Annotated in this window: 47 protein-coding genes, 1 pseudogene and 1 riboswitch (1 of these 49 only partly in view); of the genes and pseudogenes, 21 read left to right on the top strand and 27 right to left on the bottom strand. The window is 48.3% G+C overall.

Annotation, left to right across the window (positions count from 1 at the left end; translation table 11 throughout):
- The first annotated feature begins 283 nt into the window (after positions 1-283).
- Both gloB and ACEW9I_RS01560 read left to right on the top strand, forming a co-directional pair.
- Positions 284-1,057 carry a hydroxyacylglutathione hydrolase gene (gloB, locus tag ACEW9I_RS01565; protein ID WP_373538620.1) on the top strand — a complete coding sequence of 258 codons (774 nt, stop codon included), beginning with the start codon at positions 284-286 and terminating at the stop codon, positions 1,055-1,057.
- 94 nt (positions 1,058-1,151) lie between these two features.
- Positions 1,152-1,598: a hypothetical protein gene (locus tag ACEW9I_RS01560; RefSeq protein ID WP_373538619.1), complete on the top strand. Its 447-nt coding sequence runs from the start codon at positions 1,152-1,154 to the stop codon at positions 1,596-1,598.
- Positions 1,599-1,641: 43 nt separating this feature from the next.
- On the opposite strand, the gene ACEW9I_RS01555 is transcribed toward ACEW9I_RS01560, so the two are convergent.
- From ACEW9I_RS01555 to ACEW9I_RS01545, 3 genes are all read right to left on the bottom strand, one after another.
- Entirely contained in the window at positions 1,642-1,809 is a 168-nt protein-coding gene (locus tag ACEW9I_RS01555) for a hypothetical protein (protein WP_373538618.1), read from the bottom strand.
- Between the two features lie 85 nt (positions 1,810-1,894).
- The gene (gene queF, locus ACEW9I_RS01550) at positions 1,895-2,305 is read right to left on the bottom strand and encodes a preQ(1) synthase (protein WP_373538617.1); all 411 of its coding nucleotides are present in this window, start codon (positions 2,303-2,305) and stop codon (positions 1,895-1,897) included.
- 178 nt (positions 2,306-2,483) lie between these two features.
- Complete coding sequence (locus tag ACEW9I_RS01545; RefSeq protein WP_373538616.1) at positions 2,484-2,873, bottom strand: hypothetical protein; 390 nt, start codon at positions 2,871-2,873, stop codon at positions 2,484-2,486.
- Between the two features lie 299 nt (positions 2,874-3,172).
- On the opposite strand from ACEW9I_RS01545, the pseudogene ACEW9I_RS01540 reads away from it, so the two are divergent.
- From ACEW9I_RS01540 to cydB, 3 genes and pseudogenes are all read left to right on the top strand, one after another.
- Positions 3,173-5,311 (top strand): annotated as a pseudogene (locus tag ACEW9I_RS01540) (SPFH domain-containing protein).
- Positions 5,312-5,501: 190 nt separating this feature from the next.
- Positions 5,502-6,944, top strand: coding sequence for a cytochrome ubiquinol oxidase subunit I (locus ACEW9I_RS01535; protein WP_373538615.1), 1,443 nt, complete (start codon positions 5,502-5,504; stop codon positions 6,942-6,944).
- A gap of 119 nt (positions 6,945-7,063) precedes the next feature.
- Entirely contained in the window at positions 7,064-8,077 is a 1,014-nt protein-coding gene (gene cydB / locus ACEW9I_RS01530) for a cytochrome d ubiquinol oxidase subunit II (RefSeq protein ID WP_373538614.1), read from the top strand.
- Positions 8,078-8,146: 69 nt separating this feature from the next.
- Here the strand turns inward: cydB and ACEW9I_RS01525 are convergent, their stop codons facing one another.
- Entirely contained in the window at positions 8,147-8,614 is a 468-nt protein-coding gene (locus ACEW9I_RS01525) for a hypothetical protein (protein ID WP_373538613.1), read from the bottom strand.
- Positions 8,615-8,888: 274 nt separating this feature from the next.
- On the opposite strand from ACEW9I_RS01525, the gene dnaK reads away from it, so the two are divergent.
- On the top strand, positions 8,889-11,486 hold the full coding sequence (gene dnaK / locus ACEW9I_RS01520) for a molecular chaperone DnaK (protein WP_373538612.1): 2,598 nt from the start codon (positions 8,889-8,891) through the stop codon (positions 11,484-11,486).
- A gap of 198 nt (positions 11,487-11,684) precedes the next feature.
- Positions 11,685-12,698, top strand: coding sequence for a DnaJ C-terminal domain-containing protein (locus tag ACEW9I_RS01515; RefSeq protein ID WP_373538611.1), 1,014 nt, complete (start codon positions 11,685-11,687; stop codon positions 12,696-12,698).
- 120 nt (positions 12,699-12,818) lie between these two features.
- Here the strand turns inward: ACEW9I_RS01515 and ACEW9I_RS01510 are convergent, their stop codons facing one another.
- The 5 genes from ACEW9I_RS01510 to cobG all read right to left on the bottom strand — a co-directional run bounded on the left by ACEW9I_RS01510 (position 12,819) and on the right by cobG (position 16,580).
- A complete protein-coding gene (locus ACEW9I_RS01510; RefSeq protein WP_373538610.1) occupies positions 12,819-13,253 on the bottom strand; it encodes an NUDIX domain-containing protein in 435 nt (144 codons plus the stop codon).
- Complete coding sequence (locus ACEW9I_RS01505) at positions 13,250-13,624, bottom strand: DUF2237 family protein (RefSeq protein WP_373538609.1); 375 nt, start codon at positions 13,622-13,624, stop codon at positions 13,250-13,252. Before ACEW9I_RS01505 ends, ACEW9I_RS01510 begins: the two co-directional genes overlap by 4 nt.
- Positions 13,625-13,712: 88 nt before the next feature.
- A complete protein-coding gene (cobI, locus tag ACEW9I_RS01500; RefSeq protein WP_373538622.1) occupies positions 13,713-14,423 on the bottom strand; it encodes a precorrin-2 C(20)-methyltransferase in 711 nt (236 codons plus the stop codon).
- The gene (locus tag ACEW9I_RS01495; protein WP_373538608.1) at positions 14,423-15,076 is read right to left on the bottom strand and encodes a precorrin-8X methylmutase; all 654 of its coding nucleotides are present in this window, start codon (positions 15,074-15,076) and stop codon (positions 14,423-14,425) included. Before ACEW9I_RS01495 ends, cobI begins: the two co-directional genes overlap by 1 nt.
- Positions 15,066-16,580, bottom strand: a complete 1,515-nt coding sequence (cobG, locus tag ACEW9I_RS01490; protein ID WP_373538607.1) for a precorrin-3B synthase — start codon at positions 16,578-16,580, stop codon at positions 15,066-15,068. Before cobG ends, ACEW9I_RS01495 begins: the two co-directional genes overlap by 11 nt.
- A riboswitch (cobalamin riboswitch) is annotated at positions 16,558-16,693 on the bottom strand. Its footprint overlaps the gene before it by 23 nt.
- 257 nt (positions 16,694-16,950) lie before the next feature.
- Between cobG and ACEW9I_RS01485 the strand changes: the two genes are divergently transcribed.
- A complete protein-coding gene (locus ACEW9I_RS01485) occupies positions 16,951-17,154 on the top strand; it encodes a hypothetical protein (RefSeq protein ID WP_373538606.1) in 204 nt (67 codons plus the stop codon).
- Between the two features lie 160 nt (positions 17,155-17,314).
- Here ACEW9I_RS01485 and ACEW9I_RS01480 read toward each other — a convergent pair whose 3' ends face one another.
- Together ACEW9I_RS01480 and ACEW9I_RS01475 are read right to left on the bottom strand one after the other, a co-directional pair.
- Positions 17,315-17,995, bottom strand: a complete 681-nt coding sequence (locus ACEW9I_RS01480) for a phytanoyl-CoA dioxygenase family protein (RefSeq protein ID WP_373538605.1) — start codon at positions 17,993-17,995, stop codon at positions 17,315-17,317.
- Positions 17,992-18,198: a DinB family protein gene (locus ACEW9I_RS01475; protein WP_373538604.1), complete on the bottom strand. Its 207-nt coding sequence runs from the start codon at positions 18,196-18,198 to the stop codon at positions 17,992-17,994. Before ACEW9I_RS01475 ends, ACEW9I_RS01480 begins: the two co-directional genes overlap by 4 nt.
- A 402-nt stretch (positions 18,199-18,600) precedes the next feature.
- Here ACEW9I_RS01475 and ACEW9I_RS01470 point away from each other — a divergent pair, with 402 nt between their 5' ends.
- Together ACEW9I_RS01470 and ACEW9I_RS01465 are read left to right on the top strand one after the other, a co-directional pair.
- Positions 18,601-20,016, top strand: coding sequence for a TldD/PmbA family protein (locus ACEW9I_RS01470; protein WP_373538603.1), 1,416 nt, complete (start codon positions 18,601-18,603; stop codon positions 20,014-20,016).
- Between the two features lie 461 nt (positions 20,017-20,477).
- Positions 20,478-21,953: a leucyl aminopeptidase gene (locus ACEW9I_RS01465; protein WP_373538621.1), complete on the top strand. Its 1,476-nt coding sequence runs from the start codon at positions 20,478-20,480 to the stop codon at positions 21,951-21,953.
- 139 nt (positions 21,954-22,092) lie between these two features.
- On the opposite strand, the gene lysA is transcribed toward ACEW9I_RS01465, so the two are convergent.
- The 3 genes from lysA to ACEW9I_RS01450 form a co-directional block, all read right to left on the bottom strand.
- Positions 22,093-23,478 carry a diaminopimelate decarboxylase gene (lysA, locus tag ACEW9I_RS01460; protein WP_373538602.1) on the bottom strand — a complete coding sequence of 462 codons (1,386 nt, stop codon included), beginning with the start codon at positions 23,476-23,478 and terminating at the stop codon, positions 22,093-22,095.
- Between the two features lie 290 nt (positions 23,479-23,768).
- Complete coding sequence (locus tag ACEW9I_RS01455) at positions 23,769-26,030, bottom strand: FdhF/YdeP family oxidoreductase (RefSeq protein WP_373538601.1); 2,262 nt, start codon at positions 26,028-26,030, stop codon at positions 23,769-23,771.
- Between the two features lie 20 nt (positions 26,031-26,050).
- Positions 26,051-26,203, bottom strand: a complete 153-nt coding sequence (locus tag ACEW9I_RS01450) for a hypothetical protein (protein WP_373538600.1) — start codon at positions 26,201-26,203, stop codon at positions 26,051-26,053.
- A gap of 140 nt (positions 26,204-26,343) precedes the next feature.
- Between ACEW9I_RS01450 and dnaE the strand changes: the two genes are divergently transcribed.
- From dnaE to ACEW9I_RS01435, 3 genes are all read left to right on the top strand, one after another.
- Positions 26,344-29,997, top strand: a complete 3,654-nt coding sequence (gene dnaE, locus ACEW9I_RS01445; protein ID WP_373538599.1) for a DNA polymerase III subunit alpha — start codon at positions 26,344-26,346, stop codon at positions 29,995-29,997.
- A 350-nt stretch (positions 29,998-30,347) separates the two neighbouring features.
- Positions 30,348-31,259, top strand: coding sequence for an alpha/beta fold hydrolase (locus ACEW9I_RS01440; protein ID WP_373538598.1), 912 nt, complete (start codon positions 30,348-30,350; stop codon positions 31,257-31,259).
- 97 nt (positions 31,260-31,356) lie between these two features.
- Positions 31,357-31,755: a hypothetical protein gene (locus ACEW9I_RS01435; RefSeq protein ID WP_373538597.1), complete on the top strand. Its 399-nt coding sequence runs from the start codon at positions 31,357-31,359 to the stop codon at positions 31,753-31,755.
- Between the two features lie 223 nt (positions 31,756-31,978).
- Here the strand turns inward: ACEW9I_RS01435 and ACEW9I_RS01430 are convergent, their stop codons facing one another.
- Positions 31,979-33,067, bottom strand: a complete 1,089-nt coding sequence (locus ACEW9I_RS01430) for a response regulator (protein WP_373538596.1) — start codon at positions 33,065-33,067, stop codon at positions 31,979-31,981.
- A gap of 197 nt (positions 33,068-33,264) precedes the next feature.
- Here ACEW9I_RS01430 and ACEW9I_RS01425 point away from each other — a divergent pair, with 197 nt between their 5' ends.
- Together ACEW9I_RS01425 and ACEW9I_RS01420 are read left to right on the top strand one after the other, a co-directional pair.
- On the top strand, positions 33,265-33,453 hold the full coding sequence (locus ACEW9I_RS01425; RefSeq protein WP_373538595.1) for a hypothetical protein: 189 nt from the start codon (positions 33,265-33,267) through the stop codon (positions 33,451-33,453).
- 145 nt (positions 33,454-33,598) lie between these two features.
- On the top strand, positions 33,599-34,420 hold the full coding sequence (locus tag ACEW9I_RS01420; protein ID WP_373538594.1) for an SIMPL domain-containing protein: 822 nt from the start codon (positions 33,599-33,601) through the stop codon (positions 34,418-34,420).
- A 118-nt stretch (positions 34,421-34,538) separates the two neighbouring features.
- On the opposite strand, the gene hslO is transcribed toward ACEW9I_RS01420, so the two are convergent.
- Positions 34,539-35,435, bottom strand: a complete 897-nt coding sequence (gene hslO, locus ACEW9I_RS01415; RefSeq protein WP_373538593.1) for an Hsp33 family molecular chaperone HslO — start codon at positions 35,433-35,435, stop codon at positions 34,539-34,541.
- Between the two features lie 527 nt (positions 35,436-35,962).
- Positions 35,963-37,060, bottom strand: coding sequence for a nicotinate mononucleotide-dependent phosphoribosyltransferase CobT (gene cobT, locus ACEW9I_RS01410; protein ID WP_373538592.1), 1,098 nt, complete (start codon positions 37,058-37,060; stop codon positions 35,963-35,965).
- Between the two features lie 262 nt (positions 37,061-37,322).
- Between cobT and ACEW9I_RS01405 the strand changes: the two genes are divergently transcribed.
- The gene (locus tag ACEW9I_RS01405; protein ID WP_373538591.1) at positions 37,323-39,536 is read left to right on the top strand and encodes an ATP-binding protein; all 2,214 of its coding nucleotides are present in this window, start codon (positions 37,323-37,325) and stop codon (positions 39,534-39,536) included.
- Positions 39,537-39,609: 73 nt separating this feature from the next.
- The gene (locus ACEW9I_RS01400) at positions 39,610-41,328 is read left to right on the top strand and encodes a response regulator (RefSeq protein ID WP_373538590.1); all 1,719 of its coding nucleotides are present in this window, start codon (positions 39,610-39,612) and stop codon (positions 41,326-41,328) included.
- Here the strand turns inward: ACEW9I_RS01400 and ACEW9I_RS01395 are convergent.
- The 3 genes from ACEW9I_RS01395 to ACEW9I_RS01385 form a co-directional block, all read right to left on the bottom strand.
- Positions 41,325-43,043 (bottom strand): diflavin flavoprotein, encoded by a 1,719-nt coding sequence (locus tag ACEW9I_RS01395; RefSeq protein WP_373538589.1) that lies wholly within the window; start codon positions 43,041-43,043, stop codon positions 41,325-41,327. The genes ACEW9I_RS01400 and ACEW9I_RS01395 overlap by 4 nt on opposite strands.
- A gap of 86 nt (positions 43,044-43,129) precedes the next feature.
- Complete coding sequence (locus ACEW9I_RS01390; RefSeq protein WP_373538588.1) at positions 43,130-43,507, bottom strand: GxxExxY protein; 378 nt, start codon at positions 43,505-43,507, stop codon at positions 43,130-43,132.
- A gap of 67 nt (positions 43,508-43,574) precedes the next feature.
- A complete protein-coding gene (locus ACEW9I_RS01385) occupies positions 43,575-45,302 on the bottom strand; it encodes a diflavin flavoprotein (RefSeq protein ID WP_373538587.1) in 1,728 nt (575 codons plus the stop codon).
- 150 nt (positions 45,303-45,452) lie between these two features.
- Between ACEW9I_RS01385 and ACEW9I_RS01380 the strand changes: the two genes are divergently transcribed.
- The gene (locus ACEW9I_RS01380) at positions 45,453-45,956 is read left to right on the top strand and encodes a zinc ribbon domain-containing protein (protein ID WP_373538586.1); all 504 of its coding nucleotides are present in this window, start codon (positions 45,453-45,455) and stop codon (positions 45,954-45,956) included.
- A gap of 284 nt (positions 45,957-46,240) precedes the next feature.
- Here the strand turns inward: ACEW9I_RS01380 and ACEW9I_RS01375 are convergent, their stop codons facing one another.
- The 5 genes from ACEW9I_RS01375 to ACEW9I_RS01355 all read right to left on the bottom strand — a co-directional run bounded on the left by ACEW9I_RS01375 (position 46,241) and on the right by ACEW9I_RS01355 (position 50,810).
- The gene (locus ACEW9I_RS01375) at positions 46,241-47,389 is read right to left on the bottom strand and encodes a Gfo/Idh/MocA family protein (protein WP_373538585.1); all 1,149 of its coding nucleotides are present in this window, start codon (positions 47,387-47,389) and stop codon (positions 46,241-46,243) included.
- A gap of 132 nt (positions 47,390-47,521) precedes the next feature.
- Complete coding sequence (locus ACEW9I_RS01370; protein ID WP_373538584.1) at positions 47,522-47,800, bottom strand: hypothetical protein; 279 nt, start codon at positions 47,798-47,800, stop codon at positions 47,522-47,524.
- 424 nt (positions 47,801-48,224) lie between these two features.
- Complete coding sequence (locus ACEW9I_RS01365; RefSeq protein ID WP_373538583.1) at positions 48,225-48,449, bottom strand: DUF2945 domain-containing protein; 225 nt, start codon at positions 48,447-48,449, stop codon at positions 48,225-48,227.
- 274 nt (positions 48,450-48,723) lie between these two features.
- The gene (locus ACEW9I_RS01360) at positions 48,724-49,761 is read right to left on the bottom strand and encodes a hemerythrin domain-containing protein (protein ID WP_373538582.1); all 1,038 of its coding nucleotides are present in this window, start codon (positions 49,759-49,761) and stop codon (positions 48,724-48,726) included.
- Positions 49,762-49,994: 233 nt separating this feature from the next.
- The gene (locus tag ACEW9I_RS01355; RefSeq protein WP_373538581.1) at positions 49,995-50,810 is read right to left on the bottom strand and encodes a hypothetical protein; all 816 of its coding nucleotides are present in this window, start codon (positions 50,808-50,810) and stop codon (positions 49,995-49,997) included.
- Positions 50,811-51,085: 275 nt separating this feature from the next.
- On the opposite strand from ACEW9I_RS01355, the gene ACEW9I_RS01350 reads away from it, so the two are divergent.
- A complete protein-coding gene (locus tag ACEW9I_RS01350; RefSeq protein ID WP_373538580.1) occupies positions 51,086-52,000 on the top strand; it encodes a homogentisate phytyltransferase in 915 nt (304 codons plus the stop codon).
- Between the two features lie 69 nt (positions 52,001-52,069).
- Positions 52,070-53,110 (top strand): tocopherol cyclase family protein, encoded by a 1,041-nt coding sequence (locus ACEW9I_RS01345; RefSeq protein WP_373538579.1) that lies wholly within the window; start codon positions 52,070-52,072, stop codon positions 53,108-53,110.
- Between the two features lie 134 nt (positions 53,111-53,244).
- On the opposite strand, the gene msrA is transcribed toward ACEW9I_RS01345, so the two are convergent.
- Entirely contained in the window at positions 53,245-53,910 is a 666-nt protein-coding gene (msrA, locus tag ACEW9I_RS01340; RefSeq protein WP_373538578.1) for a peptide-methionine (S)-S-oxide reductase MsrA, read from the bottom strand.
- Between the two features lie 279 nt (positions 53,911-54,189).
- On the opposite strand from msrA, the gene ACEW9I_RS01335 reads away from it, so the two are divergent.
- Positions 54,190-54,510, top strand: coding sequence for a hypothetical protein (locus tag ACEW9I_RS01335; RefSeq protein WP_373538577.1), 321 nt, complete (start codon positions 54,190-54,192; stop codon positions 54,508-54,510).
- Between the two features lie 146 nt (positions 54,511-54,656).
- On the opposite strand, the gene ACEW9I_RS01330 is transcribed toward ACEW9I_RS01335, so the two are convergent.
- A protein-coding gene (locus tag ACEW9I_RS01330; RefSeq protein WP_373538576.1) for a dicarboxylate/amino acid:cation symporter crosses the window boundary here: on the bottom strand, positions 54,657-54,988 show its 3' end. 925 nt of this gene lie beyond the right edge of the window; the window shows 332 of its 1,257 coding nt (coding positions 926-1,257); the start codon falls outside the window, past its right edge; its stop codon occupies positions 54,657-54,659.

Here is a 54,988-nt window from a genome sequence, read left to right as displayed (position 1 = left end):
CCTCTGGCTCAAACTCGCCGTTCTCATTTTGAAAAAATGGCACATCGGAAGCGCGCGACCTGAATCGCCAGCGTTTCGCAATCGCCGCCAAGCGATCGATTTTTGAATTCGCCAACAGTATCCGTATCTCGGCTCGACCCCTTATTTGGTACAACCCTTAGCGGCACTTTTGACACAGATGCTACTCAAACACCGAATTTGCCTATCAGCCCGATCGATCTACTACCCCGCAACCGTGGAGAAGTTCGATAATAGAAATATTCAGACCTATTGAATTTTGACGATGGAAATCATTCGCATCCCTGTCTTATCAGACAATTATATCTTTCTCATTCTCGACCTAGAGCGGAAAATTGCCGCAGTTGTCGATCCGGCTGAAGCTGCACCAGTACTCGCCGAATTAACCCGTCACCAAGTCCAGCTAGTCGCCATCTTCAACACGCACCATCATGGCGATCATGTTGGTGGTAACAAAGAATTAATCGCCGCCTTCCCCGACGTCCGCGTTTACGGGGGTGCTGAAGATCGGGGGCGGATACCAGGACAACAAGTATACTTAGTCGATGGCGATCGCGTGGAATTTGGCGATCGCATCGGTGAGGTCTTTTTTATCCCCGGACATACTCGCGCTCATATCGCCTATTATTTCCCACCAGTTGCGAGTGATACTCCTGGCGAACTATTCTGTGGCGATACCATTTTTGCGGGCGGTTGCGGTCGTTTATTTGAAGGGACTCCCGCCCAAATGGTCGGCTCGATGACCAAGTTGCGGCAGTTGCCCGACGATACGCGGATCTGGTGCGCCCATGAGTATACCTTGAGCAATCTCAAATTTGCTGTCACCGTCGATCCGACCAATCAAGAACTGCAACAGCGACTAGTTGACGTGACCGCTGCCCGTCAACAGCTCATACCGACAGTACCCACATCGCTCGGCATCGAAAAGCGCACCAATCCTTTCCTGCGCTGGGATACAGCCCCACTCCACACCAGTGTAGCCAGTAGCGACCCGATCGAAACCTTTGCCAGAATTCGGGGTCGTAAAGACCAATTTTGAGCAGCTTCTCACTCGGCGTCGAGCCGAGTTAAAACAGTTAGCAGTTGCCACTTATCAGCTAAAATTAGGTTTAGTGTGTGAAGAGGTAGGACGGATGAAATTTAAATTGCAGCGGATCGGGATTGTGGGGATCGCGACCGCTGTCAGTCTGTTGACGGCAAGCTGTACTAGTGACAAATTGTCCCAGTGCGCTAACATCATCAAAGTAGTCAATCAAACGGTGATCGATACCAAAACTACTACCGAGTCTGGTACCAAAGGCGATCTTCCAACCATCGAAAAACTTGTCAGCACATTTGACAAAGCCGCCAAAGATCTCAGTGCAGTCAACGTCACTGACGAAAAGCTCAAAACTTATCAAAGTCAGTTTTTGACGATGTATCAAGGTGCGACTGACATCAACCAGCAACTCGTCGCCAGCATCAAAGAGCGCAAGTCTACTAAGGTTCATGAAGGCTTGCGGAAATCTCGCAATATTTTCAGTCCCGAACGCGATCTCGCCACGGGACTAACTCAATACTGCAAAGCAACTGAGAAGTAATCATGTTATCCACCTATTCCCCTACCAGCGGAGAAGTAGACATCTAGGGTAGGGGGTGGATGGTGAATGGTGAATGGTGAATGGTGGATGGTGGATCGTGGATGGTGGATGGTGAATGGTCTATTTTTTGGGTGAGAAGAGAGTAGGGGGTGAGAGTGAGTCGAGGATCGAACGGATCGATCGTGCCCAAGATGCAGATGTTAGGCATCATCCAAACCCCTAAAGCCCAAACCCTAAAGCCTAAAGCCTAAAGCCTAAAGCCTAAAGCCTAAAGCCTAAAGCCTAAAGCCTAAAGCCTACTTCTCATGTTTGACTTCAACAATCATGTGGACATTGCCACGCGGTGAAAAATCAGCGCGGACAGTTATTTGATACGGATCGGCTACGCTGACAAAATCATCTAAGATTTGATTGGTGACTTCCTCATGGGAGATATAGCGATCGCGATAGCTGTTGATATATAGTTTCAATGCCTTGAGTTCGACCACTTTTTGGTCGGGGACATAGATAATCCCAATCGTCGCAAAATCAGGATAGCCCGAAAAAGGGCACTTACAGGTGAATTCTGGCAAACTAATCTCGACATTGTAACGTCGTCCCAAGCGGGGATTGGGAAAGGTAATCAGTTCGCCGTTGATGATTTCCCGTTCCCCATACTTCATCTCGCTGGGGTTTGTTGTGACTGCTTCTGATTTCATCTGACTCATGTAATTAATAATTAGCGATCGATTGTGGAGATCTAGCTCTGCCCCACCGATCTTAACGCGAGTTCGATCTACTAGTTTTGCTAGAACCCTCGCGATCGATGCTTAGAGGAACGCAGGTATGAGCGCACAGCTTCTGTACCCATTCATCGCTGCCGAGGGTCGAACGCTCCCGCCCTTCTTAGTTTAGATCGTTCTCGCCTTCCCAATCAATACAGGTATCGCTATTGCAGCCATAAGGGTGTATCCCACATACGAGTAAGTTGCCACCATAGACCGAACCATTGTAATTGAGGCAGCCCACACAAGCCGGATGGAGTGCCGGATCTGGCATCGGCTGGGTGGAAATCGGCAAATCCCAGTTAAAGGATGTCGGTTGTTCGAGGTCTAATTCTAATTCTTGCCAGATTTCGGTCAGCACTTCTTTAAACTCATCCCATTGGGGACTGAGGATTTCGGCAGCTTCGGTGGCAACTGCTTCCACAAATTGCGTGAGTTCGCGACCAAATTCATCAAACAGCTCGGTGACATCTTTGAGCGCGGCGGCGATTTCGTTTTGCCATTCTTCCATAGCGAACACCTAGTAATTGTGTCTGGGTTTAATCTTAAATTGTACGACGCTCTCAGGCAAGATGCGCCAATGAGTCACTATATTTTATCTTCGATCGATAGGAACAACTAGCGATCGCGCAGCATACCAGGGGTAATCGCGTAAAACAGTTTAAACTCTGATTGCTTTGGCTCAAGTAGTTTCTAAAAACTAAACCTCACAAATTGCCAGCCACAAAATGGAAGATAAGTACCCGAAATTCAGCAGATTGTCATTGAAGTGATACTGTAGAAATTAATTGCCTATTTAGGCGAACTAAAATGCATAGTTTCCAAAAAGTTCTCGGGCAATCTCAGTCTTTACTCCTGGCAACTACCGCCATTGCCACGACGATCGCCTTAGCCGGAGCGATGGACATCGCCAAGCCTGTCAAAGCCAATCGCCAGCCGATCGAACCTAGCCTCAGTCGATCGTCAGTCATCGCTAGGCAAGACGTTCCAGTTATTACTAAAGTAGTATTAGGCGATCTGACGGGGCTGATTATCCTCCTCGTTGTCGGGGGAACGATCGTGGCTATCCCCTTATTCTTCGGCGGTTTAATTGTCATCGGCGAACGCGAAGTCGGGGTGGTTGTCAAAAAATTTACCATGTCGGGCAAGGGCTTATCACCCGATCGATTGATTGCCCTCAATGGTGAGGCGGGATTGCAAGCTGATACCCTCGCTCCAGGCTGGCATTGGGGCTATTGGCCGTGGCAATATGCGGTACGGAAGGAACAGGTAGTCGTCGTGCCTCAGAGTGAAATTGCCCTGATTGTAGCGGCAGACGGAGCGTCGATTCCCTCGGAACGGATTTTGGGGAAGATCGTTGACTGTGATAATTTTCAAGATGCCCGTAAATTCCTCACTCAGGGCGGCGAAAAGGGGCGATAATTGGGGTTTTTGACTGCTGGAACCTATCGCATCAATACTGCCTTATTCAAGGTGATTATGGCGGCAAATGCGGAGCAACACGAAATGTCTCCCGCTCAGTTGCGCGTCTATCAGGTGAGTGCGGATAAGGTGGGGATTGTGACTACTCTCGATGGGATTCCGATTACGCCTGGAGAAATTGCGGGGGCGGTAATTGAAGGGCACGACAACTTTCAGAATGTCCAAAAATTCCTAAATGCTGGCGGCAGTCGGGGATTACAGGAGCAGATTCTCCTCTCTGGATCTTGGAATCTCAATCCTTGGTTTGTGCAGGTGCAGCAGATTCCGATGACGGAAATCCCGATCGGGTATGTGGGTGTGGTAATTTCCTATGTGGGGAAAGCTCAGGTAGATGTCAGTGGAGCGAGTTTTACCCATGGAAATCTGGTCAATCCTGGGCATAAAGGGGTGTGGGTGGAACCGCTCTATCCTGGCAAACATCCGCTGAATATTCAGATTATGAAGGTGGAACTAGTGCCGACGACGAATATCGTCCTCAACTGGTCGGCACGGACGGAACGCCACAGTTATGATGCTAAACTCGAATCGCTCACTGTCCGATCGCGCGATGGATTTGCGTTTGCGCTGGAAATTGCTCAAATCATCCACGTCGCTGCAAATAACGCACCGAAAGTGATCTCCCGTGTCGGTTCGATGCAAAATCTGGTGGATCATGTGCTCGAACCTACCATCGGTAACTATTTCCGCAACTCTGCCCAAAATTGTACCGTACTCGACTTCCTGACAGCTCGATCGGAACGTCAACTTGAAGCCGCCGAATATATCCGCAAAGCCCTCTACAATTATGATGTCAATGCGATCGATACCCTGATCGGCGATATTCAGCCCCCCGCATCCCTGATGCAGACTCAAACCGATCGCAAAATCGCCCAAGAGCAGGAAAAAACCTACGAAGTCCAAAAAATGGCGCAAACCCAACGCCAACAACTAGTTCGCGAAACTGCCCTGGCAGATATTCAGCAGGAAATGGTCAAATCCGAACAAAGCGTCAAAATCGCCGAACTTCAAGCCAGTGCCCAAATTCAAAAGGCAACAGGGGAAGCCGAATCGATTAAATTACGTGCTATCGGTGAAGCCGAAGGGATTCGCGCTACAGGTACCGCCAAAGCCGAAACCTATCAAGCTGGGGTCGCTGCTCTGGGCGGACAAAGCTATACGGCGATGCAACTGATGCAAATTATCGGCGATCGACATGTCCGTTTGATTCCGGATGTGATGGTGGGGGGAAATAGTGGTAGCAATGGTTTAGTTGATGGGTTATTATCGATGATCCTCTGGAATCAAAGCGGACATCAGGTCGGTGGCGAAGTAACTGCACCGGAATCGACAGTTAATAACTATGATTCGATCCCTACTGTGACACTAGCAAATCTACCTCTACCGATCGATAAGTCCGGTCAAAAAACTGTCAATGTTACGGACAATCTCAAGATTAAACTCGATCGACAATCGCCACCAGTAACGTAAGCAACTGGAGGTTGGGTCGATCGCTGCGACACCCAACCCGATCGATCGTCCCAACACAAGACGGCTGCTACGGTTGACGAATGGATCTAGATGTGCATGTTTATGATAGATCGATCGAGCTTTTCACCAGCGAAAGTGTCTATCATTAAACTAGGTCAAATGAAAATTCAAACCAAATAGCAGGTCAGACATGGATATTTTTTCAAATACCGTTGCCCTCTCGCGAATGCAGTTTGCTTTTACAGCCATTTTTCACATGCTGTGGCCTGTTTTGACAACAGGGATGTCTATCTATCTGGTCATCATCGAAGGGTTGTGGCTCAAGACGCGCAAACCTGAATATTACTATCATCTGCGCTTTTGGTCGAAGCTATTTATCCTCAACTTTGGAATTGGGGTCGCCACCGGACTACCGTTAGAGTTTCAATTCGGTACGAACTGGGGGCCGCTCTCCGAAGCTGTTGGCGATTTTTTTGGGAGCGTATTAGGGTTTGAAGCTTCGATGGCGTTTATGCTCGAAGCGGGATTCTTGGGAATTATGATGTTTGGCTGGGGACGAGTTGCGCCACCAATTCACTACTTAGCCACGATCATGGTGGCTTTTGGTGCCAACTTGTCAATCTTCTGGATTTTGTCTGCCAACTCTTGGCTCCAGACTCCTGCTGGTGGTGAGATGGTCGATGGTAAGTTTATCGTCAGCGATTATTTCCAGGCAATTTTGAACCCGTTTATGGTCAAAAGTGTCGCTCACATGTTCTTGGCGACACTCGAAACGTCGCTATTTATGATTGGTGGGATTAGTGCTTGGTATATTCTCAAAGATCGTCACACCGCCTTTTTTAGTCAATCGCTCAAAATTGTCCTCGCTACAGCGATCGCGGTGGCACCGATTCAGATTTATGCTGGACACTTGAGTGCCGAGCAGGTGGCGTATTATCAGCCGACGAAGCTGGCGGCGATGGAATCAAAATGGGAGAGCAGCCCAGCGGGGCAGCCTGCGGACTGGAGCCTACTGGCTATTCCCGATGAAGCCAACAACCGCAACTCGTGGGAACTCACCGTCCCCAATGGCTTGGGATATATCTTAGAATTTCGTAAAAATCTCTCGGTACCCGTCCCAGGACTCAATGAATGGCAACGCCAAGATCGCCCCAAAATGGTCGGACTGATTTATTACTCCTTCCGCGTAATGATCGCCATCGGCTTCTTTCTCGCCGCAGTGATGTTGTGGAGTACCCTGCAATGGTATCGAGGTAAGCTCTCACCCGAACAGATCGGCGCACAAAAATGGCTGATGCGAACCTGGATGTTTTCGGCACCTTTAGGCTATATTGCGATCGAGGCTGGCTGGGTGGTGCGCTGTGTGGGTCGCCAACCGTGGGTACTTTACGATCGCATTCGCACGGCGGATGGTGTCTCCCCAGTGCCACCGACTAATATCCTGACTTCACTGATTTTCTTTATGGTCGTCTACTCAATCCTATTGGTGACGACGCTCTACTTTGCCAGCCGGATTATCGGCAAAGGGCCGAAGCTGGATTTACCATTACCAGGATTGGACGGTCAATTTATCCTTAATACCGCACCTGCCGAATCAGTACCCGACCGCCGACCAGTCGAAGCGCAGCAATAAGGTTAGGGAGTAGAGGGTAGGAAATAGGGAATAGGGAATAGGGGATACAGGTCAGCACCGATCGCCTAATCCTGCAAATCCTCAAATCCTGTAAATCCCGATCGTAATTAGGAGTTTTCATGGACGCATTATTACATTTTCTGCCGCAAGTTTGGTTTGTGATTTTGGGCTTGTTTTTGTTTCTATATGTGATGTTAGATGGGTTCGATCTGGGGGTGGGCATTCTGTCGCTGACTAGCTCTGATGAAGAACGACGCGGCTTATTGATGACTAGTCTTGGGAATATTTGGGATGCCAATGAAACCTGGCTAGTCGTGATGGCTGGTGCCTTGTTTGGGGCGTTTCCACTTGCTTACAGTACGATCCTGACGGCTCTGTATATGCCCATTTTTATGATGATTTTTGGGCTGGTATTTCGAGCAGTGGCGTTTGAATTTCGCGAGCATTCTACGAATAAAATGTTTTGGAATTATGCCTTTGGATTGGGTAGTTTTTTAGCTGCTTTAGGTCAAGGTTTCGCACTCGGTAGTACGATCGAAGGGATTACTGTGGATGCCAAAGGTCATTTCAGTGGTTCGACTTGGGATTGGCTAGATTGGCGAACGCTATTAGTTGCGCTGACTTTGATTCAAGGTTATGTCTTGATTGGTTCGACTTACCTGATCTTGAAAACCGAAGGTGAGCTACAACAGACCCATTTTAAGACTGCCAGACTCGCTACCATCACGACCTTTATTGGTGCAGTTTTGATTACGATCGTTACGCCAACATTTTATGAGGCAGCGCGGACACGGTTATTTACGGCTCCGCTGGTGTATGTATTTGCAGCGATTCCGGTACTAGGGGTATTATTGATTTGGTTGCTACTGCGAAGTATCGCTCGTCAAGAAGAACGCACGCCATTTGTCTGGACAATTTTGATTTTCTTACTTAGCTTTCTTGGCTTAGGATTGATTATTTTCCCCTACGTTATTCCTACCCAGATTACGATTTACCAAGCGGCTGCTTCGCCTAGTGCCTTGGTATTTATGCTAACTTTTGTAGGCGTACTAATCCCGATCATGATCTTCTACAATATTTATAACTATGTAGTGTTCAGGGGCAAGGTTGTTACTAGTGTTGAATATGATTGATAAATTTTAGATCCAATATCTAAATCTAGACAGGGGGAAGACACTTCCCCTTTTTTGTGTATAGCTAACTCAACAAACATCTGGCGGCAAGTGATTTTTGGGAGCCTCTTTCTTTAATTTCTGGGCGATCGAATCTTCCAAGCTCTGACGCGATATCTCTTTGCCGATATCTAGATTCTGAGAGTTGTTGAGAAATACGATCCGATCGATCTCTGGAATAGCTAGCAAATAAAATAATAACTGAATCACGGGAACTTCAACGGCCAATTGAGTAGCCAGCGAACCATTGTCAAAGCTGCCGATATCTTCAGTTCTGGTGAATGCGTAAATAACTTTAATTTCTAAATTGGGTTGGCGATGGTGCCTGAGGGTGATGATGACAGATTCACCCTGCGGACTTTGGCAGATATAGTATGTCGTCTGGGGTAAAGTTGCCGCTAGTTGCTGTAAGATTGGCGCGATCGCCATCACGCTCATGCGGCTCTCAATATCTGGCGCACCATCAACTAATGCTTGTACTTGTTGTTCTAGGTTCATAGGGGGTAGAGGGTAGAGGGTAGGGGGTAGAGGGTAGGAATTAGGAGTTAGGCGTTAGGCGTTAGGAGTTAGGAGTTAGGAGTTAGGAGTTAGGAATTAAGACGCTTGCGTCCTAATTTATTATCCTTTACCCCCTACCCTCTACCCTCTACCCCCTACCCTAGTAGTGCAATCCTCACCCGCATCATGGATCGATTACCGTTGGTACGCGACGCGATCGGCTAAAATAAAACCAATATTTGTGACAAATTAGTCATATTAAGGGAAACAGCGGATGGGTAAAGTAGTAGGCATCGACCTGGGTACCACCAATTCAGTGGTAGCTGTGATGGAAGGTGGAAAACCAGTGGTAATCGCAAATGCCGAAGGGATGCGTACCACACCCTCCGTCGTTGGTTTCAGCAAAGACGGCGAACGCCTCGTGGGACAAATGGCGCGGCGGCAAACAGAGCTAAACCCCCAAAATACATTTTATGGGGTCAAACGCTTTATGGGGCGCAAATATGGCGAACTCAGCCCCCAATCGAAACAAGTTCCCTACACCATCCGCAAGGATGAAGATGGCAATATCAAAATCAAATGCCCCAAACAAAATCGAGAGTATGCGCCCGAAGAAATTTCGGCAATGATTTTGCAAAAACTCGCCGATGAAGCGAGTCGATATCTGGGCGAACCCGTGACTGGTGCCGTAATTACCGTACCTGCCTATTTTAACGATTCTCAACGTCAAGCGACCAAAACTGCTGGAAAAATTGCGGGACTGGACGTGTTGCGAATTCTCAATGAGCCGACGGCGGCATCGTTGGCTTATGGATTGGACAAACGCCGCAGTGAGACGATTTTAGCTTTTGACTTGGGCGGTGGCACCTTTGATGTGTCGGTATTGGAAGTCGGCGATGGGGTGTTTGAAGTCAAGTCTACTAGTGGCGATACTCAACTCGGTGGCGTGGATTTCGATCGCAAGATTGTCGATTGGTTGGCAGAGCAATTTCTCGCCGCCGAAAATATCGATCTTCGCAAGGAACGCCAATCCCTCCAGCGGCTGACAGAAGCCGCTGAGAAAGCCAAGATCGAACTATCTGGGGTGATGGTCACAGATATCAATCTCCCCTTTATCACCGCCACCGCAGATGGCCCCAAGCACATCGAAACGCGGCTCACCCGCGCTCAATTTGAGGAGTTGTGTAGCGATCTGATCGCTCGGCTCCGTGGTCCGGTCAAACGGGCGATGAATGATGCTAGATTGGCTGCTGATGATATCGATGAAGTTGTGCTCGTTGGCGGCTCGACGCGGATACCCGCAGTGCAGGAATTGGTACGCAGCTTTATCAACAGACGCCCTAATCAAAACGTCAATCCTGACGAAGTAGTCGCTGTCGGGGCGGCGATTCAAGCCGGAGTACTCTCTGGTGAAGTTAAAGATATCTTACTGCTCGATGTGACGCCGCTCTCGCTCGGATTGGAGACTATTGGCGGGGTGATGAAAAAATTGATTCCGCGCAATACGACTATTCCCGTCCGGCGATCGGATATATTTTCCACATCAGAAAATAACCAAACGATGGTAGAAGTCCACGTCGTGCAGGGCGAACGGGAAATGGCGAATGATAACAAATCCCTGGGTAGATTTAAACTCACAGGCATCCCCCCCGCACCTAAAGGCATCCCGCAGGTGCAGGTATCGCTCGATGTGGATGCCAATGGCATCCTCCAAGTAACGGCGATGGATCGCACCACCGGACGCGAACAAACGGTCACGATTCAAGGTGCATCGGCTTTGGGCGAACTGGAAGTCCAGCGCATGATCGATGAAGCGACTCAATTTGCCGCCAGCGATAAACAAAAACGCGAAAAAATTGATAAGCGCAACCGTGCTGAGGCTTTGTCATACCAAGCCGAGCGGCAGTTGCGAGAAGTCGCACTCGAATTTGGGATGCAGTTTGCCAATGCTCAACGCAAGCAAATTGAAGGATTGGTGCGCGAAATCCGCGCCGCTCTGGCGGATGGGGACGAGCAAGCGATCGATGAAATCAAAGCCGAACTAGATGACGCACTCTATGATTTTGGTCGTCAGGTAAAAACGCTCACCGCAGAGGAAGATAAAGGGATCTTCGGTACGCTCAAAGAGATCTTTGTCGGTGATGATGAAGAGTACAGTTATCGCGATAACTACAATAGTCGAGATGCGTACAATCCGTATAGTAATCAGCGAGACCCTTATTTCGATCGCCCCAGCAATGATTATCCCCCGTCATATCCACGAGATCGCGGCGCACTCCCACCCCAAAATTACAATTCTCCAAGGGAGCCGAATCGCGATCGAGATTACAACCCACCTAGAGATCCCTACAGCGATGCGGTGAGAGATTCCCGCCGCGATAGTCGCTCCAATCCGCCCAATAACCCCGAGCCACGCGGACAGCAAAACTACCGCGATGAGGGCTATACGCGCGAAGATCGCTATCCCGATCGCCAAAACGATAACTATAATCCCAACCCGCGCCGCGATGACTATCCTCGGAGATCGCCAGACAACAGTAACGGGAGCGATCGATCGCGCCAACGTCAGGATGACTATCTCGATGATGCCCCACAACCGCCCCAGGATCGCTGGGACGACTCTGCCAACCCATCATGGCGATCGGAGACCCGCAACCCCAGATCGGACGATCGCAGTCCCAATCCTGCCGCTCCTCGTCAAAACAATTCGCGCTCTATCCCCCCAGAACAGCGCGATCCTCGCTATGTTGATGGCTCGAACCAACGCCCAGACATCCGCACTCAGCCGAGCGATAATACCCCTAATCGTCGCCCCGCTCCCAACTCCCAACCTATCCGCGATGATTGGGATGATGAAGACGAATGGTATTAGGCTAGGCTTTAGGCTTTAGGCTTTAGGCTTTAGGGGGAATAGGCTTTAGGCTTTAGGGTAAAGATGAAATCTGTGGCGATCGATAACTCTAATTCCTTACCTTTCCCTAAAATCCAACCCCTAAACCCTAAGCCTTAAATCATACTACCCTAATACCTAATACCTAATACCTAATACCTAAAGCCTAAAGCCTAACCCATGCAAGATATTCGCAATTATTACGAGCTACTGGGTGTGAAGCGGGATGCTTCCGCTGATGAGATCAAACAGTCATTTCGGCGACTGGCGCGCAAATATCACCCCGATCTCAATCCTGGAGACAAAGCTGCTGAGGATAAATTTAAGGATATTAGTGAAGCTTATGAAGTGCTAGGCGATCGATCCAAGCGTACCCAGTACGATAAGTTCACTGGTTTCTGGCGCAAGAATCGCACCAAAGCTCCTACCAACAATTCCCCTAGAGAACAAGCCGATGAAGAAGACTTTAGCGATGATTTCAACACCTTTATCGATCGCTTATTAGGGCGCAAAAAAGTAGCCAATAACGGTAATAACGATCGTCGCTCCGCAAATGCCGATCCGCAACCCGATCGCGATTTCCGAGCCACCGAACGCCGCAATTTCCGCACTCAGGGAGAACCAGATCGCTCGAACGACCGCCATACCTTCGCCGAGGCTCAACCCTTGCTGCGTCCCAAAAACCTCGAAGCTGAACTTACGCTCCCACTCGATAAAGCCTATCTGGGGGGACGCGAACGGATTACGATTCAAGAAGATGGTCGCTCACTGGAAGTAGAAATGCCGCCAGGGATGATCCCTGGGCAAAAAATTCGGTTGCGCGGACAGGGGATCGCAGGTGGCGATCTCTATCTCAAGATTAATGTCGCACCACACCAATTTTTTCGACTCGCGGGGATCGATGTCTATTGTCAACTACCAGTGACGCCAGCCGAAGCCGTCTTAGGTGGTTTTGTCGAAGTACCAACTTTAGATGGATTGGTCAAAATCACGCTCCCTCAAAGTATTGTTGCTGGACAAAAACTGCGCCTTGCTGGTAAGGGCTTTCCAGGGGATGATGGTAGGCGGGGCGATCAATTACTCGAAATCCAAATCGTCGTCCCCAAACAAATTACCCCCGCCGAACGCGAACTCTACCAAAAGCTCCGCGAGATCGAGTCCTTTAATCCACGCTTGGATTTGACTACTGGGTAGAGGGTGGATCGGTAGGTTGGGTAGAGCAAGGCAAAACCAAACATCTCTGGTGAGTTGGGTGTCGCTTCGCGCTTACGGGAAACCCTACGTATCGCGCATCCATTACCCAACCTACTGACATTACCCCACCATTTTGATAAAATCCAGCATAATTTGTTGATGTACTTGCCCCAACGGACGTTCTTCACCAGCAACTGCCGAATATGCAAATCCCGCTGCAATCTGAGCCGGACTAATCAATCCCAAATCCCACCCTTCACTCAGAACCAACCGCTCGATCCCGACAGTCAGCGGTGCATAAAAAATATGTCTGATGACGCGATCGTCACTATAGCAGCCAAATTTCTGCGGAGTTGGTAGTTGATAGCCGATTTCCTCGAGGATTTCTCGCTCGACGGCGACTTCTGGCGTTTCCCCCGCTTCGATATGTCCGCCAAACAAACCCCACAATCCTGGGTAGAGAATAGTAGGAATATTGTCCCGTAATTGCATCAAAAATTGACCATCATACGGGAGGATCGCGATCGCTACTTCTATGCGTGACTGCTGGATCATGAGGAGATCGCGTGTTGCTGGAGATCTGCCAAAGACACATATTTGAGGGCGGTGCTATGAGTCGCCGCCAAATCAACAGGTGGCGCAACACCAGCTTCAAGAGCTTCTTTCCAACGGGATGCACATAGACACCATTTATCGCCAGGATTCAAGCCAGGAAAACTAGAGCCAGGAACGGGCGCACTCAGATCGTTGCCTTGAGATTTGGTAAATGTCAAAAACTCAGCCGTAACCTGCGCACAAACTACATGAGTACCGCGATCTTGAGGCCCTGTCACACAGACGCCCGTGCGGAAGAATCCAGTCATCGGAGCGGTACAACAAGTTTGAAGTTCAGTACCTAAAACATTTTGGTCGGTATTAGTATCCATAGCTCAACATGGGGATGACTAACTATCAAGCTAGTGCATCATAATAAAAATCTTCATTCTTACTATATCCCAACGATCGATAGATGTTTTAGAGTTGAGTTTTGCTGGGGACGATAATCATCGAAAAATAGGGAACGCTGCGCGGATCGACATCGGCGATCGCGATAATTTTTTGCTCGGTACCAGTTGCGTGTTCGATATATTTAGCGCGATCTAATAAATCTAAATCGCTCAAGATTTGGTAAACCTTCTCGAAATGACGACGCAGTTTGATGATGGCAACAGCATCAGCATTAGCCAATTGGGTAGTTAATACTTCGATCGGTAAAGTCGCCGACAGGACGCTAAAAATATCATTACGGTAACATAAGGGCATCCCGATCGCGGCGGCTGCGCCCATCGGTGAGGATACGCCGGGGACGATTTCGGTGACAAATCGATCGGCTAATCGAGTAAATAAATACATAAACGAGCCGTAAAACAACGGATCGCCACAACATAAAACCACCACATCTCGTCCCGCTGATAGATGTGCCGCGATCGGTTTAATTGCATCAGCATATAGTTCCTGCGCGGTTTCAGGATCGAGGGCGCGGGGGAAGTGAAAGGGCACTTCGATTTGATTGCCAGTGAGATAGGGTGCGACAATCGATCGGGCGATACTTTCGCGATCGGTTGCCGACTGATAAGCCACTACTGAAGCCGCCTGCAACAATCGAAATGCCTTGAGTGTCAATAACTCCGGATCGCCAGGGCCAACCCCAATCCCATATAATCTTCCTGTTTGAATTGCGACCATCATTCCTGCTCCGTGGCGAGGGCATTGACAGCAGCAGCAGCCATCGCACTACCACCCCGCCTGCCGTGAATCGTGATAAAAGGTACCCCCCGACTATCTGCGGCTAAAGCTGCCTTGGACTCGATCGCACCGACAAATCCGACGGGGAAACCGAGAATGAGTGCGGGCTTGGGCGCGCCCTCATCGAGCATTTCCAGCAATCGAAATAACGCTGTCGGCGCATTGCCGATCGCGACTACCGCCCCAGCCAAATGCGGTCGCCATAGCTCCAAAGCCGCAGCCGATCGGGTATTCGCTAATTGGGCGGCTAAATCTGCTACTTGCGGATCGGGGAGGGTACAAATCACCTGATTGTCCACAGGTAACCGTTTGCGAGTTACCCCATCAGCGACCATTCGCGCATCGCACAAAATCGGTGCTCCAGTTGCCAGTGCCTTTCGCCCTACCCGCGCAGCATCGGGCGAGTAATCCAGATCCTCAACAATATCAATCATCCCACAAGCATGGATCAGTCTCACGGCAACAGTGTTGAAATCGGCGGGTAGTATATCTAGCTGGGCTTCCGATCGAATCGTGGCAAAAGATTGGCGATAAATTTCCGCCCCATCGCGGATGTAATGTAATGGCGCGGGAATAATGATTTTAGGCGACATGAAGTAGTTGTTGCAGTTGGGCTGATGATTGACGGTTGATAAATGCTCGCAAGGATTCATCGCGATCGCGCCGCTGCTCGTGATAAGCAGTGATGAAGTTGCCGATCGCGATTGGGACTCGTTCGGGGGCTAAAAGATCGCTGGTTTCCCGCCCAAATTCGGCTGTAGCACCATCGATTTCGATGCGATAGCTGGGGGATCGATCTGAGCTTGATTGCCCCCACAAGGTAATATCGGCTCGATCGTGTTGAGCGCAAGATTTTTCACAACCGCTGACATGAATATTTAGCGGTCGATCTAAGGTGAATTTAGCTGCTAAATACTCAGCTAGCGCGATCGCATCAGCTTGAGTATCCGTCGCCGCAAACTGGCAACCAGTCGCACCCGCACAAGCTCTCAACAGGCTAGTCGGATGAGTGGCTGTTTGCACCAAACCTAAGTCAGTAATCATCGACTGTACCAGCGGAAGATCGCGCGCTGATACATCTGGAAGGAGGACATTTTGCCAAGGAGTCAGCCGGATCGTACCACTCCCATATCGACTCGCGATCGATCCTAATCCCCTAATTTGACCCACAGTCCAGCGTCCCAATGGCAAGACTACACCCTGATAATATCGATCGGTTTGACGTTGTGGATGTACGCCCAAATGCAGATCGCCACTTACCAGATCTGCATCTCGATCTGTGAGGTTTTTAAAAATAAAATGCCTAGAACCCCTAATTTCTCGTCGGACTAGTTCGCTAAACTCCGTCAAACCACAACTACCAATAATATCCCGTAACCGTGGTTTGCGCCGGATATCGCCGCCGCTGACTTCAATCCGCTGACGATAACTTTGCGCGATCGCCGCCAACATCGGTAGACATTCAGCTACGCTTAAAATCACCCCAACTGGTACTGGTCGAGTTCCTAGATCGCCCATATTTAGGTAGAGCCTAAATTCGTTCGCGCCCACTGCTAACAGCGTAATATCATTGGGTCGATCGAGAATACTAACGCTGCCACCACCATCAAAACCGACACTAAATTTATTTGATAAGGCACCCAATTCGGGATGTACGTCTAAATACTCCAGCCAAGCCGCAGCCAACGGACGCACATCGATGAGTTCTCCTGCGTCAATCCCCGCCGTCGGACTGAGCATCACATTGCGGATACCATCTACAGCAGTATTACTCGCCGCCAATCCACACTCAGTTAATTTCGTTAATATACTTGGATCGAGATCGCGATCGAGCGATCGCAGTTGCAAATTAGCCCGATTGGTAACTTGGACATATTCTAACCCGATCGTGGCTAGTAGCTGGGCGAGTGCCTGACATTGGCTTTCATTCAAGACACCACCTGGCACTCGCAACCGCGTCAATAACCCATCCCGCGCGATCGCAGGATGATAAATATCTGGACAGATCGACCTTTCAACTGACACTAAATCTAACTCCTTCCCCATGCGACGCGAGGAAATAGTGGATGCGATCGCCACATGGGCGCACTCAGGCACGGTATTCTGACTCGAAGCACTCGCTTCATCACAGTTGCGGCACAGTCCTGGATTCACACCAGACTTCCCCGATCCCCAGCTAGAACAATCTAACATGAGATCGGGGGTTTAGGCTTTAGGGTTTAGGTTTTAGGTTTTAGGCTTTAGGCTTTAGGCTTTAGGCTCTAGGGCAAATAAAATATCACCATTCACCATTCACCATCCACCATCCACCGTTGGAACAACGACTCGATCGCCTCGTCAGAGACCTTAAATTCACATCTCGATCTGTAGCTAGTTTGGCAGCTTCCACAATCCAAGACGCTAAAGTCGTGGAATCCGAGCTACAATTGCCTAGAGTGTGAGTAAGTATAAATAACCATCCAAAGCTATGTCCCCCAGCCCATTGACCCTAGTTGCATCAATTACCACCAGCGACTTGGGTGGATCTGCTAGCCGAGAACACGAGCAGCAAGTTGCCAAATTGACCAAGGCTTTATATCCAGCAGATCGCCAAGAAAAATTTCTCGAACTTCAAGCCGAAGTTGAAACCTTGCTCTGTCAGTTACAAGCTCTCCAAAGAGTCCACGGGTAAAATTGTTCGGCTCAAAGAACTCTTACTTATCTAGAATAACGATCGTCAAACAGCTAGAAACAGCGCAATGAGTTTCTAGCCGTTTGACGATCTGCGGCAAAGTCACCGAGCGTCGTTGCAACTCTTCTCTCATCCCAACTACTTCTACGACGATCGCCCTTTAGTAGTACCACTCCAAGCCATCAGGCAATTGATGACTGGCATATTCGAGATGAATCACGCGGCGATGACTGGGAGCGATCGCGATCGACGAAGCATGTAACAATAATGGACGCATCAACAGAATCCCCCCAGCCTCACAATCGATCGAACTTGCGGGAGACTGCTTCCATCGCTCGATCTCCAGCGTGCTTAACCTTCCCCGAAGATGAGAGCTAGGAAGAACCTTCAACGCTCCGTTGGACTCATCCGTGCGGTCGAGATGAATTCTCACCGTCAGCATCTGTTCTAAAATAGCTACAGGCGGCTGAACATGAGGAATTCCAGCTTTGACTGACCAAGGGTGATAATCGGGCACATCCAAGCGATTTTTGACCGCAATGGTGAGATCTTGATGCCACGGAACTTTCCAGTTGGCATTGGGTTGTTTATCAAAAAATATCCCTCTGACGACTCGCGCATCATCGCCTAAAATTGGCTCAACAAGAAATCTAATTTCTGGACTGTGTGCCAATGTGCGAATGCTGGGAACTAGTTCTAATAAATTTCTAATTCCTGCTTGGTTAGGTGTAAGATCGACAGCAGCGAGATCGTCAATCAATCGAGCGATCGAGTCTGAATCTAGATATGGATCGACGATGACAAATCCATATTCCTCGATCGCTCTCCCGAGCATACTCATATCTCTACCTGCTCAAAGCTAGGCATAGTGTGTAAATCCGTTACCCCAGACTGATAGCCCATTTGATTGAGAGTACCATAAACAGACTTAAAAAAAGCCCCGCGATCGGACTGACGATCGACATCAGGAATTTCAGCACAGACAGCATATAGCTTCTGATTCATCCACTGATTATAAGTCGCCATCACAGTGTAATAATTCATCTGTTGTCGGGATTGGGCGTGAAGTATTTATTTAGTGTTAAAGTCCCAAGAATTTAGGATGCAGCTACAATCGGTCGATCGGTCGAGCAACCCAATCATTTATAATAATAGCAGTGCCTAAAACCTAAATGTTGAGCTGAAACCTAGCTGGTGGGCAGCGACTCGCGCTCTGGAGGTTTCCTCCAGATTGAGCGAGTCAAGACATTGACCACCCTACTCTAGAGTCTAAAACTACTCTGGAGTCTAAAACCTAAAGCCGACCCTCTACCCTCTGTCTTGATGCGCTGTCTTGACCCAAACACATGCGGAGGGAACCTCCGCGTGATTTGGGTCGCTAAACCCTCGGGGAACCCTACGTATCGCGCATCGCTACCCTCTACCCTCTACCCTCTACCCTCTCCCATGCCTTCCGTAATTGTTGATAGCAAAAATCGCCTGACAGACTTGATTAAGCGTTACCGCGATCGGGTGGATTATTTGGCGATTAGACTAGAAGAGTCCGAAGGGACAGATATTTTGATTCGGGGCGATAAAGTCGAAACCCTGAGTGAGGATCTCGCTGTCGGCGGACAGGTACGGGCGTGTTATAAAGGTGGCTGGGGGTTTGCGAGTTTCAATCGCTTGGAGACACTAGCCGAACGGATCGAAGAAGCGATCGCCGCAGCGCGAATTATCGGTGAAGATGAGACAATATTGGCACCGATCGAAATTATTCAGACTAGTTGTAGTTTACCCCTGACTGGTACCGATCCGCGCCACATTCCGATCGCGCACAAGAAGGCATTGTGCGAACATTACAATCACATTTTACAGACCACCGATCGACGGATTGCGACGACTTCTGTGCGGTACGGCGACAGTGCCCAGCATATCGTCATCGCAACATCTGAAGGTACCCTGATCGAACAATCCTGGATCGATATGGAGCTGAGATTTGCCGCCACAGCGCGCAATGGTGATACCGTCCAAACCGGACGCGAAACCCTCGGATCGCGCAAAGCCTATGAAGATACGATCGGACTCGATCGTCAAGTCGAGAGTGCCGCTCAACGTGCCGTAGCCGCCCTCTCACTGCCACCTGTCAAAGGAGGAGTTTATACTGTCGCGATCGACCCCATTTTGACTGGTTTATTCGTCCATGAGGCATTTGGGCACCTCTCCGAGGCGGACTCGATGTATGAAAATCCAGACTTGTTAGAAGTGATGACGATGGGACGCCGCTTTGGCTGCAACGATCTCCAGATCTTCGATGGTGCCGCACCAGCCGGACATCGCGGCAGTTATTTATATGACGATGAGGGGACGCCAGCGACGACGACGCAATTGATTGAAGATGGCGTGTTGGTAGGGCGATTGCACTCGCGGGAGACGGCGGGCAAATTGGGTGAAGCCGCGACCGGAAATGCACGGTGTTTGAACTATCATTATCCGCCGATCGTGCGGATGACGAATACTTGGATCGATCGCGGACATACGCCCGTGGCGGATCTATTTTCGGATATCAAAGAGGGTGTATATGCCCGCAATTGGTTGGGCGGCATGACCAACGGTGAGATGTTCACCTTCAGCGCAGGTGAAGCGTGGATGATCCGCAATGGCGAAATTGCCGAACCCGTGCGGGATGTGACGCTATCGGGGAACGTGTTTAAAACGTTGGGCGATATTGAAGGCATCGGCGATGATTTCTATTGGGATGAATCCGGCGGTTGTGGTAAAGCCGGACAAGGTGGTTTGGCGGTTGGTGTTGGTGGGCCGAGTTTGCGGATTCGAGATGTAGTTGTCGGTGGCGATATGGACGACTTGGAGGACGATGAGTAAACACTCAAATTGGGGGATGATCTCAAGCTTGGTTTGGTAGAATGAAAACAAAGTTGAGTTTAGATTCACACAACAAAACAGTTGGTCAAAACTAAGTAGCTAGGTGCAATTAAATGTAAAACAATCGAGTGCATATTTGCCTGTGACACTTCGAGATTACATTTCCGCCATGACAGCCTTGGCTAAGTCATACTCGTTGCTGGGCGGGTGACCCGCTCAGCTATCAAACATTTGTCCACAGATTTCGTGGCTTTTAAGTTGATGCCACTCAGTCTTACATTTAAATGCGCCTATCTACTTAAGTACTCTGCTCGATCGAGCATGGGAAGGCGAACTAATGAATTTTAGCAGAATTGCTACAATAGAGGGGTGCTGCACTGGCTCTGAGAGTCAGCACTCACTGGATGCTGTGCAACTCCAGTCATTAGAAACTATTGAAATTACCCCTACAGAACGTAAATATGGATATCAAAGCGATCGCTACACCCTGTCTAGAATGGACTGGAAATCTTTTGGCGATTGGGTTGTATGAGGATGCTGTCGAACTCAGCGGCGATCTTGCCAAGCTGAATGCTAAATTGGGAGGGGCGATCGCCGCACTGATCGCGGAGACTGAATTTAAAGGAACTAAATCCAGTAGTGCCGTCACTCGTGTCGGTGTCAATACCCCCGTCGAAAAAATCATGCTCGTGGGGTTGGGGAAGGAGGCGGAAGTGAAGCTCGATACTCTCCGCAAGGCTGGTGCGACAATTGCCCGTACCGCCAAACGTGAAAAAGCAAAAACTCTCGGTATCAGTCTCCCTGTCTGGAATAACGATGCGGCTGCAACTACTCAAGTAATCAGCGAAGGTTTGCTCCTAGCACTCCATCAAGACAATCGCTTCAAATCCGAAGTCAAACCTGAAAGTCAGCTCAAGCTGGCTGAAGTGCATATCCTAGAGTCCGCCGGAAATGATGCGGCAATTAGCAAAGCTCAAGCGATTGCCGATGGCGTGATCTTAGCGCGGGAACTAGTCGCCGCACCTGCGAACATCGTCACGCCGATGAGTATGGCGGAAACTGCCGAACAGATGTCTAAAGAGTATGGATTTGCGCTCAAAATTTTGGAACAAGCAGAATGTGAGGCTCTGGGTATGGGTGCATTTTTAGGTGTAGCGCAAGCATCGGAAATGCCCCCCAAATTTATCCATCTGACTTATACCCCCACAGGTACCCCCCGCCGCAAAATCGCGATCGTTGGTAAAGGTTTAACCTTTGATTCCGGTGGACTCAATATCAAAGGTGCTGGGAGCGGCATCGAAACCATGAAAATGGATATGGGTGGAGCTGCGGCGATGTTTGGAGCGGCAAAAGCGATCGGTCAAATCAAACCCGATGTCGAAGTTCACTTCATTAGTGCAGTTACTGAAAACATGATTAGCGGTCGCGCGATGCACCCTGGCGACATTCTGACGGCATCAAATGGCAAAACGATCGAAATTAACAACACCGACGCAGAAGGGCGGTTGACCCTAGCTGATGCGTTAGTTTATGCCGATAAATTGGGCTTGGATGCGATCGTCGATCTGGCAACGCTCACAGGTGCCTGTATCATCGCGCTGGGTGACGATATTTCTGGCTTGTGGAGTCCCGACAAGTCCCTCGCCGATGAGATTCTGGCAGCAGCCGAACTTGCAGGTGAAAACTTCTGGCAAATGCCCTTAGCCGATAAGTATTTCGACGGTATTAAATCCCCCATCGCTGACCTCAAAAATACTGGTCCGCGTGGTGGTGGTTCGATTACTGCTGCTCTATTCCTCAAACAGTTTGTGAAGGATACGCCCTGGGCGCATTTGGACGTTGCTGGACCAGTTTGGAGCGACAAGGAAAGCGGCGTGAATAATGCTGGTGCGACGGGTCATCCGGTCAGAACTTTGGTCAATTGGGTATTGAGTTAGATTGGGATCGATCGGCTGAAATTTATGTGGTGGGCACTGCCCACCCTACTGGCCGCTCATATCGCTAGAAGACGCGCAGAAAATAACGGCTCGTGAGTAATGAGATATTTGGGTCTATGATAACTCGATTGTTATTTAGCTACTTTGCCAAGCGTTCTGGTAATCTGTCGAACCTCAACAAATCGTCGTAATTTTCGCGTTGGATGATGATATTTGCTTCGCCATAATTGACTAAGACCGCTGCCGGACGGGTAATCCGATTATAGTTGGAAGACATACTATAGTTGTACGCACCAGTCGCCGGAACGACGAGGATATCTCCAGGTACAGCAACGGCAATTTGGGCATCTTTAATTAAGATATCACCTGACTCGCAATGCTTACCCGCGATCGTGACTGTTTCTGTCATCGGGGCGGACATTTTATTGGCAATCATCGCTCGATATTGGGATTGGTAGGTAATCGGGCGGGGGTTGTCGGACATCCCACCATCGATGCTGATGTATGTGCGAATGCCTGGGACGGTTTTATTGCCGCCGACGGTGTAGGCGGTGACACAGCTACTCCCAATCAAGGAGCGTCCAGGTTCCGATAGCACGCGTGGATAGGCGACTCCATGCTCGTCACAGGCGATTTTGAGGGCAGTAGCGACGTTTTTTATCCACGCGTCGATGCTTTGAGGATCGTCGGCTTCGGTGTATTTGATGCCCAAGCCACCTCCGACATTAATTTCACTGATGGGTAAGCCGTGACTGAGGGCGAGTTTGTACCATTCCACCATCACGCCAGCTAAATCTTGGTGGGGTTGTTGCTCGAAGATTTGGGAGCCAATGTGGGCGTGAACGCCGATACAGGTAATATCTGTCTGCTTGCTCAACCAGGTGAAGACTTCATCGAGTTGATTGGGATCGAAACCAAATTTACTATCTAAATGTCCGGTGCGGATATATTCGTGGGTGTGACATTCAATCCCTGGTGTGAGCCGAATCATTACGGGGACGTTTTTACCTGCTGCGCTGGCGATATTGGCGATGTTTTCGAGTTCGAGCCAATTATCGGCAATAATTCTACAGTTGTTGGCGATCGCGAGTTCGAGTTCGGCAACTGATTTATTATTACCGTGGAAGTAGATTTTCTCCGCACTCACCCCAGCCTTAATCGCGGTGAGAATTTCGCCACCAGATACCACATCGATCCCTAAATCTTCACTACCTGCGATCGCGCAGATTGCCAGACAACTCCATGCTTTTGACGCATATATTACCAGCGATTCACCTGGATAATATTTCTGCCACCCATCCCGATATTGCCTACAGGCGGTGCGAACCGATTGCTCGTCGAGGATATATAACGGCGAACCAAATTGCTGTACTAATTCGGTGACATCACAGCCCCCAACTTCGAGACAATCTCGATCGTTAACTGTCGCAGTCAGTGGGAGAATGTGCTGATTGGGCGATGCGTCGGGAGTAGCTGGGGGTAGGTACTGGCGGCTAGTTGGATGAGTTGCGGAGATCGATACCATTATTTGGAAATTATACTCAATAGTTAAATTATAATCGGACTAACAGAGATTCAAGCTGAAGTGCTGCAACGGAACTTGGCATCCATGCGCCTTCTTGAGAAATCGGGCTTTCAGTTGCTGCGCGCCATTGCGGGCAATCCGCATGGCGACGGCGATGCTGAGGACTGCTTTCTATACGTCCTTCTGAACCCCTACCAAAATACCGCCTCACCCCTAACTCCTCGCTCAAGCGGAGCGACAACGGCAGGACGCCAGCCCGCACAGCAATAGACTTGGTTCTTTAAGGTTGTCTATGGACTGTAAATAACTACAGGTACCCGCTTGTAGGCAGGCGTACCCGATCGCGTTTCGGTTTGGGCAGTAAAAATCACATTCACTTCTGGATAAAACATCAACGCTGCACCTTCGCGCACCGAGCCGTAAATCACCTCCACCTCATCCAATTTACCAGCGTCTCCCTGCACCGTCACGCGATCGTGTGCTGCCACACCAATCTTCTCGGCATCGAGCCGATTGACGAGGATACAGTTGCGGTGCGGCATTCCCCGATATTTATCGCCGATTTTGTAGACGACGGTATTGTGTTGAGAATAACTGCGCCCAGTCATCAGTGCTAGCACCAGACCGCGATCTGGTCGATCGATCCCAAAGTCTTCTGGTTTTGGTAAAGTCAGGACTGGGAGCGGCGTAGCGAACATTTTAGCCTTACCTGAGGGAGTTTTGAAATGGGGGGTAGTGACGATCCGCCCAGAGATTGTAAACTCCTCATTAGTCTCATCGATCGCGCCGATTTTTTCGTAGCCAGGAATAGTCGTCGCGATTAGTTGTCGCACATAGCGCGGATCTGCGAGTTTGCGCCACGCGATCGGGTGTTCGCCCAAGACTCGATCTGCCAATGTTGTCAAAAATTCAACTTCGGTGACCAAATCTCCGCCCTTGAGATGGGTTTCGCCCGTGTCGTTGAACCGGACGAAGTTATTCCCTGATTCGACGGTGGTTTTATACGGATGCTCGAAGCGATTGAGGACAGGGATGATAATTGTATTGGTTTTCGCCAGTCCGTTAAAGTGCCCGATATTGGGTTTTGTCGCCAGATAAATAATAGTATCGATCTTACTCAAGGCGCGTTTTGCCTGAGCGGAGTTGGGATTGGCACCGTAGAGATTGCCACCGACACAGAGCAGAGTATCGACTTTATCCGCATCGGCGGCTTCAATTAAGTCGCGGGTATGGTAGCCCTTGGGCAGCGTCAACGCTCGTCCCAGCAGCCGTTCCAAGGCTTGCTTGATTTCTGCCTTGAGCTTCACCGTTACGCCCATCGAGCCGAAGCCCTGAACGTTGGAATGTCCCCGCACGGGCATCAATCCGGCTCCCACTTTGCCCGCATTACCAGTTATCAGGGCGGTGTTGGCGATACTGTAGACGTTATCGACACCATTCGTCTGCTGGGTAATCCCCATCGCCCAGCCAAATACTACCCGTTGCGATCGACCGATTATCGTCGCGGCGGTTTCGATTTCCGCACGGCAGACGCCACAGGTAGCGGTAATTGTCTCCCAGTCTACCTGTTCCGCCTGCGCTAAGATTTCTTCCCAATTTTCAGTATGGGTTTGCAAGAACGCGCGATCGACTAATCCCTGAGCGATTAAAGCTTTTTGAATCCCCATAAATAGGGCGACATCACTCCCTGGAATCGGCTGGAGATACAACGATGCAATATCCGAACCTGGAATCAAAGACTTAACAGGAAAGGCGGGCGAACCAAATTTAACTAGCCCGATTTCCATCATCGGATTGATGATGATGATTTTTGCACCTTTTTCGCGCAGCTTAATCAACTCATTCATCAAGCGCGGGTGATTGGATGGTGAATTTGCCCCCGCCAATACCACACAGTCAGCTTCCTTCAAGTTCTCCAAACTGACGATCGAAGTCTTGGTACCAAACATCGCATCGAGTGCCGTTGTCGAAGGCGCATGACACAAATCCGAGCAATCCGCCAGGTTATTAGAACCCAGTGTCCGCATCATCAGTTGCAAGATAAATGCCGCCTCGTTGCAACCGCGTCCCGAGCTATAAGAAGCTACCCGCTCGGGATCTTTTTGAAATGCCGCAGTCGCGATCGCATAAATCTCATCCCAGGAAATCCGCTCGTAGTGCGAACTTCCCGCCCGTAAAATCACCGGAAAACTCAACCGTCCCAATCTGTCGGCTTCATAAGATGATAACTGCCTGAGTCTAGCGATCGGATTGGTATCAAAAAAATGTGTCGATACCCCAGGCTGAATCTCCGCCGTAATCGCCTCTACGCTCTTCATACAGCGTTGGAGCTTTTCACCCTCTTCATTGGTAAATCCCCCCTTCTGTCCGCCCGTACCCCACGAGCAAGATAGACAAGCACTCTTGTGCAATAGTGTTTTCCAGAGTTTAGGACCTTGTGGCGATAGCGTCTGCTCTGCCCAAAACTCAATTACTGGCAATCCCCCACCGATGGCTGGGGTATCCTCATTGGTTTCGTTGAAAGGCGGTTTGGGCTGCGGGTCAGTTTCCATACGATCGCACGATGAGGAGTTTATCTCGCTAAGTTAGCATAATCTGCCAATCGATCGGGTATACCAATAGGTAGATTATTTGGTGCCTGGTGGATGGTGAATGGTGTTGGCGCAGCCTCTCCCTTGGAAAATCGGCTATTAATTGAATCGAGATCGCCAGCAAGCTTATTCATATTAAATCGCGATCCGACCAACACTCGATAAAGTAGTGCTAAAATACTATAAAGAGCATACTATAATAGTCCTACCTGCCATTGCCCCGATAAGTAGCAGGGGTTAAGTTTCCCTATTCCGACACCACACTACCTAGCCTATGTCTTTCGTTGGTTTGCACATGCACAGTGACTACAGCCTGCTAGACGGAGCTAGTCAGTTGCCCAATTTGGTAGATCGAGCGGTAGAATTGGGGATGCCTGCGATCGCGCTGACGGATCATGGTGTGATGTATGGAGCGATCGAACTGATCAAAGTCTGTCGCACTCGCAATGTCAAGCCAATTATTGGCAACGAAATGTATGTGATCAATGGTGACTTCACACAGCAAAAACGCTATCAGAAGTTTCACCAAGTGATCTTGGCAAAAAATACCCAGGGGTATCGAAATTTAGTCAAATTAACGACAGTATCTCACCTCGAAGGTTTTCAGGGGCGCGGAATTTTTGCGCGTCCCTGTATTAACAAAGAATATATCGAGAAATATAAAGAAGGATTGATCGTAACTAGTGGCTGCTTGGGTGGCGAAGTTCCCCAAGCAATCATGGCTGGACGACCCGACGCGGCGCGAAAAGTTGCGAAATGGTATCAGGATCGGTTTGGGGAAGATTACTACCTAGAAATCCAAGATCATGGCTTGAAAGAAGATCGGGTAGTGAATGTTGAGATTGTCAAAATCGCCCGTGAATTAAATATCAAATTGATTGCGACCAATGACTCGCACTTTGTCTCTTGTTATGATGTTGAGGCTCATGATGCGTTGTTGTGCATCCAGACTGGGCAACTGATCCGTGAAGACAAGCGGATGCGGTATAGCGGCAATGAATATCTCAAATCTGCCGAAGAAATGGCATTACTATTCCGCGATCATTTACCTGATGATGTGATTGCCGAATCGATCGCCAATACGCTCGAAGTTGCTGAGAAGATTCAACCTTATAATATTTTGGGCGAACCCAAAATTCCCGATTTTCCCATCCCAGTTGGGCATACTCCGGCTACTTTCGTGGAGGAAATTTCGCGAGAAGGACTGAAGGAACGGCTGAAGGTACAACGGTATGGAGATATCGAAACCGTGTATCAGGAACGACTCGATTATGAGCTGAAAATGATCGATCGGATGGGATTTTCGACATACTTTCTGGTTGTTTGGGATTATATCAAATTTGCACGCGATCGAGCTATCCCCGTCGGCCCAGGTAGAGGCTCCGCAGCGGGTTCTCTCGTCGCCTATGCGATGAAGATTACCAATATCGACCCCGTACATCATTGTCTGTTATTCGAGCGGTTTCTCAATCCCGAACGCAAATCGATGCCAGATATCGATACGGATTTTTGTATCGAACGGCGGGCGGAAGTGATCGATTATGTGACCGAAAAGTATGGGAAGGAGCGCGTAGCGCAGATCATCACGTTCAACCGGATGACATCTAAAGCGGTACTCAAGGATGTAGCGCGGGTGCTAAATATCCCCTACGGTGCAGCCAATGAGCTGGGTAAAATGATCCCAGTTGTGCGAGGAAAACCGACTAAATTGGCAGTAATGATCTCTGATAAAACTCCGGTACCAGAGTTCAAACAAATCTACGAAACGGGTGAATATGCCGATCCCGAAACTGGTGAAAAAATTACCGCCAGACAGTGGGTAGATATGGCAATGCGGATTGAAGGGACTAACAAAACCTTTGGCGTTCATGCAGCGGGAGTGGTAATTTCGGCGCAACCATTGGATGAGATCGTCCCATTGCAGCGCAACAATGATGGCTCGGTAATTACTCAATATTATATGGAAGATTTGGATTCGATGGGTCTGCTGAAAATGGATTTTTTAGGACTCAGGAACCTGACAATCATCCAAAATACGCTGGACTCGATCGAGCAAACGAAGGGTGATAAAATCGATCCTGATGATATTACCTTTGAGGAACGGCGTACCTACAAGATCCTCAACAAAGGAGCATTAAATAAACGTCCGCCCAATGTTGAGAAAACCTATAAACAAGTAGAGTCAGGCGACTTAGAAGGTGTCTTTCAATTGGAGTCTTCGGGGATGCTGGATGTGGTAGCGAGATTGAAGCCATCGAGTATCGAAGATCTGTCATCAATTCTCGCTTTATATCGTCCGGGACCATTAGATGCAGGATTGATTCCGATTTTCATCGATCGCAAACATGGACGCGAGAAAATTACTTACGAGCATCCAATTTTAGAATCAATTCTCGAAGAGACTTATGGTGTCATCGTCTATCAAGAGCAGATCATGAAGATCGCTCAAGATTTGGCCGGGTATACTCTCGGTGAAGCCGATATTTTGCGGCGATGTATGGGGAAGAAAAAAGCCGATGAAATGAATAAGCAGCGCGAGAAATTTCTCGATGGTTCTGCTAAAAAGGGCGTCCCTCATGCAGTGGCTGATGCTTTATTTGATAAGATGGTATTGTTCGCAGAGTATTGTTTTAATAAAAGCCATTCGACAGCCTATGCTTATGTCACCTATCAAACGGCATTTCTAAAAGCCAACTATCCTGCTGAATATATGTCGGCACTCTTGACCGCAAATAGTGGCGACCAAGACAAAATGACCAGATATCTAAACAATTGTGAGCAAACTCTAGATATCAAAGTCGAGCCGCCAGATATCAATCGATCGTATGTCAAATTTCGACCAGTTATCGATCCAGCTCGACCAAATCGATTAAATATTCTGTTTGGTTTATCTGCAATCAAAAATGTCGGTGAAGCAGCGATCGAAAATATCTTAACCGCGCGTGAAGCCGATGGAGAATTTGGATCGCTTGCCGATCTGTGTCAGCGAGTGAGTCTCCAGTCTGTCAACAAACGTACATTGGAATCCCTGATCCAATGTGGTGCTTTTGATAATATCGATCGCAATCGTCGCCAACTAATCAACGATCTGGATGTGATTATTCCCTGGTCGCAAAATCGGGCGAAAGAAAAAGCGATCGGACAAGGCAATCTCTTCGATTTATTGGGTGATTCTCAACCAGAATCCGGTGGGTTTGAAGCTACACCCAAGTCTTCCTTAGTTAGTGACTTCTCATCTCAAGAGCGACTACAATTCGAGCAAGAACTACTCGGGATCTATGTCTCAGATCATCCCCTCAAAAATGCCGAAAAGGTTGCTAAAATTCATCATCATGATTGTAAACGACTGATCGAAATAGACAAACCCTGCAAAGAAGTCAAGGTGCTAGTAATGCTCTCCGAGGTCAAAATCGTCCAGACTAAAAAAGAAAATAAGTCAATGGCGATCTTGAAACTAACTGATATTGCGGGGAGCAAACTTGAAGCCGTAGCCTTTCCAGAAGCCTATGAAAAAATCAAAGAACTAACGATCGTCAATACCCCAATCATCTTAGTCGGTAAAATTAATCGCAAAGATGAAGAGCTACAGATGATTGTTGACCAAGCGATCGCGCTGGATTACAATGCCGTCCATAAACCGATCGATCTCGACATTCAACCCCAACATCTGGTCTTAATCGAGCTACCAATTAAAGTAGCAATGGATGAGATCCAATCCCAAGAATTGAAGACGATGTTAGAAGAGTATTCGGTAGATACACAGGAGCTAAAAACACCTGTATATGCGATTGTGCGGGGCGACAGTGGCTATCGATTAGTATTGTTTGGCAAACAATTCTGGGTGCAAGATCCAACAGAGCTAGTAGATAGAATGCAGAAGCAAGGTTTTGATATCCAAGTCAAACAAATTCAACCACTAGATAGCTAATGGGTGCAGATGACGATCGATCTACAGCAATCCTAAATTAACAGCTAAGTTGATGTTAGGCGCAGTGATGCGCGCTCCTCGGCTTTACCGAGGGTTTAGCGGCTCGCGCTCCTCGGACTCTATACTTCAGTCCGCGAAGGCGGACTTTGTGACACTAGCCCCGATTTCAATCGTCGGCGGGGCTAGAGCGGAGCAAATATGCTCAACCCGAACTGACGTTAATTTAAGATCGCCATAGTACCTGAGCGGCACTCATCAATCGCTATAAATTATTATTAATAGAAAAATATTACCGACGATTGGCGATCGCTAGTTTATACTAATAATCAGGTCAACATAGCCAGATATCAATGAAACCTTACACAGCCTCCTTGGATTCGGGTTGGCGGCATGAATTTATCCAAACCAACAATATTCGCTTGCACTGTGTCACTCAAGGCGAAGGCGAACTAGTCATCCTCCTACATGGTTTTCCTGAATTTTGGTACTCTTGGCGACATCAGATTCCCGCTCTCGCCCGTCATTTCAAGGTCGTCGTTCCCGATTTGCGCGGCTATAATTATTCAGACAAACCTTCAGGTGGCTACGATCTTGATACTCTTAGTAGCGATGTGCGGGGGCTAATCGAGTCACTAGGGTACGTCAAAGCGCACATAGCCGGACATGACTGGGGGGGTGCAATTGCGTGGCATCTAGCCCAAAAATGCCCCCAAGTACTCGATCGATTGGCGATCCTCAATGCACCTCATCCGCAACGATTGTTGCAGGAAATGGGTAGCAATCTCGATCAATTACGCCGCAGTTGGTACATGTTGGCATTTCAGGTACCTGGTATACCAGAATGGTTGATCCAGCAAAATCTCAAAGACTTTATCCTCAATGTCTTTCGCGGACAAGCTGTTAGAAAAGGAGCATTCACCAGCGAGGACAATCAAATTTATCAAGAAGCTCTAGAAAAACCTGGAGTTTTAGCGGCTGCACTCAAGTATTACCAGCATCTACTTGCGCCCCAAAATTGGCTTCAGAACTGGAATACTACACCATCGATGGTGACTGTTCCGACTCTAATTCTGTGGGGTGAAGAAGACAACTTCCTCAGCAACAAGTTGACAGAAGGGATGGAACGATTGATTTCTGCACCATTTAAACTGAAGAAAATCCCTCAATGCGGGCACTGGATTCAACAAGAAGTCCCCCAAATTGTCAATCGAGAACTATTGGATTTTTTTCAATCTGACGCGATCGTTCCGGTTGTACGATAGGTACGTTCTGAAGATCGATATTTTGGTTCTAGACTTTAGATAATTAAATCGGCAATGTGTTGATGGGCAGTGCCCACCCTACAAGCTGACTTTTGCTATGAATAATTTTGCTGATTGGTCATATTGTTGGTTCGGCTGTTGGTCAGAATTTGGCATAGCATATAAAAATTGTCCCAGCATTAAAGAATTTTTAGATCCATCTTGGAGCTATAAAAATACGGATAGTTTAAAAAAATATTTAACTTCTAGTCCTGTAGTTGTCACGACATCACATTTGTCAATTCCTTGGGCAATTGGTTCTGGTGATGGTAGGTCTTCCTTGTCATACCGTTCTGATGATACTTGGCTATGGTTTGATGATATTGATTATTATTTAAGTCAGCATTATCTAAGACTACCAGATAGATTTTTACTACACATCGAAGAACATAATTATATCCCTCCAAAAGAATTGAAGAAAGATTATAAAGAATTACCATGGCCACCAGAAATATAGAGATATTGTGGCTCGACATGCTTGAATATGTGGCTCTTCATTACTCAGTGTCAAGCCAGTAGTCACTATTCTCAGCCAGTGGGATGGGCACTGCCCACAGATTATTTTGAGCTGAAGTAATAAGACTTTAAACTGTTTGATTCAACTACCTGTAGCACGATCTATGAATGTGACATTCATACTAATCGATCGATATTATATTTCTCAATAATATATAAATTGCTCAAGCATTAACTAAAGCCTGCGAAACATATTTGTTGACCAAATTAACCAGATCGGTAGGTGTAAATGGCTTAGTCATATAATCATTAGCACCGACCATCTTGGCTTTGAGCCTGTCAAATAACCCATCGCGACTACTGAGCATCAGAATGGGGACAGTTTTGAGACTGGGAGATTTGCGGAGCAATTGACAGAGTTCGTAGCCATTGATATCTGGCATACTAATATCCATCAAGATCAGCATCGGATGAGTACGAATCAACTTAGTCATGGCTTGAGCGGGCTTGAGTAAACTTATCACCTCATAACCTTGCGCTTCTAGCGTTAATTTGACACTATTTTGGACAGTTTGACTATCGTCGATACAAGCAATCAATGGACGCTCTTCATCTTGTTTCTCACCATATCCAGAAATCTGCGCGCTGCGGTTGCGGACTAGTGGTAGCAGCATGTGAGTGAGTTGTTGGACATCAACACTTAGTTGATTGGCAGTACTATAAAGACAAAGATTTTGAGTGAGCGCGGCTTGATAAGACTCGATCGCTTTGGTACTTTGAAGCTGTTGCCATAGTAATTTGTATAAGCTATCAATATTGGACAGATATACTCTGACTAATGGTGAAGCAATATGCGGTCTAATTTTCTGCCATTGCCAAATCAACTGTTTGACTGGATTGATAATCTGTTGCACTGAAGCTGACAAAATTAAGACATCTAAGTGAGCATCGAGATTGAACTCCATCTCGGCATGACCCATTGCCATAATATGTACAAAAGCTTCTTGGGTACTGGTAAATGCCAGTTGCCGAACTTGTTGCAGCGATAACTTACCAGATTGCCATTGATGACAGATAAATTGGTAATCAGACTGTCCGACCGGAAATTCACTGATATTAAAATCAGGATGATGATGTCTAGTCAAATACATCAACCGCTCTCTTTGCCCCTGTGTACTAGTTGCAAAATGCAGCTTACCATTACCAAAGTAAGCTTCCCAAGTGAGCGCACTATCGAGCGGGTCTTTGATGATTAATTGCCCTGATAGCTCTTGATGGATAATGTCTTTTAATGCTTCAACAATTCTAGTCATCACTGGTATGGATATATTTTAACTAATCTTGTCGCTACAGCACAGTTCGACCTTATCGCTGGTGAATTACAGATGTTGTCATCGTCGAGCGGCGGTGAGGATGAATCTGGCGATCGATCTATCCTCTAATAACGAACATTGGAGCCAGTAGAGCCGCTGGCGATCGCATCGCCAAGATGAGCCAACTCATTTAGATCTTGAAACTATCTCCTGTACTTAATATGCCCAATCCAAATGTAATCTCAACATCGATCGCGATCCTCTTTCACAGCAGCTTTGCTAACGGATTCTCAACTGCCCCGACTCTCAATCTCGATCGAGAGGAAATGCCTGCATCCGATAGTGCCAGGACTAAAGTCGCGGCTACTGTTGCAAAGTCCGCCTAAAGCTGTACTAATAGACTAGTCCGCGTAGGCGGACTTTGCATCACGAGGAGCGGTTTCCAACCGCTTGGGTTAGTTAGCGATGGAAACATGTTGACGATCGCGACAGTCATCAACATCACCTCTCAATTGTGAAAACCTACCTCGAATGACCAAAATGACCAAAGTGCGATCGCTGTTGCTCACACGCCCTCAGAGCGGTGTTTCAGAGCATCTCAATAGTATGAGCAAAAACCGCTCCCACCACTGGCAATCGAGAACCAGATCGGCACTATCGCTGTTGTTGACAGCCAGCTTGGTGCTGACGATGGGGATAGCTCCGAGCCTTGCCCAAGAACGCAAGCCAGCCCGCACCATCACAGCGAGTGGGAGAGGGATCGTCACCATCCCCACTACCATCAGCCAAATTCGACTCGCGATCGAAGTCTCAGCCAAAACGCCCACTGCTGCCCAACAAGCCACCGCTACCCGCTCGACACGAGTTATTGATTATCTCAAAACGCAGCGGGTAGACAAGCTCCAAACCACGGGGATCAATCTCAATCCGACTTATACCTATCCACCGAACGCTACCCCCCAACTCACGGGATATACCGCCAACAACAGTATCAGTTTTCGGGTGATAACCGATCGAGCGGGTGCGATCCTCGATGCTGCTGTCAAAAATGGTGCGACACGGATCGAGGGAGTGAGTTTTATTGCTAGTGATGAGGCAATTGCGATCGCTCAAACCCAAGCTCTCAAACAAGCGACTCAAGATGCCCAACGCCAAGCCGATGCAGTACTTGAGAGTCTCAATCTCAAGCGCAGAGAAGTCATCGGCATCCAAATCAATAGTAACTCCACCCCTCCGCCAATACCGATCGCTCAAGAGATGTTGCGATCGAAGGTAGCAGCGGCGGCAACTACTCCAGTCATCGGCGGCGAACAACAAGTGGAAGCAGCAGTGACGTTGGATATTGGGTATTAAACAGTTGACAGTTGACAGTTGAGATCGCAGTTGTCAGACTGGGAGGATGGGCATTGCTACTAGGAGAGTAAACCGCCCAACCTACCATCTAGATTGCAGACCTTAGTTAATAAATACGCTAATTTTGGACTTGCAACTCTCCCACCAAATTGGCGAGTTTTTCCTCACTAACGTGATATATTTCCCCACAAAAATCACAGACAGCCTCAGCACCCTTATCTGTAGCGATCATATCCTCAAGTTCATCCTTCCCCAGTAGCTTGAGTGCGCCCAACATCCGTTGCTCGGTGCAAGGACAGTCAAATTTTAGTTCTCGTTCCTCCGGAAAAATCGTCAAGCCCAGATCTCCCAACAGTTCCTCAAAAATATCTGGCAGATCCATCCCTGCCTTCAATAGCGGTGTAAACCCTTGTAAGCCACTCACGCGGGTTTCGAGTAGCGTTACCAATGACTCATCCCGTGCGGCTTTTGGCAAAACTTGGATCAAGATCCCGCCCGCCGATTGTACGCTGTGGCTGTTCATCGACACGCCCAAAACCAGAGCCGAGGGAGTTTGCTCGGAGCTAAATAAATAATTGGCAACATCATCGCCGATTTCGCCAGACACCAACTCGACAGTACTTGAATAGGGACGACCGTAACCCAAATCGCGAAAGACATAGACAAAGCCTGCTTGACCGATCGCGCCACCGACATCCAGTTTACCATCAGCAGTGAGTGGGACTTCGACATGGGGATGATTGACGTAGCCTCTGACAGTGCCATCGACCCCAGCATCGACCATTAGCCCGCCGATGGGGCCATTTCCCTTGATGCGGAGATTGACGCGTGCAAACTTGGTTTTCATCCCCGATGAGAGCAATAATCCGGCAGCCATCCCCCGTCCGAGCGCATCTGTAGATACCGCAGAGAGTCGATGCCGCACTCTGGCTGTCTCGGTGAGGTTGGTAGTAATGACCCCGACGGCGCGAATACCGCCACCTGCTGCTGTTGCTCGAATCAATCGATCGCTCATAACTATCTTTAAATATTCCTTTACCTCTTATTTTAGATGTTGCCCTCCGCAGATTCCAGTTTTGAGGAGTGCGGATTAGAGCACCCTCACGTCCTGATTACAGGAAGCCAGATATCGCATCGAGTCAGTATAGCAACCGCCACAGTGCTGAGGACATGACAACGACTGGAAGTCGTCGCTCATGGCGCAAAGTCTGCCTCCGCAGACTAAAAGGCAGAGTGTCTTCAATACGGTTCGGTTAGCTAGCGACTGAAGTCGCTGCTAGTGATGCAAAGTCCGCCTACGCGGACTAATATACGATCGATGATTTATTAACCGAACCGTATTGAGAGTGTCTTAACTGTCTTGGCTATTGCTATAGTAGCCGTCGAGCGATAATTAATGATTGCTTGAGATCGGTAACTGGCGGCTGAATTCGGGGCGGGTAGTGGTTGTGTTTCTTTAGGCTTGCCCGATCGATCGCGAACCGCTCTAATTTGGTGGCGGACTATTTCGGAAAAGTTTGGCACAATTCACCAACATCGACGCTACTTGGCAATCGCCAAACTGGCGGCTAATAATTGCTCGATCGAGTCGAGTAGTTCTACTTGTCCCCAATTTTGGTATAAGCTAGCGGCGATCGCCAGTCCCCCCGCACCGACGCCTTCTTTGACAAAACCCTGCTCGTAGACTTGCAATTGGGGATATTTGGAACTAGCAAAACTCAATTTGGTAGAAATTAACGGGATCTGGGGGAGCGATCGCGCCAGGGCAATAGTATCACCCGAGCGATCGGTGGCTACCCAATTAGTCGTCCCGACGACGATCTGAGCCGTGTCGATCTCCAGACCCAGATCGACCCCGATCGCGTCAATCAGAGCGGCTACAGCCAACATTTGCGTCCCCCCAGCCAGCAATACACCACAGGTGCGACTGGCAGCGATCGCCATCCCAGCTACGACGATTTGCATCGGATCGCCGATGGCTGCGACTATTGCTAGGGGCGAGAGTGGTAATTTGAGCTGTGCCAATCCGCGCCCGACAATTGCTGCTTTTTGCTGATGATTGCAGACGGGGTGACTACTATTGACTTTACCAAGTGCGTCGATGCCCAAGCCAGTGAGGAGACTCAGGGCGGTAGTAGTCCCCCCCACCACACATTCCCCAATGACGAGATAGCTCTGCGCACCCACCACAGCAGCTAATTTCTCCCCCCAGCTCAAGCCTTGTTGATAGAGTCTTGCGACTGTCGCCACTGGTAAAGCCGCACCTGTCGTCAGACAAGCTGCTGGTATCCCACCGAGATCTAGATGGGGGACAGTTGGCGAGATGGGTAAGCCTGCATTGAAGATATATAGCGGGAGAGCTAACGCAGCGACAATTGCCCGCGCGATATAGACAGGTGATGCTCCAGCAATCAGTGGTGGTAAGGGGTAATCGGGCTGGAGTCGCACGCCATTGGCCAAAAATTCGGCATCAGCGATCGCCGTATACCGCCGATCTGCTGGGGTTTTGCCCGCAGCAGAGATCCCTGGAATCAGACAAGTCTCGGTAAATCCCAACACGCACGCAAATACTGGCAATTTGCCGCGATACCGCTCCAACCACTGTTGTGCGGCGATCGGTTGGGTATGGATCTGAATCATTGGTTGCTGAGGATCGATGAGCCGAACGCACACATAGTATATAGATATTGTAATAGATCCTCAAAAAAATCCCCTCTTGGGAGGGGTGCCCGTAGGGCAGCACATTTATAGTGCGGGTGGGTTTGCCATCCTCGCTCCCTACAAATCAGCCGGTAACTAGTGTCACTATGGAGGGGATTTCTGAGTGAGTGACTGTGCCGATCTCGTCATTTTGGGGAACTATTAAATTGCTACTTCAATACCAGCTTGAGTAATAGATCTGATGCACCCGAATAGCGGCAATACCTGCGACAAATCCCGAACGATTTTGATTGTCGAAGACTCACCAATCTACCGAGAATTGCTGCAAAACTATTTATACCAAGACGATCGCTACAATTACACGATCTTGGAGACAGAAACAGGTGCCCAGGGATTGCAGCAATACCAAATCGCGCAACCCGATGCGATTTTACTTGATTATTTGTTGCCAGATATGAATGGACTGGAATTTTTGCAAGCCTTGCAGCAGCAGATTGACAAGCCAGATCTGCCAGTAGTGTTGCTGACAGGCTATGAGGGCGAACAGCTAGCAACTCGCGCGATCGAGTTTGGTGCTCAGCAATATCTCAACAAGTCACAATTGACAACTGAAAATCTGCGACTATCGCTACATCATGCCATCAAACAAGGGGATCTCCTCCGTCAAGTAGCCGCACTCCAAGCCCAAAACGATCGACATCTGGCAGTCCTCGCTCGCCAAGAAGAACAGTTGCGACTAGCATTGGCATCGGCACGGATGGGGATGTGGGACTGGAATCTGCGATCGGGAGAGATCGAATGGAATCAAGAGCAAGAACAGTTATTTGGCTTGCTCCCTGGCAGTTTTGACGGTACTGCTGGTACATTTACTGGGTACATTCATCCAGACGATCGCCCGCTGGTACTAAGATTTGTGGAGAACACGATCGCCGAGGGGGCGATCTTGTGCCATCAATTTCGGATCGTCTGGGCAGATGGGTGCATCCACTGGATCGAAACCCGAGGAGAGGTACACTTTGATGAGGCTGGGGAACCGATGCGGATGATTGGCACCGCCATCAATATCGACGATCGCCATCAAGCCCAGCAGTTACTTCAAAACCAGTTAGAGCAGCAACGGCTGGTAATGGATATGACAATCCGCATTCGGCGATCGCTCGATTTATCAGAAATCTTACAGACTACTGTCGATGAGGTGCGACAGTTCCTGCAAACCGATCGAGTGATTGTCTATGAGTTTGCGCCAGATTGGAGCGGTACGGCGATCGTCGAGTCTGTCGGTGCAGACTGGAAAGCGATCCTCAACACGACGATCTATGTCACTTGCATCGAATTGTATCTGGAAGACTTCCAGCGGGGAGTGGGGACAGCCAACGCGGATATCTACAACGCAGGTATCGATGAGTGGTACATACAGCTATTGGAAAGTTTGCAAATCAGAGCCAATTTGCTGGTACCAATCTTCAAGGGCGATACCTTGTGGGGGCTACTCACCGCCCACCACTGCTCGGCTCCACGTCCGTGGCAAACTGCCGAGATCGAGCTATTGGAGCAGATCGCCAGTCAAGTCAGTATCGCGATCCACCAAGCAGATCTGTTGACTCAAGCCCAGAGCGAACTGACGCACCGCAACCACGCCGAAATGACCCTGCAACTGCTCAATGCCGAGTTGGCACAACGTCAAGCGGTAGAACAACTCAAAGACGAATTTATCGGCATCGTCAGTCATGAATTGCGAACACCACTCACCTCGATGCAGGGAGCGTTGGGACTTGTGGCGATGGGTGTGATGGATGACGATCCAGCCCAAATGAAGCAGATGATCGAAATTGCCGCCATCGAAACCGAACGGCTAGTGCGGATGGTCAATGATATCCTCGATCTGGAAAAATTGGCGTCAAATAGTCATGTATTAGCACCAGAATGGTGTGATGCCAACACGATCATCCAGCAAGCGATCGCCAGTACGATCGGTAGTGCTGACGCGGCTCATGTGCAACTAGAGCTAGATTGTCCGCCGCTCCAGATCTGGGTAGCACCCGATCGGATCGTCCAGATCTTCACCAATCTCCTCAGCAATGCCATCAAATTTTCGCATCCAGGCGGTGTGGTGTCGATCGCTGTCAGTACCGCCACCGCCAGCCCAGAGCCAATCTCGTCTGGCTTGACGCGCTCTGACTTAGCGAGATCGCCTGTGACGATGAGAGGGCAGCAGATCCACTTTACCGTCCAAGATCGCGGGCGCGGCATCCCGCCAGCCAAACTAGAAACCATTTTCGATCGCTTTCAACAGGTAGATAGTTCCGATGCTCGCGACAAAGGTGGGACTGGATTGGGACTCGCAATTTGTAAATCGATCGTCCTCCAATATCAAGGTCAGATCTGGGTAGAAAGTGTGTGGGGACACGGTAGTACGTTTTTTGTGATTTTACCCCAGCCAATGAATGAAAACTGATCGAACTCGGGCACTTTATAGAAATAAGCTTTGCCACTAACTATTCGATCGGCACAGCCACGGCTTAATAACTATGAGTATTGATAGTCACAACAAGATCGGGTTCAAAGACGCGATCGCCGAGTTTAATAAAATCAAAAATGATGCTTTCAGTGGCAACCTGATCGTGCAGGTTGCAGATTATCCAAGCTGGATGTTTTGCTTTTCATCTGGACGGTTGGCAGGAATTAGTGGTGGGATTGATGGGATCGATCGGTGGAAGCGAAATTTGGCTCTCGCTTCGCTCAATATGCCGCTCGATCGGTTGGTCAAATCTACTAATACTCAAGAGATATTTTTAAATTCCAATCAACTAGCTCAAGAATGCGCGATCCAGGAAGTTTTATTTGATATCATTCAACTCAGTCAACATCAGGGCGATCGATTGTCCTATCACCTGATTCCAGTTGTAAACAATACTCACTTAAAGTCAGTTTTACCACTGCTCGAAGTTCAACCAATGCTCACGCGCACGATTCAAGCTTGGCAAGAGTGGGAGCGGCACGAGCTAGCTAGTTATCCACCAAGTTTATTTCCGATCGTCCAAAAATCAGGTCAGATTGCTAACTTTGATGACGATCGAGACTTGAAATATTTAATTTCATCAATTGATGGTAGCAAATCTCTCCGCACTTTAGCCATTCACCATCGCAAACAATTAATCGATGTAGTAGAATCTTTGCTACCTTTACTCACGCTAGGCATCATTACCCTATCACCACTGCGGCAACCGCGAACAGCACAAGGCAGTTTTGATGAAGTCAAGATTTTTCCAGAACTAGCTCCAACGGCTGTTTCGCCACAACTACGCCAACCTCAAAATTTATCACCCAATCGTTATTTAACATCGGTCGAGCCAACTTCGATATTGGAGCAAAGAGTCACGTCTAAATCGATTCCCCTAATTGCTTGTGTTGACGACAGTATCGCCGTTTACAAACATCTCGAAAAAATTATCACAGCACATGGCTATCGATCGTTTGGAGTACAAGATCCACTCAAGATTATCCCCAGTTTGATTAGAAATAAGCCCGATCTGATTTTGCTCGATTTGGTGATGCCAATTACGAATGGTTATGAAGTTTGCGAACAAATTCGCAAAACACCTTCGTTGGCAACGATCCCAATTATCATTTTAACTGGTAGTGATGGTTTGATCGATCGAGTCCGTACCAAATTTGTCGGAGCTAATGGATTTTTGGGAAAACCAATCCAACCATCAGCAATCCTCAAGACAATTGATAAATACCTGAGTAAGAAACAGGTTATTAAAAAAACTAAAATTAATTATGGTGAGAACTTCGAGCAGATTTTCATCCCTACCAAGTCAATAATCAACGAACCATTGGATTTATTTAATAGTATTGATAAACAAATTCTGATTGTCGATGACGATCGCAACATCCGCGAAGTCGTCTCCATGTGTCTCCATAAACTCAAGGGGTGGGATATCCTGACAGCGGCATCCGGACAAGAAGGACTAAATGGGATCGAGCAAAATCAACCACAGGCGATCGTTCTAGATATGATGATGCCAGAAATGGATGGAATCACATTTTTACGACAGCTACGATCGCGGCGTTATTCCCAACATATTCCCGTCGTGCTGCTCACGGCTAGTCGCCATTTGCCAGAACGCGATCTGCTCACAGAACTAGGCGTAGTCGAAATTGTCGCTAAGCCATTTCTACCGATCGATCTAGTTCGCCAAATCGATCGCGCCTTGGAAACCAACTTATATCTATTAAACTAATAGTGAGTACCCGATTTGCGATGATGGACTGCGGTGACTCCGCTTGAATTGAATACTTTGCCAGTATCGATCGTGGCATAAATCAACCAATGATCGCCACATTCCATTCGACTTTGGACGTTGCATTCTAGATAGGCTAAGCTATCAGTAAGAATCGGACAACCATTAGTTGCTGCCTCCATATTCACACCGACAAATCGATCTTCACCTGGCGCAAATGGCTTGAGAAATTGCTTCATCAAGGGGATATGTTTGCCCTGTTCGAGGATATTGAGGACGAATTTACCATCCTTGTGCATCAACGATTCGATCGCGCGTTCTTTGGCAACTGCGACAGTCAAACCAGGCGGATTAAATGTGGCTTGAGATACCCAAGAAGCCAACATCGCACCAGATAGATCGCCCTGCTGAGTAGTGACGATCGTCATCGAGCCAACAATTCGCCCGACAGCTTGCTCGACGCGATCGGTTGTCGCGTCGCCAATTTTGGCTTTGGGAATACTGGCTTTTTTGGCTTTCTTCACAGCTTGCGCAAAGTCTGTACCTGTCTCTTCGCACTCTTTGAGCGTCATCTCCGTGGGTTTGAACTTCACCCGAATCGGCTCAAATCCGAGCTTGTAGCCAGCATCTTTGAGCTTTGTTTCTAAAAGATCGATCGCCTCTCCACTCCAGCCAAATGAGCCAAATACCCCAGCTAATTTAGTCTTCTGGGCAGATGATAAGATGACCCCTAAAGCTGTTTGGATCGGGGTTGGTGCGTGTCCGCCGAGCGTCGGCGAACCGATAATAAACCCCGTACATCTTTCTAAAGCTGCCTTAATTTCCGCTGGTTCGACAAATTCACAATTGATTGATTCTACACCCACACCAGCCTTAGTAATTCCCGAGGCGATCGCTTGAGCAACCGTCGCCGTATTGCCATAAGCCGAAGCATAAATCAGCGCAACTGAGAGTGATTGACTACTTTGGGTTTTGCTCCACTGTTGATAGAGATTAGTTAGCTCCATCAAACCATATTTCACCAACGGCCCATGTCCGGTAGCATAGAGACTAATCGGATACTCAGCGATTTTATCTAAAGTAGACCCAATTTGTTTAGCGGCTGGAGCCATCAAACAATCGAAATAATAACGCCGATCTTCCGAGTAAGATTCCCATCCTTCATCAAATACTTGGTCGCCACAAACATGACAACCGAAGAGTTTATCACTGTAGAGAACTTGAGTTTTGGAGTCGTAAGTTAATAAGCGATCGGGCCAACGGGGAGTAGGTGCGAGGATAAATCTGAGGACGTGTCCCTTGCCTAGATCGATCGATTCACCACCCTTAATCGCGATGATGTCGAGATCGTCACGTCCGAGGATCGTTAGTAATGCGATCGCCGCAGGATTGGAGCAGACGAAAGTAATTTGTGGGGCTAGTTCAAGTAATTTTTTGAGGGTTTCGCCGCGATTGGGATTGATGTGTCCGAGGATGACGTATTCGATTAATTTGACATCAAATCGGTTGTTCAATCCGGTGATAAATGCGTCAGTAAAGGAGGAGCCAGGGGGGTCGATCAGAGCTTTGGTGTCGCCTGTGATGATGAAGGAGTTGGCGGTGGTACCGCGTGCGAGTCCGTACTCGATCTCAAATTTGAGTCGATCCCAGGTGCGGGAGCGGAGGACGGTGGTGTCGGGGGCGATGGGGTAGGGTTGGAGGTCGCGGGGGGGCATATTGGTGCTTGGTTGGGGTGGTTTTTTTAACGCAGAGGGCGCGGAGATAGGGGAGAACGCAGAGAGGGAGCTAGTGGAGGGGGGTTTTAGAGGTTGTTGGCGATTCTTTTGATGCCTTGGGTGAGTTGGGGGACGTTGAAGTTGATGAGTAAGCCGAGTTTGCACTTGGCGAGACGGAGATAGGTAAGTAGTTGTTTATTGTGAAGGGATTGTAGAGATTCAACGGTTTTGAGTTCGATGATAATTCGCTCTTCTACTAGTAAATCAATGCGATAACTACATTTGAGATGGACTTCTTTATAAACCAGAGGTAATGGTTTTTGCTGTTCGACTTGTAATCCAGCCTGGACTAACTCATAAAATAGACAAGCTTGATAAGCCGACTCCAATAATCCTGGACCTAACTCTCGATGAATATCGATCGCACAACCAATTATCTTCCCCGAAATCTCATTCTCATCCATAATCCCCTCCATATTTCACCCCACTAACCCCCTCTCTGCGTACTCCCCTATCTCTGCGCCCTCTGCGTCAATAATGATTCCCCACCCGTCGATGATGCACCGCCGTCAGCCCCTCTACCTTCGCCACCCGTCCGGTATCCACCGTCGCGTACACCACATGATGATCGCCGCAAGCCAGCCGACTCACCACCTCACACTCGATATACGCCAACGCATCCTGCAAAATCGGGCTACCATTTTCCGCCGCCTGAGTGTTGACGCCCTCAAACCGATCCGCTCCAGGTGCAAATCGTTTGAGGAAATGCCGCATCAGGGTCTGATAGTTTCCCTCTTCGAGCATATTCAACACGAATTTATCACCAACCTGCATCAATGAATCGATCGCTCGATCGTTGGATACGGCGATTGTCAAGCCTAATGGCTCAAAGCTAGCTTGAGTAACCCATGAGGCTAACATCGCACTACTAGAATCACCTTTTTTGGCGGTGATGATATATAGTCCGCCGCTGATCCGTCCCAGGGCTTTATCGAGGTCGGAATCGAGGGATTTCATCTGTTTGATGGCTTTATCCTTGGTCAGCAGTTGACCCAAGTCGGTGCCAGCTTCTTCGCACTGTTGATAAATCGCTTCGGTGGGGGTTTCTTTGATGCGGATGGCGGGGAAAGCGATACTCACACCGATTTCGCGTAATTTGCTCACCAAGGGGTCTACAGGCTCATCATCGCCGCCGTAGGATTCAAATAACCCGATCGTTTGTTTGTTTTTGGCGGCTACGAGAATAGTCCCGATCGCAGCTTGAGCAAGTTCGGCGATTTTACCCTGTCCGGGGGGCATCCCGATCGCAATCCCCGCACTCCGTCCGACGAGTTCTTGCACTTCTTGGGGGTCGGCGGATTTGAGATCCATCATCTCGACGGCGACACCTGTTTTGGCGATCCCGCGCGCGAGGGCTTGGGAGAGTCGATCGCTATAACCATAGTCGGAGACGTAGAAGACGGCTACGCTGGTTTCGGCTTTGGCTTTGAGTTGCGACCAGTCTTGATACCGTTGGACGAGTTCGCCGACGTTGTGACGCAAGAGGGGGCCATGTCCGGTGGCAATTGTCCCGACGGTGGGGAGTTCGCCCATCCGTTTGAGTGCAGATAATACCGATCGCGCATTGGGTGCCATCAAGCATTCATAATAAAACCGATAGTCTGGTTCGATTTTGCTCAAATCTTCGTCGAATACGGCATCGGAGCAATAGTGCATCCCAAAGGCATCGCAAGTATACAAGATCTGGGTACCGCGATCGAAGCTAAAGATCGTATCGGGCCAGTGTAAGTTGGGCGCAATTACAAATTCGATCTCATGTCCTGCTCCCAAGTCGAGGACATCACCATTTTTAATGATGAGTTTGGTAAAGGGTTGATGGACGAAGTTTTCGAGGAATTGGATTGCGACTTTGCTACCCACGACGGTGACATGGGGTGCTAGAGCCAATACATCTCGAACTAAGCCACTGTGATCTGGCTCGGTATGACTGATAATCAAGTAGTCAAGCTGACTGAGATCGACCTGTCCCTGGAGAGTTTTCAGATACAACTGACGAAATTTCTCGTGGGAGGTATCTACTAAGGCAAGTTTGTCACCCCGAATGATAAACGAGTTGTAAGTAGTGCCATTTTGTAGCCCAAATTCAATATCAAACCGATCGCGTTCCCAATCCAACGATCGAATCGCGGTCGTAGCCTCAGCAATATCTTCAACCTGGATCGTCAACCGCTTTTGAATCTTGTCAGTTAGTAATACCATGACGATCTACCTCTACCTATTCAACTCACAATGGTGTTTGTTACTATTGTGACACGATCTTTTTGGAGTGTTCGATCGAAAAAACTATCGAGCGATTAATCTACACTAATCAATAGGCAGATCGTTACAACTTTAACCTTCAAGTGGCTTATGATATATCACTGGCAATTAGGCACGGGCGCGCAGATCTCCGCAGACAATGAAGGGGCACAAACCGTGGTGACGCTCGTCCAAGCCAGCGCGGGACAGCAACAACGCACCAGCAATAGTTTTACGACTGGGATCTGGATCGCACCTCCCCACATGACGCTGACACCAACAGGCGGCATCCTCAAAATTATTACTCCCAGTGGGGAGTCGCTCATCGAAATTCAGGGTAATAGTATCTCCTTGCAAACCAGTCACAGCGGCACGAGTCAATCTACTAGTTCTAGTTCCAGCTCTACATTCACCGCCGATACCCAATCGATGCCACCGATGCAGCCGATGCAAATGGGCAATATGCAAATGAATATGCAGCCAATGACGATGCGGATGGGCGATCGAGAATTAACAATGGGCGCAACCAGTCAGCAACGTTTTTGTAGTGAGTGTGGTACTCCGGTCAAGCCCACCGATAAATTTTGCGCTAGTTGCGGGCACAAGTTGGGCTAGGTTAATAGTTGACAGTTGACAGTTGACAGTTGACAGTTGACAGTTGACAGTTGACAGTTGACAGTTGACAGTTGACAGTTGACAGTTGACAGTTGACAGTTGACAGTTGACAGTTGACAGTTGACAGTTGACAGTTGATGGCGACCCTGCCCCCGTCTGATGAGGTCGCCTCAGCACCACAAGCTTGCAGCTAGATCGCGCTCACTCGATGATATGGGGCGCGATCTAGATCCTATAAATTGGCGAATGTGAGATCGATTGTCCGGTACTAGCTGCAATTGCTGTCAAGAGTTGCCAGCCGGATCGGCAGCATTGACTAGTTGAGGCTGCTCCTGGAGGGGGGGACGGGCGATCGTCTGAGCGGCTGTCGGTCGCTGTGGCGGTGGTGCGATCCCGTCAATGGATACAAAGCCACCACTCTCGATCGAGTCATTGAGAGCCTGAATAATTTTGATGTCGATTAATCCTTCATGTCCCGATGGTTGTGGCTCTTTGTCTTGCAAAACACAGTCCGAAAAGTAACAAAACACCGCTGCTAGCTGATCGTGTGGTTCAAAGCTCCGCTGCTGCGGCGGTTCGCCATCGATCGATAGGATGTGGTCGATCTGCGCCTGCACCGCATAAGCTGGCTGGACATGCAGGTTACCAGCGGTACCCATAATTTGATAGGTCGAAATCTTAGCAGCCCCAAAACTACAGGTAAATGTCGCCAACCGATCGCCTGGGAAGTGAAGGATCGCACTCGTCATCTCGGCTACTTCCCGAAAGCGTTCCTCACCGTTGCTAGCACTAGTCGCAAATACCGCAGTCGGCTCGGATTGGAACAGATAACGGGCGGCATTGATACAATAAATCCCAATATCTTCGAGCGTGCCGCCACCTGTTTCTACCCTCATCCGGCTATTTGCTCCTTCGGTTTGCTGGGCAAAGATGGAGTGAAAGAATCGAGGGGTACCGATTTGACCCGATTTGACGATTTCTACTGCCTGCATGTTGGCAGCGTCAAAATGCAGCCGATAGGCAATCATCAGCTTGACATGATGCTCCTGTGCTGCGGCGATCATCTGTTCGCACTCGGTGACGGTGACTGCCATTGGCTTTTCGCAGAGGATGTGAACTCCCGCTGCGGCAGCTTTGAGGGTGTACTCGCAGTGGAGATGGTTGGGCAAGGCAATATACACCACATCGATGGTACCGCTACTCAACAACTCATCATAGCGATCGTAAGTGTAGGTCTGAGCATCTGCAATCCCATACTTTTTGGCAACTTCAGCGCGCTTAGTCGGATCGTCCGAAACTAGTGCTACTACTTCGGAGTTGTCGGTATTGACAAAAGCAGGCAAAGCGGATGCTTGAGCAAACCAGCCCAAGCCTACCACTGCATAACGAATTCTCTGCTGGGTATCAACGGGATTGCGATCTTGAGTTGCCATTGTCTACTTACTCCATGTTTGATGATGTGCCGATCTCTGTCCTATTCACAATGCTGTCTTGTTTTACTCAATCTGGAGGGAACCTCCGTGGCTCGCAAACCGCGATCGCCTATTAACTACTACCAACAATCTTCAGTTGAAAGGGATGTTGCTAGCCAGACTGATGAGGCTGCGAACGGGTGCGTCGATCGACTTGCGCGCTTGCTCAGTCGGCAGGAGCGTCCAGCCAGCAGCAATCAGTTTTTGGCAAGTTGCCCAACCTTTGGAGCCATTGGGAATGGGGTAGTCGGCACTGCATAGATGGGGAAATGCCGTATGCGGTTTCCAGGGGTGATAAGGTTCCAATCGCAGATGTAGAGCTAGTTTGCCATTAGATCCAAACTTGGGTATCCAGCATAGTTGTCCAGCCATTTTCCAGTCCTCATAGTTTTAATCGGCGATCTGCCAAGCTGCTGCGGAGCCGATGTGAGCGATCGAGTAGCGCAATCTGTCGAGCAAACTTAATACTACTGATATTTCTCAAAGTTATTTCAAAAAAAATTAAACTAACTCTGTCAGAGGTAAGAGTTAGTAACAGCCCGATCGAAATCGATCGCATCTACTTCATTGCAGCGAGTCAAATCTTTTCCTACTGCGAGTTTCTAACTAGTGGTGAGGATCGATCCGATCGCGCTCACAGTGGTGTCGATCTTCAAAATCTATCTCTTTAGATAGACATCCTTGCTCGCTCGAACTCAGGGGATCGCTGATACTACATCGATCGATAGATCGCATCTCTTACCTTTGACATCGGCACGAAACAACCCAACATTAGCAACTCGCGCTCAGCCCTAGTTTACTCCTGCCGATCGCGCAATGATTCGGGCTTATGTGCTGCTTCCTTACCCGTTTTATCACTTTTTACCAGATATTGTGGATCGTCTGGAGACGCATCAACATGATGCTTTTTAATATCGATCGGCTCAGTCAATTTTTGGTTGACAGTACCGTCGATCGTCCCTTGCGAACTTTCCCACTCCACCTTATCCCCTGCCTTGAAACTATCTGATTGATTTGACATTTGCTACCTCGTCAATTTTTAGTCAACTATTTTCTCGTAGTCTAACGACGATCTTTTCACCAAACATCTATCTTTTGAAATATTTATAAATCGGAGTTACTTAGTATTCACAGCCGCTAATAGTACTGAAGCGATCGCCCCCAGATCCAACCGCAGCTCGTGTCCATTTGCTATCTTGCTCGTACAAAAAAAACTGAGTGGGAATATTCTTCCCACTCAGTTTGAGCGATTAAATTAAGTGTGAAAAATTGAAAGTGAACTAGCCACTATCGAATTACTTTGCCGATGCCATTGATTCCTCTTGGAGCTTACTTTTCACCGTCTTGAACTCAGTAGCCATTTGTTCTTGTTGCTCGTCGCTACAGTTGTTGCGGATTGCTGCAAACATCGTGTTTTCTTCTTGACGAACGTGATCCATTATCGCATTCTTCAGACGTTCGATTTTGGCTTTGAAGTCACCATCGCTAGCATTGGAAGACTTGAGCTCTTCTAACATCGCTTTGAGTTCAGCTTGGTCGTCGTAGAGTTCTTGAGTATCTTCGTAGAAAGAGCGCACTGCTGGATAAACAACCTGTTCTTCTGCTTCAGAATGTGCGGTTAAATCTTTGTAGATTTGACCGAAGTATTCTTGAATTTTTTGAGGATCGTTGGTTTGCTCAATTTGCATAATGAGCATATTGACTTTGTTGTGATCCGCACGGATCACATCTTGGACGTTCATGTCGGACTTGTCGCTAGTGTGAGTGACAGCACTGCCGACAATCCCCGAAAATGCGGCGATGGAGTCTTGTACTCGTGCCCAGAGACCTTGCTCTGCTTCTTGTCCGGTGAGTTCGCGGACACCCAATACTTCAAGTACGCCTTTGAGCTGTTCTTGGTGAGCGCGATTTTCAAAGTTGATGGTATTTAATGGTGCAATCGCTGTTAGGATATCAGCACCAACTACTTGACCAGCTTTGTGTACTAGCACCCCAGCCATGAATTGTTGGTGTTTGAGTAATTCATGTTGAGCTGCTTTTTCATACAAAGACAGCTCAGAGCCTTGCATTAATTCTTCAACTTTCTCCACCATCATGGTAACGGTTTCTTTTGGTTCGCTCATGACACCATACTGCACGATTACGGTGTCTAGAATCCCAAGGTTTTTGCGATCGTCATCTAACATCTTGCTAAACCGATCGCGAATTTCTTGGTCGTCACAAGCAGAGATGAGCTTTTCCTCGTTAGAAATCACCAAGTTTTGAATTTCTTTCATTCCGGCTAGCTTGCAAGCGATCGCCGTACGTTTTGCATCATCAAGATCGATCGACATTTGATTTGTACTCCTAACTAAAATAAAGATTCAATACTTGTTATTGAACTATCTTTTTCTAAGATAAAAGATTTGCCAAATTAACTCATCTCTCTAATGACATAGTGCAAATATCTATCTTTGGAAGGACTAGCCCGTCAGCAGCTAAAATCGCCTCAAAATATTGAAACTGGATGATAATTTAGCACCTCATGTCCAGATGCTAAACCATCGATCGCTCGGTTTCAATGTAGTTAGTCAGCCAACGACTTACCAAAGGTTGTCAATCCTTTACCAACTTTTTGGATTGCTCCTTTGAAGCCGCGTCCGGCGGTGGCAGCAGCGGCTGTAGTCTTTTCGCCAAGTTGAATGAGCTGCTCACTTAGATCGGCACCTTTGGTCTTGCTGCCCTTCAATAGTTGCTTGAGTTCTTTGAGTTCGGTAGCGATTTCCTTGAGGCTCTGGTCATCAGATTTGTGTAGCAGATTGTACCAGCGATCGATCTCACCGACTGAAGCTTTCGCATCGATTTGGTTGGGTGATTGCTTGAGAGTATCGACAAGAGCCTCAAGATCTTCGAGCTGCTCGGTATCTTCGGCTTTGGACAGAGAGCGACCGATTTTGGTGAGCTGCTTTCCTAAGTTTTGGAGCGTCGTCTTGAGGGCTTTATCGGAGTCAGCCGCGATGTCAGTGGTTTGTTCGCCGAGATGGCGGATGAGTTCGCCAAGTTCGTGTCCGCTGGGTTCTTTACGCTTCAACAACTTTTGCAAATCTTTTAAGCCGCTGGCGATTTCTTTGGCTGCTGGTTGTTTGGATTGCTTCAGTAAACTCTGGAATCGATCGATCGTTTCGAGGGCATCATCAGGATTGAGTGCGCTCACATCGCCTTGTAATGATTGCAAGAGTGACTCTAGCTGTTGAGTCGATTCGTCTTCTGGCGATGTTGAGGATGTTTGGGCTTTTTTAGTCTCTTTGGCTCTGTCTGCTAATTCCTGCTGTGCAGCTCCATTCTCAATCGAGTCTGGCTGGGTTGATTCGCGCTTGTCCTGTATTTGTCTTTCGCTTGCCATGATGGGAGACCGCCTACTGGTAAATGACTACCAAACAGCCTACAAATGTTCGATCTCATTTTCCTCATCCGAATGAGGGAGGGGATACTCTGCCGTTTGAGAGATCTGGTTGAGAGTTTTGAACCAACGAGCGATTTGGTCTGAGAAAAGATTAAGATCGATATTTGGCACCGATGGGCTAGCTTGTCTGTTGTGGTTGGTCTAGGCTCCAGATCGATCCGTCAATCTAGATGATTGGCGGCTCTACGCGGTTGCTGATTTAGCTACTATTCTCTATGCTCTATTCTGATATGTATCTATCACAGCTTTGGAAGTTCTCGCGCCCCCATACAATTATTGGCACTACTCTGAGTGTATTCGCATTGGCGACGATCGCGATCGCGACTACTCATCATCCGATTACTTGGCTGAGTGTCGGTCAACTGCTGATAACTTGGATTGCTTGTTTATTGGGGAATGTGTATATTGTTGGCTTGAATCAACTGTATGATGTCGAGATCGATCGCGTCAATAAACCCGATCTACCATTAGCTAGTGGCAAATTATCGATCGCTCAGGGACAATGGATCGTTGGGGTAAGTGGTGTGCTGGCGATTGCCATTGCCAGCTTGGCGGGCAAATGGTTGTTTGCGACAGTTGCGCTGAGTCTAGCGATCGGTACGGCTTATTCTTTACCACCGATTAGATTCAAACAATACTCATTACTTGCAGCTATTTGTATTTTGACAGTTAGGGGTTGCATTGTCAACATTGGACTCTATTTACATTTCAATCGCCTATTTACAGGTATGGATAGTTTACCACCGAGTATCTGGGTGTTGACGCTATTTATCTTAGTATTTACAATTGCCATTGCTTTATTCAAAGATGTCCCAGATCTCGAAGGCGATCGCCAGTATCAGATCGAAACATTTACAATTGTCTTGGGTAAATTAACTGTTTTTAATCTGACACGCTGGGCAATTACGATCGCTTATCTTGGGACGATCGGGGCTGGAATCTTGCTATCATCAACCATCAATACTTGGTTTGTAGCTATTTCACACACGGGATTACTCGCGCTCCTTTGGTGGCGTAGTCGAGATATCGATCTAGACCAAAAAGGCTCGATCGCCGATTTTTATCAGTTTATCTGGAAGCTATTTTTCTGGGAATACTTGATTTTCCCAATTGCCTGTTTTAGGCTTTAGGCTTTAGGCTTTAGGCTTTAGGCTGCGAATTTGAAATCTTCAGTGTGATTCCATCCGTAATTATTAATTATGCAAGTACCTCATAGTGGATATCATTGGAATGGTGTCGATCCGGCTTTTTTTGAGGGGTGGTATTTTCGGGTGACATTACCCAAACTACGAGAATCTTTTGCTTTTATGTATTCGATCGAAGACCCTTTAGGTCAAAGCGATCGTGCTGGTGGTGCGGCGCAAATGTTGGGGATTGACGAGCAACATATATTGTGTACTTTTGCAGATCCGGCTCGATTTTGGGCGACAAAAGATCGTCTGGCTTTAGGACACTGGGGAGAGACAAGTCTAACTACCAAACCCCAATTATTGTCAGTTGCCCAATTCGATCGGCAGATGATTCAGGGCTATCAAGTTACCGCTACTCTTCATCAGGGAGCCTTACCAAACCAAGACTGTCGCTGGTGCTATCATACCGTCCCGATCTATGGCTGGGGACAGCCTCAGCAGCCTCAACAAGCGACGGCAGGTTTACTGTCTTACTTGAGTATCTTCGAGCCAGGATGGCAGATTCTGATGGCACATGGCTTGGCTACAGGTTGGATCGAGTGGCAGGGCAAACGTTATGATTTTACCAATGCACCAGCTTATAGTGAAAAAAATTGGGGTCGCTCTTTTCCCCAGAAGTGGTTTTGGGTGAATTGCAATAGTTTTGATGAGACTGTTGGATTGGCGGTTACCGCAGGCGGTGGGCGACGTCAGGTATTGTGGGCGACGGAGGAAGTCGGGATGGTTGGCATTCATTATCGCGACAGGTTTTATGAATTCGTACCGTGGAATTCGCAGATGACTTGGCAGATCCAACCGTGGGGAGAATGGCAGATTCAAGCTAGTAATGACGATTTTCAGGTGGAATTAATCGGTACGACGCCACTACCTGGAACGATGGTAAATACACCGACAGAACAGGGATTGGTGATGTGTTGTCGCGATACGCTTAAAGGGTTATTATCGATCGATCTGCGGAATCGTCAGGGCAAGCAAATCATCAAGACTAGTAGTATAAATGCTGGATTGGAAGTCGGCGGCAATGGCTGGGATCGGGCTTGGGTGAAGTGATTCTCACAGACGCGATCGATCCTGCTATTGACAACACCGCAGTCTAGTAGCCAAACGCGGATAGGGGCAATCTATGAATTGCCCCTACCCGCACTAAGGTTGTTAATTATACAATCGACGTTTCTGCCCCAGCCCTAATTTACCGCCGACAAGTTTTCAGGCATACACACATTGGTACCGCCCAAACCGCAATAACCGCCAGGATTCTTGGCAAGGTATTGTTGGTGATAAACTTCAGCATAGTAAAATTCTGGTGCAGCCAGAATCTCGGTGGTGATCTCCTTGTGCCCTGCTTGGTTGAGAGCTTCCTGATAGGCTACTTTAGAGGCTTGGGCTAATTGCAGGTGACTATCAGAGTAGCAGTAGATCCCCGATCGATACTGCGTACCAGCATCATTACCTTGGCGCATTCCTTGGGTAGGATTGTGGTTTTCCCAGAAGACTTTGAGTAGTTGTTGATAAGAGATGACTTCAGGATCGAATACCACGAGTACGACCTCATTGTGTCCCGTAGCACCACTGCAAACCTCTTGATAGGTGGGATTTGGGGTACTGCCTGCGGCATAGCCAACAGCGGTAATATAGACGCCATCAGGTAGCTGCCAAAATTTACGTTCGGCACCCCAGAAACAACCCATCCCAAACATGGCTTTTTCCAGGCGATCGGGATATGGTGGGGTGAAGGGATTACCATTGACAAAATGTTTGGCAGGTAGAGCCATTTTTTCGGCTCTGCCAGGTAAAGCGTCTGCTGGAGCGGGAATGGTTGATTTTTTACCACCGAAGAGGTTAGATAGCATAATTTTAGTTAATTTAGATGACGATCGCCAATTGCTTGATAGCCCAACTAGTCGATATCGATCGAACTGAAAGCGGCTATATGTGTATTAACTCTAACGCATCCTTTACCCCACCAAGGATGAGGATCGAGCCTTGAAAATACGACTTGACAATCTCACCAACGAGGATTCATTCAATTAGTTAGCCTACCGCCCAGCCGCCAACAAGAACTGAAATTTCCCCCAGAGCTTCACCCCCCATCCGCCGTCCAATTATCCTCTAGCCCCAAGCCGATCCCTATGGGTAAAAAGTCCGATAGCCAAGCATCTAGCCTCTTATGTCAACGATTGAAAGCTGCACTGCACGATGGGATCGAGGTTTGGTTTGAAACCCGCGACAAAAGTTACTTTGGCGTCCCAATTGGACTCGATCGCGATTTTGTGGAAGTATTAATTTTAGTCCCTGGTAGTGAGGACGACTCGACCGAACACATCTTCCAACGCGTCACCTGGGTAGTGCGATTGTCTGCGATTTCAGCGATCGCTTATCCTTCAGAATACTGGTCTACCGATCGCTTGGATAGTCTCTTGACTAAATCCGCCATCAATAATGACACTTAGTTGGAGCTAGTACGCTCGCGCTATTACCTCTCGGCGCGGCTCCGCCAACGCTAACACATCCTACAGTTTTGTAGAGTCGTAGTGGGCACTGCCCACCATCTAGATCCCAGGCAATTTAGATCTAATAAATTTTTGCACTTGTCTACTTAATGTCTCAGTTCTGATGGTACTGGAGCTACTATCAATGCTGGTTCGATCTTTGGGGGTGCTGGTTCCCAGAGACTGAGCAAAATAGCATTACTACTATTTCCGACGACATTGAGCACCGTCTTAAAACCATCAGTCAATCGATCGATACCCGCGACGATCGCAATCCCTTCAACAGGCAATCCGGCTGCTGCTAATACTGTCGCCATCGTAATCAATGCCGAACCAGGAACTCCAGGCGTACTAAACGAAACTAAAAAGCTACTCAGTCCGATCGCAAATAGTAAAGACGGGGTAATTGGCACATGATATATTTGTGCGATAAAAATAG

The sequence above is a fragment of the Chamaesiphon sp. genome (genome assembly GCF_041738855.1).
Taxonomy (GTDB): domain Bacteria; phylum Cyanobacteriota; class Cyanobacteriia; order Cyanobacteriales; family Chamaesiphonaceae; genus Chamaesiphon.
The sequence above is the reverse complement of the archived record's forward strand: the minus strand, read 5'-3'. Positions and strand labels throughout refer to the sequence as shown.

Coding starts and splice junctions, on each gene's coding strand:
- ACEW9I_RS01480 (WP_373538605.1), bottom strand. CDS start 17,995: ATGAGTATGCTCGGGAGAGCGATCGAGGAATATGGATTTGTCATCGTC.
- ACEW9I_RS01390 (WP_373538588.1), bottom strand. CDS start 43,507: ATGGATGAGAATGAGATTTCGGGGAAGATAATTGGTTGTGCGATCGAT.
- ACEW9I_RS01505 (WP_373538609.1), bottom strand. CDS start 13,624: ATGGATACTAATACCGACCAAAATGTTTTAGGTACTGAACTTCAAACT.
- ACEW9I_RS01405 (WP_373538591.1), top strand. CDS start 37,323: ATGCACCCGAATAGCGGCAATACCTGCGACAAATCCCGAACGATTTTG.
- ACEW9I_RS01435 (WP_373538597.1), top strand. CDS start 31,357: ATGAATAATTTTGCTGATTGGTCATATTGTTGGTTCGGCTGTTGGTCA.
- lysA (WP_373538602.1), bottom strand. CDS start 23,478: ATGGTATCGATCTCCGCAACTCATCCAACTAGCCGCCAGTACCTACCC.
- ACEW9I_RS01430 (WP_373538596.1), bottom strand. CDS start 33,067: ATGACTAGAATTGTTGAAGCATTAAAAGACATTATCCATCAAGAGCTA.
- ACEW9I_RS01345 (WP_373538579.1), top strand. CDS start 52,070: ATGCAAGTACCTCATAGTGGATATCATTGGAATGGTGTCGATCCGGCT.
- ACEW9I_RS01360 (WP_373538582.1), bottom strand. CDS start 49,761: ATGTCGATCGATCTTGATGATGCAAAACGTACGGCGATCGCTTGCAAG.
- gloB (WP_373538620.1), top strand. CDS start 284: ATGGAAATCATTCGCATCCCTGTCTTATCAGACAATTATATCTTTCTC.
- ACEW9I_RS01475 (WP_373538604.1), bottom strand. CDS start 18,198: ATGAATTATTACACTGTGATGGCGACTTATAATCAGTGGATGAATCAG.
- cobI (WP_373538622.1), bottom strand. CDS start 14,423: ATGGTCGCAATTCAAACAGGAAGATTATATGGGATTGGGGTTGGCCCT.
- ACEW9I_RS01525 (WP_373538613.1), bottom strand. CDS start 8,614: ATGAACCTAGAACAACAAGTACAAGCATTAGTTGATGGTGCGCCAGAT.
- msrA (WP_373538578.1), bottom strand. CDS start 53,910: ATGCTATCTAACCTCTTCGGTGGTAAAAAATCAACCATTCCCGCTCCA.
- dnaK (WP_373538612.1), top strand. CDS start 8,889: ATGGGTAAAGTAGTAGGCATCGACCTGGGTACCACCAATTCAGTGGTA.
- ACEW9I_RS01455 (WP_373538601.1), bottom strand. CDS start 26,030: ATGGAAACTGACCCGCAGCCCAAACCGCCTTTCAACGAAACCAATGAG.
- ACEW9I_RS01510 (WP_373538610.1), bottom strand. CDS start 13,253: ATGATCCAGCAGTCACGCATAGAAGTAGCGATCGCGATCCTCCCGTAT.
- ACEW9I_RS01470 (WP_373538603.1), top strand. CDS start 18,601: ATGCCTTCCGTAATTGTTGATAGCAAAAATCGCCTGACAGACTTGATT.
- ACEW9I_RS01420 (WP_373538594.1), top strand. CDS start 33,599: ATGACCAAAATGACCAAAGTGCGATCGCTGTTGCTCACACGCCCTCAG.
- ACEW9I_RS01335 (WP_373538577.1), top strand. CDS start 54,190: ATGGGTAAAAAGTCCGATAGCCAAGCATCTAGCCTCTTATGTCAACGA.
- ACEW9I_RS01395 (WP_373538589.1), bottom strand. CDS start 43,043: ATGCCCCCCCGCGACCTCCAACCCTACCCCATCGCCCCCGACACCACC.
- ACEW9I_RS01355 (WP_373538581.1), bottom strand. CDS start 50,810: ATGGCAAGCGAAAGACAAATACAGGACAAGCGCGAATCAACCCAGCCA.
- ACEW9I_RS01375 (WP_373538585.1), bottom strand. CDS start 47,389: ATGGCAACTCAAGATCGCAATCCCGTTGATACCCAGCAGAGAATTCGT.
- ACEW9I_RS01350 (WP_373538580.1), top strand. CDS start 51,086: ATGCTCTATTCTGATATGTATCTATCACAGCTTTGGAAGTTCTCGCGC.
- queF (WP_373538617.1), bottom strand. CDS start 2,305: ATGAGTCAGATGAAATCAGAAGCAGTCACAACAAACCCCAGCGAGATG.
- cydB (WP_373538614.1), top strand. CDS start 7,064: ATGGACGCATTATTACATTTTCTGCCGCAAGTTTGGTTTGTGATTTTG.
- ACEW9I_RS01450 (WP_373538600.1), bottom strand. CDS start 26,203: ATGAATAAGCTTGCTGGCGATCTCGATTCAATTAATAGCCGATTTTCC.
- ACEW9I_RS01385 (WP_373538587.1), bottom strand. CDS start 45,302: ATGGTATTACTAACTGACAAGATTCAAAAGCGGTTGACGATCCAGGTT.
- ACEW9I_RS01370 (WP_373538584.1), bottom strand. CDS start 47,800: ATGGCTGGACAACTATGCTGGATACCCAAGTTTGGATCTAATGGCAAA.
- ACEW9I_RS01555 (WP_373538618.1), bottom strand. CDS start 1,809: ATGATGCCTAACATCTGCATCTTGGGCACGATCGATCCGTTCGATCCT.
- ACEW9I_RS01380 (WP_373538586.1), top strand. CDS start 45,453: ATGATATATCACTGGCAATTAGGCACGGGCGCGCAGATCTCCGCAGAC.
- ACEW9I_RS01485 (WP_373538606.1), top strand. CDS start 16,951: ATGTCCCCCAGCCCATTGACCCTAGTTGCATCAATTACCACCAGCGAC.
- ACEW9I_RS01495 (WP_373538608.1), bottom strand. CDS start 15,076: ATGTCGCCTAAAATCATTATTCCCGCGCCATTACATTACATCCGCGAT.
- ACEW9I_RS01465 (WP_373538621.1), top strand. CDS start 20,478: ATGGATATCAAAGCGATCGCTACACCCTGTCTAGAATGGACTGGAAAT.
- ACEW9I_RS01535 (WP_373538615.1), top strand. CDS start 5,502: ATGGATATTTTTTCAAATACCGTTGCCCTCTCGCGAATGCAGTTTGCT.
- ACEW9I_RS01400 (WP_373538590.1), top strand. CDS start 39,610: ATGAGTATTGATAGTCACAACAAGATCGGGTTCAAAGACGCGATCGCC.
- hslO (WP_373538593.1), bottom strand. CDS start 35,435: ATGAGCGATCGATTGATTCGAGCAACAGCAGCAGGTGGCGGTATTCGC.
- ACEW9I_RS01560 (WP_373538619.1), top strand. CDS start 1,152: ATGAAATTTAAATTGCAGCGGATCGGGATTGTGGGGATCGCGACCGCT.
- cobT (WP_373538592.1), bottom strand. CDS start 37,060: ATGATTCAGATCCATACCCAACCGATCGCCGCACAACAGTGGTTGGAG.
- ACEW9I_RS01545 (WP_373538616.1), bottom strand. CDS start 2,873: ATGGAAGAATGGCAAAACGAAATCGCCGCCGCGCTCAAAGATGTCACC.
- dnaE (WP_373538599.1), top strand. CDS start 26,344: ATGTCTTTCGTTGGTTTGCACATGCACAGTGACTACAGCCTGCTAGAC.
- ACEW9I_RS01440 (WP_373538598.1), top strand. CDS start 30,348: ATGAAACCTTACACAGCCTCCTTGGATTCGGGTTGGCGGCATGAATTT.
- ACEW9I_RS01365 (WP_373538583.1), bottom strand. CDS start 48,449: ATGTCAAATCAATCAGATAGTTTCAAGGCAGGGGATAAGGTGGAGTGG.
- ACEW9I_RS01515 (WP_373538611.1), top strand. CDS start 11,685: ATGCAAGATATTCGCAATTATTACGAGCTACTGGGTGTGAAGCGGGAT.